At 71.8% G+C, this 55846-nt stretch carries 57 protein-coding genes and 1 pseudogene (1 of these 58 cut by a window edge); 35 read left to right on the forward strand and 23 right to left on the reverse strand.

Annotation, left to right across the window (positions count from 1 at the left end; translation table 11 throughout):
* The first annotated feature begins 370 nt into the window (after positions 1-370).
* Together EMA17_RS04370 and EMA17_RS04375 are read left to right on the forward strand one after the other, a co-directional pair.
* The gene (locus EMA17_RS04370; protein WP_246126446.1) at positions 371-1045 is read left to right on the forward strand and encodes an aminoacyl-tRNA hydrolase; all 675 of its coding nucleotides are present in this window, start codon (positions 371-373) and stop codon (positions 1043-1045) included.
* A 346-nt stretch (positions 1046-1391) separates the two neighbouring features.
* Complete coding sequence (locus tag EMA17_RS04375) at positions 1392-1772, forward strand: STAS domain-containing protein (RefSeq protein ID WP_246126447.1); 381 nt, start codon at positions 1392-1394, stop codon at positions 1770-1772.
* A gap of 39 nt (positions 1773-1811) precedes the next feature.
* On the opposite strand, the gene EMA17_RS04380 is transcribed toward EMA17_RS04375, so the two are convergent.
* Entirely contained in the window at positions 1812-2807 is a 996-nt protein-coding gene (locus tag EMA17_RS04380) for a cobalamin B12-binding domain-containing protein (RefSeq protein ID WP_126635581.1), read from the reverse strand.
* The gene (locus EMA17_RS04385) at positions 2804-4534 is read right to left on the reverse strand and encodes a SpoIIE family protein phosphatase (protein ID WP_126635582.1); all 1731 of its coding nucleotides are present in this window, start codon (positions 4532-4534) and stop codon (positions 2804-2806) included. Before EMA17_RS04385 ends, EMA17_RS04380 begins: the two co-directional genes overlap by 4 nt.
* Before the next feature lie 279 nt (positions 4535-4813).
* Between EMA17_RS04385 and EMA17_RS04390 the strand changes: the two genes are divergently transcribed.
* Complete coding sequence (locus EMA17_RS04390) at positions 4814-5203, forward strand: STAS domain-containing protein (protein ID WP_126635583.1); 390 nt, start codon at positions 4814-4816, stop codon at positions 5201-5203.
* A gap of 248 nt (positions 5204-5451) precedes the next feature.
* On the opposite strand, the gene EMA17_RS04395 is transcribed toward EMA17_RS04390, so the two are convergent.
* Positions 5452-6639 (reverse strand): phytanoyl-CoA dioxygenase family protein, encoded by a 1188-nt coding sequence (locus EMA17_RS04395; protein ID WP_126635584.1) that lies wholly within the window; start codon positions 6637-6639, stop codon positions 5452-5454.
* A 204-nt stretch (positions 6640-6843) separates the two neighbouring features.
* Positions 6844-7587, reverse strand: a complete 744-nt coding sequence (locus EMA17_RS04400; RefSeq protein WP_218042659.1) for a FadR/GntR family transcriptional regulator — start codon at positions 7585-7587, stop codon at positions 6844-6846.
* Between the two features lie 136 nt (positions 7588-7723).
* On the opposite strand from EMA17_RS04400, the gene EMA17_RS04405 reads away from it, so the two are divergent.
* The 4 genes from EMA17_RS04405 (at position 7724) to EMA17_RS04420 (ending at position 11505) form a co-directional block, all read left to right on the forward strand.
* Entirely contained in the window at positions 7724-8455 is a 732-nt protein-coding gene (locus tag EMA17_RS04405) for a (Fe-S)-binding protein (RefSeq protein ID WP_126635586.1), read from the forward strand.
* Between the two features lie 132 nt (positions 8456-8587).
* The gene (locus EMA17_RS04410) at positions 8588-10117 is read left to right on the forward strand and encodes a lactate utilization protein B (RefSeq protein ID WP_170222109.1); all 1530 of its coding nucleotides are present in this window, start codon (positions 8588-8590) and stop codon (positions 10115-10117) included.
* Positions 10114-10800, forward strand: a complete 687-nt coding sequence (locus tag EMA17_RS04415) for a LutC/YkgG family protein (protein WP_126635587.1) — start codon at positions 10114-10116, stop codon at positions 10798-10800. The genes EMA17_RS04410 and EMA17_RS04415 overlap by 4 nt, the downstream gene beginning before the upstream one ends.
* A gap of 30 nt (positions 10801-10830) precedes the next feature.
* Complete coding sequence (locus EMA17_RS04420; RefSeq protein ID WP_126635588.1) at positions 10831-11505, forward strand: hypothetical protein; 675 nt, start codon at positions 10831-10833, stop codon at positions 11503-11505.
* A 22-nt stretch (positions 11506-11527) separates the two neighbouring features.
* Here the strand turns inward: EMA17_RS04420 and EMA17_RS51610 are convergent, their stop codons facing one another.
* Complete coding sequence (locus EMA17_RS51610; protein WP_160161316.1) at positions 11528-12085, reverse strand: hypothetical protein; 558 nt, start codon at positions 12083-12085, stop codon at positions 11528-11530.
* Positions 12086-12193: 108 nt separating this feature from the next.
* On the opposite strand from EMA17_RS51610, the gene EMA17_RS04425 reads away from it, so the two are divergent.
* Positions 12194-12871, forward strand: coding sequence for a response regulator transcription factor (locus tag EMA17_RS04425; protein ID WP_126635589.1), 678 nt, complete (start codon positions 12194-12196; stop codon positions 12869-12871).
* Between the two features lie 146 nt (positions 12872-13017).
* Entirely contained in the window at positions 13018-14382 is a 1365-nt protein-coding gene (locus EMA17_RS04430) for a sensor histidine kinase (protein WP_126636079.1), read from the forward strand.
* Positions 14383-14742: 360 nt separating this feature from the next.
* On the opposite strand, the gene EMA17_RS04435 is transcribed toward EMA17_RS04430, so the two are convergent.
* Positions 14743-15972, reverse strand: a complete 1230-nt coding sequence (locus EMA17_RS04435) for a styrene monooxygenase/indole monooxygenase family protein (protein ID WP_126635590.1) — start codon at positions 15970-15972, stop codon at positions 14743-14745.
* 137 nt (positions 15973-16109) lie between these two features.
* On the reverse strand, positions 16110-16547 hold the full coding sequence (locus tag EMA17_RS04440) for a glycoside hydrolase family 78 protein (protein ID WP_126635591.1): 438 nt from the start codon (positions 16545-16547) through the stop codon (positions 16110-16112).
* A gap of 200 nt (positions 16548-16747) precedes the next feature.
* Between EMA17_RS04440 and EMA17_RS04445 the strand changes: the two genes are divergently transcribed.
* Both EMA17_RS04445 and EMA17_RS04450 read left to right on the forward strand, forming a co-directional pair.
* Complete coding sequence (locus EMA17_RS04445; protein WP_126635592.1) at positions 16748-19261, forward strand: DEAD/DEAH box helicase; 2514 nt, start codon at positions 16748-16750, stop codon at positions 19259-19261.
* 72 nt (positions 19262-19333) lie between these two features.
* Complete coding sequence (locus EMA17_RS04450; RefSeq protein WP_126635593.1) at positions 19334-19717, forward strand: hypothetical protein; 384 nt, start codon at positions 19334-19336, stop codon at positions 19715-19717.
* 139 nt (positions 19718-19856) lie between these two features.
* On the opposite strand, the gene EMA17_RS55910 is transcribed toward EMA17_RS04450, so the two are convergent.
* A complete protein-coding gene (locus EMA17_RS55910; RefSeq protein ID WP_126635594.1) occupies positions 19857-20930 on the reverse strand; it encodes a DUF2867 domain-containing protein in 1074 nt (357 codons plus the stop codon).
* A 101-nt stretch (positions 20931-21031) separates the two neighbouring features.
* Here EMA17_RS55910 and EMA17_RS04460 point away from each other — a divergent pair, with 101 nt between their 5' ends.
* Positions 21032-21607: a TetR/AcrR family transcriptional regulator gene (locus EMA17_RS04460; RefSeq protein WP_218042661.1), complete on the forward strand. Its 576-nt coding sequence runs from the start codon at positions 21032-21034 to the stop codon at positions 21605-21607.
* 110 nt (positions 21608-21717) lie between these two features.
* Positions 21718-22824 (forward strand): acyl-CoA dehydrogenase family protein, encoded by a 1107-nt coding sequence (locus EMA17_RS04465; protein ID WP_126635595.1) that lies wholly within the window; start codon positions 21718-21720, stop codon positions 22822-22824.
* A 118-nt stretch (positions 22825-22942) separates the two neighbouring features.
* On the opposite strand, the gene EMA17_RS04470 is transcribed toward EMA17_RS04465, so the two are convergent.
* Both EMA17_RS04470 and EMA17_RS04475 read right to left on the reverse strand, forming a co-directional pair.
* Positions 22943-24268 (reverse strand): ammonium transporter, encoded by a 1326-nt coding sequence (locus EMA17_RS04470; RefSeq protein ID WP_126635596.1) that lies wholly within the window; start codon positions 24266-24268, stop codon positions 22943-22945.
* A gap of 190 nt (positions 24269-24458) precedes the next feature.
* Positions 24459-25352, reverse strand: coding sequence for an IclR family transcriptional regulator (locus tag EMA17_RS04475; RefSeq protein WP_126635597.1), 894 nt, complete (start codon positions 25350-25352; stop codon positions 24459-24461).
* Between the two features lie 161 nt (positions 25353-25513).
* On the opposite strand from EMA17_RS04475, the gene EMA17_RS04480 reads away from it, so the two are divergent.
* From EMA17_RS04480 to EMA17_RS04490, 3 genes are all read left to right on the forward strand, one after another.
* Positions 25514-26626 carry an LLM class flavin-dependent oxidoreductase gene (locus EMA17_RS04480; protein WP_126635598.1) on the forward strand — a complete coding sequence of 371 codons (1113 nt, stop codon included), beginning with the start codon at positions 25514-25516 and terminating at the stop codon, positions 26624-26626.
* 352 nt (positions 26627-26978) lie between these two features.
* Positions 26979-28922, forward strand: coding sequence for a TerD family protein (locus EMA17_RS04485; RefSeq protein ID WP_126635599.1), 1944 nt, complete (start codon positions 26979-26981; stop codon positions 28920-28922).
* Between the two features lie 125 nt (positions 28923-29047).
* Positions 29048-29482: an SRPBCC family protein gene (locus tag EMA17_RS04490; protein WP_126635600.1), complete on the forward strand. Its 435-nt coding sequence runs from the start codon at positions 29048-29050 to the stop codon at positions 29480-29482.
* Positions 29483-29576: 94 nt separating this feature from the next.
* Here the strand turns inward: EMA17_RS04490 and EMA17_RS04495 are convergent, their stop codons facing one another.
* From EMA17_RS04495 to EMA17_RS04505, 3 genes are all read right to left on the reverse strand, one after another.
* Complete coding sequence (locus EMA17_RS04495) at positions 29577-30296, reverse strand: M50 family metallopeptidase (RefSeq protein ID WP_246126448.1); 720 nt, start codon at positions 30294-30296, stop codon at positions 29577-29579.
* 133 nt (positions 30297-30429) lie between these two features.
* The gene (locus tag EMA17_RS04500) at positions 30430-31491 is read right to left on the reverse strand and encodes an FHA domain-containing protein (protein ID WP_126635601.1); all 1062 of its coding nucleotides are present in this window, start codon (positions 31489-31491) and stop codon (positions 30430-30432) included.
* A gap of 154 nt (positions 31492-31645) precedes the next feature.
* Positions 31646-32320, reverse strand: a complete 675-nt coding sequence (locus EMA17_RS04505) for a nitroreductase family protein (RefSeq protein WP_126635602.1) — start codon at positions 32318-32320, stop codon at positions 31646-31648.
* Positions 32321-32477: 157 nt separating this feature from the next.
* Between EMA17_RS04505 and EMA17_RS04510 the strand changes: the two genes are divergently transcribed.
* The 4 genes from EMA17_RS04510 to EMA17_RS04525 all read left to right on the forward strand — a co-directional run bounded on the left by EMA17_RS04510 (position 32478) and on the right by EMA17_RS04525 (position 34179).
* On the forward strand, positions 32478-32939 hold the full coding sequence (locus tag EMA17_RS04510) for a MarR family winged helix-turn-helix transcriptional regulator (protein ID WP_126635603.1): 462 nt from the start codon (positions 32478-32480) through the stop codon (positions 32937-32939).
* A 232-nt stretch (positions 32940-33171) separates the two neighbouring features.
* Positions 33172-33498 carry a PadR family transcriptional regulator gene (locus EMA17_RS04515; protein WP_126635604.1) on the forward strand — a complete coding sequence of 109 codons (327 nt, stop codon included), beginning with the start codon at positions 33172-33174 and terminating at the stop codon, positions 33496-33498.
* Positions 33495-33851, forward strand: a complete 357-nt coding sequence (locus tag EMA17_RS04520) for a DUF1048 domain-containing protein (RefSeq protein ID WP_126635605.1) — start codon at positions 33495-33497, stop codon at positions 33849-33851. The genes EMA17_RS04515 and EMA17_RS04520 overlap by 4 nt, the downstream gene beginning before the upstream one ends.
* A 1-nt stretch (position 33852) precedes the next feature.
* On the forward strand, positions 33853-34179 hold the full coding sequence (locus EMA17_RS04525; RefSeq protein ID WP_126635606.1) for a DUF1048 domain-containing protein: 327 nt from the start codon (positions 33853-33855) through the stop codon (positions 34177-34179).
* 100 nt (positions 34180-34279) lie between these two features.
* On the opposite strand, the gene EMA17_RS04530 is transcribed toward EMA17_RS04525, so the two are convergent.
* The 4 genes from EMA17_RS04530 to EMA17_RS04545 form a co-directional block, all read right to left on the reverse strand.
* The gene (locus EMA17_RS04530; RefSeq protein ID WP_503826231.1) at positions 34280-34669 is read right to left on the reverse strand and encodes a flavoprotein; all 390 of its coding nucleotides are present in this window, start codon (positions 34667-34669) and stop codon (positions 34280-34282) included.
* 211 nt (positions 34670-34880) lie between these two features.
* Entirely contained in the window at positions 34881-35456 is a 576-nt protein-coding gene (locus tag EMA17_RS04535; RefSeq protein WP_126635608.1) for an HD domain-containing protein, read from the reverse strand.
* Positions 35457-35524: 68 nt separating this feature from the next.
* The gene (locus tag EMA17_RS04540) at positions 35525-35818 is read right to left on the reverse strand and encodes a 4a-hydroxytetrahydrobiopterin dehydratase (protein WP_126635609.1); all 294 of its coding nucleotides are present in this window, start codon (positions 35816-35818) and stop codon (positions 35525-35527) included.
* 59 nt (positions 35819-35877) lie between these two features.
* Positions 35878-36189, reverse strand: coding sequence for a 4a-hydroxytetrahydrobiopterin dehydratase (locus tag EMA17_RS04545; protein ID WP_126636082.1), 312 nt, complete (start codon positions 36187-36189; stop codon positions 35878-35880).
* A gap of 144 nt (positions 36190-36333) precedes the next feature.
* Here EMA17_RS04545 and EMA17_RS04550 point away from each other — a divergent pair, with 144 nt between their 5' ends.
* The 4 genes from EMA17_RS04550 (at position 36334) to EMA17_RS04555 (ending at position 38536) form a co-directional block, all read left to right on the forward strand.
* Positions 36334-37539, forward strand: coding sequence for a helix-turn-helix domain-containing protein (locus EMA17_RS04550; protein WP_281290452.1), 1206 nt, complete (start codon positions 36334-36336; stop codon positions 37537-37539).
* A gap of 119 nt (positions 37540-37658) precedes the next feature.
* Complete coding sequence (locus tag EMA17_RS55210; RefSeq protein WP_281290433.1) at positions 37659-37781, forward strand: hypothetical protein; 123 nt, start codon at positions 37659-37661, stop codon at positions 37779-37781.
* A 26-nt stretch (positions 37782-37807) separates the two neighbouring features.
* Complete coding sequence (locus EMA17_RS51615) at positions 37808-37984, forward strand: hypothetical protein (protein WP_160161317.1); 177 nt, start codon at positions 37808-37810, stop codon at positions 37982-37984.
* A 222-nt stretch (positions 37985-38206) separates the two neighbouring features.
* Positions 38207-38536 carry a hypothetical protein gene (locus EMA17_RS04555; RefSeq protein ID WP_126635611.1) on the forward strand — a complete coding sequence of 110 codons (330 nt, stop codon included), beginning with the start codon at positions 38207-38209 and terminating at the stop codon, positions 38534-38536.
* Between the two features lie 120 nt (positions 38537-38656).
* Here EMA17_RS04555 and EMA17_RS04560 read toward each other — a convergent pair whose 3' ends face one another.
* Positions 38657-39109 carry a DUF1707 SHOCT-like domain-containing protein gene (locus EMA17_RS04560; RefSeq protein ID WP_246126452.1) on the reverse strand — a complete coding sequence of 151 codons (453 nt, stop codon included), beginning with the start codon at positions 39107-39109 and terminating at the stop codon, positions 38657-38659.
* A 70-nt stretch (positions 39110-39179) separates the two neighbouring features.
* On the opposite strand from EMA17_RS04560, the gene EMA17_RS04565 reads away from it, so the two are divergent.
* Together EMA17_RS04565 and EMA17_RS04570 are read left to right on the forward strand one after the other, a co-directional pair.
* A complete protein-coding gene (locus EMA17_RS04565) occupies positions 39180-39764 on the forward strand; it encodes a TetR/AcrR family transcriptional regulator (protein WP_126635612.1) in 585 nt (194 codons plus the stop codon).
* Positions 39765-39858: 94 nt separating this feature from the next.
* Complete coding sequence (locus EMA17_RS04570; protein ID WP_126636084.1) at positions 39859-40656, forward strand: ATP-grasp domain-containing protein; 798 nt, start codon at positions 39859-39861, stop codon at positions 40654-40656.
* 75 nt (positions 40657-40731) lie between these two features.
* On the opposite strand, the gene EMA17_RS04575 is transcribed toward EMA17_RS04570, so the two are convergent.
* The gene (locus EMA17_RS04575; RefSeq protein WP_126635613.1) at positions 40732-41238 is read right to left on the reverse strand and encodes a hypothetical protein; all 507 of its coding nucleotides are present in this window, start codon (positions 41236-41238) and stop codon (positions 40732-40734) included.
* Between the two features lie 276 nt (positions 41239-41514).
* Here EMA17_RS04575 and EMA17_RS04580 point away from each other — a divergent pair, with 276 nt between their 5' ends.
* From EMA17_RS04580 to EMA17_RS04610, 7 genes and pseudogenes are all read left to right on the forward strand, one after another.
* Positions 41515-42495 carry a helix-turn-helix domain-containing protein gene (locus EMA17_RS04580; RefSeq protein WP_246126453.1) on the forward strand — a complete coding sequence of 327 codons (981 nt, stop codon included), beginning with the start codon at positions 41515-41517 and terminating at the stop codon, positions 42493-42495.
* Between the two features lie 59 nt (positions 42496-42554).
* A complete protein-coding gene (locus EMA17_RS04585) occupies positions 42555-42743 on the forward strand; it encodes a DUF397 domain-containing protein (protein ID WP_246126454.1) in 189 nt (62 codons plus the stop codon).
* A 188-nt stretch (positions 42744-42931) separates the two neighbouring features.
* A complete protein-coding gene (gene valS, locus EMA17_RS04590; RefSeq protein ID WP_174861303.1) occupies positions 42932-45451 on the forward strand; it encodes a valine--tRNA ligase in 2520 nt (839 codons plus the stop codon).
* 48 nt (positions 45452-45499) lie between these two features.
* Positions 45500-46439 (forward strand): annotated as a pseudogene (locus tag EMA17_RS56380) (DUF7064 domain-containing protein).
* Positions 46440-46633: 194 nt separating this feature from the next.
* Complete coding sequence (locus EMA17_RS04600; RefSeq protein ID WP_218042663.1) at positions 46634-47566, forward strand: heme/hemin ABC transporter substrate-binding protein; 933 nt, start codon at positions 46634-46636, stop codon at positions 47564-47566.
* Positions 47567-47704: 138 nt separating this feature from the next.
* A complete protein-coding gene (locus tag EMA17_RS04605; protein WP_371862958.1) occupies positions 47705-48823 on the forward strand; it encodes a FecCD family ABC transporter permease in 1119 nt (372 codons plus the stop codon).
* Positions 48823-49647, forward strand: coding sequence for a heme ABC transporter ATP-binding protein (locus EMA17_RS04610; RefSeq protein ID WP_174861304.1), 825 nt, complete (start codon positions 48823-48825; stop codon positions 49645-49647). The genes EMA17_RS04605 and EMA17_RS04610 overlap by 1 nt, the downstream gene beginning before the upstream one ends.
* A gap of 18 nt (positions 49648-49665) precedes the next feature.
* On the opposite strand, the gene EMA17_RS04615 is transcribed toward EMA17_RS04610, so the two are convergent.
* The gene (locus tag EMA17_RS04615) at positions 49666-50586 is read right to left on the reverse strand and encodes an alpha/beta hydrolase (protein ID WP_160161318.1); all 921 of its coding nucleotides are present in this window, start codon (positions 50584-50586) and stop codon (positions 49666-49668) included.
* Positions 50587-50693: 107 nt separating this feature from the next.
* Positions 50694-51890: an FAD-dependent monooxygenase gene (locus tag EMA17_RS04620; RefSeq protein ID WP_126635617.1), complete on the reverse strand. Its 1197-nt coding sequence runs from the start codon at positions 51888-51890 to the stop codon at positions 50694-50696.
* Positions 51891-52077: 187 nt separating this feature from the next.
* On the opposite strand from EMA17_RS04620, the gene EMA17_RS04625 reads away from it, so the two are divergent.
* Both EMA17_RS04625 and EMA17_RS04630 read left to right on the forward strand, forming a co-directional pair.
* Positions 52078-52728 (forward strand): TetR/AcrR family transcriptional regulator, encoded by a 651-nt coding sequence (locus EMA17_RS04625; protein ID WP_126635618.1) that lies wholly within the window; start codon positions 52078-52080, stop codon positions 52726-52728.
* A gap of 122 nt (positions 52729-52850) precedes the next feature.
* Entirely contained in the window at positions 52851-54383 is a 1533-nt protein-coding gene (locus EMA17_RS04630; protein WP_246126507.1) for an APC family permease, read from the forward strand.
* 76 nt (positions 54384-54459) lie between these two features.
* Here the strand turns inward: EMA17_RS04630 and EMA17_RS04635 are convergent, their stop codons facing one another.
* Together EMA17_RS04635 and EMA17_RS04640 are read right to left on the reverse strand one after the other, a co-directional pair.
* The gene (locus tag EMA17_RS04635; protein ID WP_126635619.1) at positions 54460-55059 is read right to left on the reverse strand and encodes an LURP-one-related family protein; all 600 of its coding nucleotides are present in this window, start codon (positions 55057-55059) and stop codon (positions 54460-54462) included.
* Between the two features lie 78 nt (positions 55060-55137).
* Positions 55138-55846: the final stretch of an AMP-binding protein gene (locus EMA17_RS04640; RefSeq protein WP_126635620.1), read on the reverse strand. 839 nt of this gene lie beyond the right edge of the window; only the last 709 of its 1548 coding nucleotides appear in the window; its start codon lies beyond the right edge, outside the window; its stop codon occupies positions 55138-55140.

A 55846-nucleotide genomic window follows, 5' to 3' on the forward strand; every position in this document is an offset into this window, starting at 1 on the left:
CCCCGAGTCCCGCACGCCGGCGGCGGCCCACCCCACAAGCCGGGCCGGCCTCGGACCGGCCGGCCGCAACCACACGCGCAACGTCCGCCGGGGACAGTCGAGTCACCCGGAAGGTCACTCAGGAGCCGGACCCGTTGTTTCGTTCCGTGCCCAGGCTCGGGGTGGTGTCGGGGTGGGCCGGGCGTTCTGGGGCGCCAGGTTCTGTGCCCTGCGGGTGCGGTGTGTCGGGTGGTTCGGGGTGGCGGGCCGGGTTGGCTTGGCCGAGGCTGTGGAAGCCGAGCCTTCGCGCCGGACGGGACGGGTGGGCGGGCCTGCCTACACCCCGCCCGGCTCGGGGTGCCCGGCGGGGCCATGTGGTCGTGAGCACGGCATGATCGGAGCCGTGAGTTCCATCGAATACGTCCTCCCCCTCGTCGCCCACATCGAGAAGGACGAGCCCCCGGCCCGTACCGACGCCCTCGAGGCCGCCGCGCGGGCGGTTCTCGTTCTGCTTGCCGATGCCCGTTCCGCCGACCCCGAAGGGGACTGGTACGAGGTCGTCGAGGCATGGCAGGGGCATCGCATCCGCAAGGTGGTGCGCCGGGCTCGCGGTGGTGAGTGGCGTCGTGCCGGTGCCCTGCCCGGGATCACCGTGACCCACCGCACCGCCGAGGTCCGGGTGTATCCGCCGATTCCGTTGGACGGATGGCCCAAGGATCTGGCCAGGTTGCAGGTCTCCGGCACCGACCTGGACGAGCCGGTCGCGCCGCCCGCCGCCGATCCCGGGCAGCCGGTGCTGTGGTTGAACCCGTCCCTGGAGATGACCGCCGGCAAGGCCATGGCGCAGGTCGGGCACGGCGCGCACATCGCCTGGATGGGGCTCGGTCCGGGCGCGCGGAAGGAGTGGGCGGCGCGCGACTTCGACCTCGCGGTTCGGGTCGCCGACCCCGCCGCGTGGCCCGCGCTCACCGGCGGCGCCCGGCCCGTGGTTCGCGACGCGGGCTTCACCGAGATCGCGCCGGGGTCGTGCACCGTGGTCGCCGACGTACCGTGGCCGACCCGCTGAACGCCGTGCCGCTCCACCCGTCGCGTCGAGCCGAGCCGCGTCGAGCCGAGGTGACGTTGTGTCATCGGGTCGATCGGGCGAGCGAGCGGCGCTGCTCCGTGTGGCGTTCGGGACGATCCGTGTACGCTGCAACCGAGACCCGTACGTGACCGGATCGTCACTGCCCCGGTTCCCGAGGCCCACTACGGTAGGTCACAGGCCGGGCCGACCACCCGGCTCTCGAGCCACGTGTCCAGGTCCCGCCCGGATCCGTCGGTGCCATCCGCTGGGGGACGGGTCCGCCGATCGCTCCGGCCGCCCTGTCTCGCGCGGCTCGGGACACCATGGGCGAGGGGACTGCCGGCGCGTGACTCTTCAGGTGATCAAGGACGATCTCCAGGGCTGGACCGTGCTGCACGTCCTCGGGGAGGTCGACTACGCCGTCGTCCCCGAGCTCCGCGAGCACGTCAGACGCGCGGTCGCCGACGGCGATCATCGGATCGTCCTCGAACTCACCCGGGTCGAATTCCTCGATTCCACCGGCATCGGCACCCTCGTCGCGGCCCGCCGACTGCTCCGCTCCACCGGCGGCTCGCTGCGTCTGGTGATGCCCGGCAACAACGACCACCACGTCAACCGGGTCTTCACCGCGCTGGGCCTGCGTCGCCTCTTCGACGTACACCCCGACCTCACCGAGGCCCTGTCCGACGACACCCCCACGGACGAGGACCTGAGCGCCGCCGGCTGACCGGGTGCCGGGGGGACACCGAGGCGGCTCCGGCCCGCCCTACAACACCGCGCCCGCAGCCGTCAGCGTGGCGCCCGCGCCGGGGACGTGGGTCAGGCGCGTGGCGAAGGCCCGATAGGCGGCGGCCAGTGCCTCGCTGGGGACGCGCCGGTGGCCCAGCACGTCGGCGAACCACCGGGTGAAATCGACGAACAGCGCGTCGTCGTCCAGGAACAGCGAGACGGCGAGCGTATCGACGGCACTGGCCAGGCCGTCGCGCATGGTGGTGTCCGAGCGTTCGCCCTCGATCGGGGCCAGCGCCGACATGCCCGCGGCGACCAGCGGGGTGCGCAGCAGGCCGACGCCGTCGTGGGTCGGGTCGGGCAGGTGGCGCAGGCGCGGAGCCGGGGTGGTGACGGTCGGCCAGTCGGGGTCGGTCAGCATCTCGGCGGCGCGTTCGGCGTCCGGCGCCCAGCCGTTCGCGCCGACGACGCCCGCCCAGCGGCCGTTCGGGCCGAAGCCCGGACCGCCGACCAGGACCGGCACCCCGACCCGGCGGGCCACCTCCACCATCGCCCGCGCGCCCGGCAGCGCGGTGGAGACCGTACAGCTCAGCACCACCGACCCAGCGCCCGAGTCGGGTACCACTCGGGCCAGTTCGCCCGCGCCCGTACCCGGTGGCAACACCGTCGTGTCGATGCCGCGCAGCCGCAACAGCGCGGCCAGGATCCGGGACGCGAGCCCGTGCCAGTCGCCCTGCGCGCAACACACCACGATCCGGGTCTGCGAACGCGGGCGCGGCGTCGTGTCCGCGACCAAGTGCACCACTCGCCCGCTGACGTGCGAGGCGGCGTGCTCGCGCGCCACCGTCCACTCGCCCGTGGCCCACCGCTCGCCCACCACGCGCAGCGCCGGGATGACCAGGTCGGTCAACACCTCCTCGCCCGGTACCCCCCTGCCCAGCAGATTGCGGGCCAGGTTCAGTGCCTCGACCTCGTCGGCTCGGCCCAAGTGTGCGAGGAACAGGTCGAGTTCGTCGGAGACCACGTGCGTCATGCGCCGTCCGGATGCTCGTCGGGACCGGGACCACCGAGCTCGGCCAGGATCGGCAACGCCTCGTGGTCGTCCCGATAGGGGATGTGAATGGCCAACAGCACCACGTCGTCGATCACCGGGGCGTCGCCCAGATGCTCGAGCAGCCGCTGTTCCAGGCGCTCCACCAACGCCTCCACCGGCATGCCCGCGCACGAGGCCAGGTCGTGCCGCAACGCCTCCACCCCGTACGCCTCACCGTCCGCGTCCCGCGCCTCGGTGACCCCGTCGCTGTACAGGAGCAGGGTCGACCCGGCGGGCAACGGCAGTTCCCGCTCGCCGAACACGGTGCCCGGGATACCCGCCACCAGCGGATCCGTGAACGCCATCGCGGTCACCCGACCCGCCGGGTCCATCCACAGCGGCGGCGGATGCCCGGCGCAGGTCAGCCGGACCCGCGCGGAGCCGTCCGGATGCACCGAGCAGTCCCCGGTGATCGCGGTCAGCACCAACGAGGGATCGCCGAGGGTGAGTTCCGCGTCGAGCAGCGCCATCCGACGCGCGGGAGCGCAGCCCGCGCTCGCCGCCGTGCGCAGTATCAGCAGCGAGCGCGAGCTGAACATGCCCACGGGCGTGCCGCGTCCGCACACGTCGCCGACGGAGAACGCCCACGTGCCGTCGACCGGGGTGGGATGCACGGCGTAGAAGTCGCCGCCCAGACCGTTGGTCAACGACACCGGCCGATACCGGGCGGCGATCCGCGCGCCGGGCACCTCGGGCAGCGGGCCCGGGACGAGTGCCCGGGCGAGCAGCAGGGTGCGCCGATCCTGTTCGACGTACAGCCGCGAGGTGCGCAGTGCCACGCCCACCCGTTCGGCGTAGTCCACCGCGAGTGCGATCTCCTCCTCGGCGAACGGTTCCGAGGTCGCCGAGCGCACGAACGTCAGTACGGACGGCGCGTCGTCATCGGTGGGCACCGGGACCACGAGCGCACATCGCGCGTCGACGGCGAGCAGGTCCGCGACCGCCTCGTCCGGGACCAGCCGGCCGAGCAGTTCGCGATCCATCAGCGGGTGCAGCTCCTGCCGGCGGGTGCGCAACACCCGGCCGACGCCCGCCGGGGCCGTCCACGCCGTGCCCAGGCCGGTGGTCACCCGGGCGATCGGGGTGCCGGTCGCGGGCGCGTAGGTGGTGCGCATCCGGCCGTCCTCCATGCTCGGCACGGACAACGCGACCCAGTCGGCCAGTTCGGGCGAGGGCAGCGTGGTGACCAGATCGGTCAGCCGGCGCGGGTGGGTGGTCGCGGACAACATCCGGCCCGCCTCGGCGAGGAAGACCTTGCGCCGCCGCTCGGCCAACAGCGCGTCCTCGCGCCGCCGTTCGGCGGTGGTGTCGCGGACGTACCAGGCGTAGTGGCCGTCGCTCAGCACCGCCCGGCGCCCGTGCACGCGACGATCGTCGACCTCGCCCCGCCAGGTGGTCCCGGTCGCGGGCAGGGTCGGGAAGGCGGTGCCCACGACACAGTCGGGCAACACCCGCCCGGCCGCGGGGTTGACGTGGCACACGGTGCCTTCGGGGGTGAACACGATCACGCCGGTGTCGCTCTCGTCGAGCACCTCGGCCGGCGACCAGCCGGGCGGCCCCGTTTCGTCGGGGGCGTGCGGCGGCTCGAAGCCGTCGCTCAGCCGAGAGGCGGCCGGCTTCTGCGTGTTGCTGCCCCGCTCGTCGCTCGAGGGGCGTGGTCCGGTCATGGCTACGGAATCCCTTGCGTCCGTGCGTTTCGAGCCGGCTCGCACCGGCGCTCGCGCAACCTTCACGGTACGACCGCCGGGGCCGGCCGCGGGTGGCTTCCGACGGAATCACACCTATAGGGGAAGACGGTCCACGAGCGACCGATACGGCGAGTAGGGTGCCGATGCGGTCTTGCGTTCCGGGATGACTGTGGGGGTTCGTCCCGGGACGCGCGCATCGTAGCGAGCGGTCGCGCGCCGCGCGACCGAACCGACACTCGACCGGGTGGAGTGGTCCACATGAACCTTGACGATCTCCCGCCGGACGACGTGGATCACACATCGTTCTCGGCCAGACCGTGCGTGGTGCGCACGGCCCTGGAAGCCGACCTCGGCGGCGTCGTGTCCGTGCACGGTGACATGGACATGACCGCGGCACCGGCCTTCCGCCAGGCGGTGGACCGCCTCGTCGACGAGGGCGCGCGCAGCCTGCGGATCGACCTGTCCGGGGTGCCGTTCATCGACTCGTCCGGCCTGGGCAGCCTGGTCTACGGCTACCGCCGACTGCGCGACCGGGACGGGAACATCGTGGTGTGCGGTGTCGGCCCGCAGCCGGCGCGGGTGTTGCGAATCACCCACTTGGACCGGATCCTCAGCGTGGAACCGGCGGGTGTCCTCCGGAACCGGTGACCGCCGACCGCCGATCGCCGAACACGATTCCCGACGTCCGCCGACGAGTACACGCGTGCCCGCGCGTGTGGCCGCCGGCACCCGCGCCCCCGCGCGGTCGATCCCGTCCCGATCACGGTGCCGCCCGTCCCGAACCGTCCCGAGGCGTTCCGAACCGTCCCGCCCGTCCCCTCGCGGTCCCGTGGCGCAGTCCCCGAGCCCGTCCCGCCGAGCGCGATCCCCGCGCACATCCGCCCCGAAGGGCGGACTCACCGGCCCAGGCCGGCCTCCAGTTCACTCGCCGTACGACTGCGGATCAGGTCGTTGATCGCCTCGCCCGGTCCGACCTGCTCGAACAGCGTCGGCGGCCGGAAGGTGACGTACATCGTGCGCCGCCCGCCCACCCCGGCGGGCGGCGGCGACGCGTGCAGTACGTCGGCCACGTGCACCGTCACGTCGCCCGGCTCGGTGGGCACCGCGACATAGGGCAGGTTCGCCGGTTCCTCCCGCGTCGGTTGCGGGCAGGTGCGCCCGTGCGAGCCGGGGATCGCCTCCAGGTAGCCGGTCTCGGCGCAGGAACCGGTGAGTTGGATGCCGATCGCCACCGACGGGCACATGATGTGGTGGCCGCCGAGACCGCAGTCGGTGTGCCACGGGATGTTGGCGAGGCCCTTGAGCCGACCGGCCGGCTTGAGCAGGACGGAGACCCCCTCCATGCGGTCCATGGACGCGGCCAGGTCGTCGTGCAGCAGGCCGGCCAGTCGGACCAGGCGTGGATCGCGGGCCAACTCGTCGATCGGCGCGGAACGTTCGCTCGCGTACACGATCCGGCACAGCACCGCCTCACCCGACTCGGTCTCCGCCCACCAGGACCGGTCGTCGTCCGGCCGGGCCTCGGCGGCGAGCCGGTCCACCTCCGCGTTCAGGGCGGCGATCTCGGCGGCGGAGAACACTCCGCGCACCCGCATCACCCCGGTCGCCTCGAAGTGTTCGGCGAGTTCCCGATCGGAGTGGTCGAGGGTGAGTTCGGCCGCCGGGTCCACCCGCGCGCCGTGCCGGTCGTACAGCTCCGGCCCCTGCGGCAGGTAGATTTCGATGCCCTGATAGAGCGCCCGCAACGCCGGTTCCCAGCGGAACAGGTCCAGCACCGTGCCCTGTTCGGTGTGCACGTCGCCCGCGATGGCCAGCGCCGCGGCGGTGCGCAGCAGGGTGACCAGGTCGGTCCAGGCGTCGGGGGACAACCGCACCACGCAGCCGGCGTCCGGGTCGATCCCCTCCACCACGCGAAGTCGGGAACCCTCCGCGCGATAGGTCCAGGCGCCGGTGCCGATCCGCAGGCCGAGCGGGTCGAGTCCGGCGAGGCCCGCCTCGGCCCGTTTGCCGTGCGTGCCGATGAGCAATCCGGGGACGATGTCCCGGTGGTACGTTTCCGCGTCGATCCGGTCGTGCCCGAGCATCCTCGCGACCTCCTGCGCTGTACGTTGCCGCGCAGTATGCCGGGCCGGAGCGCTCTGTCACCAGAGCGTTGCGCGCTTTGCCGAAAGTCGGCGCGGGCGGCCTGCCGGCAACTCACCCCCGCTCCCGACCCGTTGACCGATCGCCTTGCCACACGCGGTCGATGACGGATCGTCAGCTGCGTGCCCCGGATCGTTGACGGTTCGTCAGTTCTCCGGGGAGGGCGCGTCTTCGCGGACCCGGGACACCTGCGGATAGGCGCGGCGCAGATGCGCGGCCACCGCGTCGGCCGCGGCGCGCGGATCGCGAGCCACGATCGCGGCCAGGATGGCCCGGTGATCCGCGCGCAACGCGCCCGTGTCCGGCCCCAGTTCGGCCACCGCGCGGCGCTGGTGTCGGCGTACGGTGTCGCGCAGCGCGCGCATGAACGTGGTCACCAGCGCGTTTCCCGACAACTCCGCGATCGTGGTGTGGAACTCGGTGTCCAGTTCGTTGAACCGGTCCGGGGACAGGTCCGGATCGTCCATCGCGGCCACGATCGCGTGCAGCCGGTCGAGGTCGGCCTCGCCCGCGTGCCGTGCCGCGCCCTCGACCGCCCACGACTCGATCAGCAGCCGGGTCTCGACCACGTCGTCCACGGCGAAGTTGGCCAGCCCCAGGTGCAGCCCGAGTACGCCGGTCAGCGCCGGGCCCGCCGAACCGGCCAGGATCGCCCCCGCCTCCGGGCCGCTGCCCGGGTTGGCCACCAGCACGCCCATGGCCTCCAGGACCCGCATCGCCTCGCGCACCGAGGGGCGCCCGACCCCGAGTGCGGCGGCCAACGCGCGCTCGCCCGGGAGCTTGTCGCCGGCCCGCAGTCGGCCGCTCGCGATCTGCTCCTCGATCTGCGCCACGACCTCCTCGAACGCGCGTACACGTTTGACCGGACGCCAGTCGGGGCCGTCTGTCACGGGGGCTCCTCGGATCCGGGCGTCGCGAAATCGCGAATCGGGGGTGTCTTGTGGCCAAGCATGCCATGCCCTTAGCGTGAGCACACCACAGTGTGGTCCGACCACATGATTCGACAGTCGCGAGGAGGCCGCACGCATGCGCGTCGGACTGTTCATCACCTGCGTCAACGACACGCTCTACCCCCGCACGGGGCAGGCCGTCGTCCGCCTCCTGGAACGGCTCGGCTGCACCGTGGACTTCCCCACCGCGCAGACGTGCTGTGGCCAGATGCACTGGAACACCGGCTACGGAAAGCGGATCGAGCCGATGGTGGCCGGGTTCGCGGACACCTTCGCGGGCTACGACGCGGTGGTCACCCCGTCCGGGTCCTGCGGCGCGATGATCCGGGACAACCACCCGCGCGCCGCCGCACGGGCGGCGGATCCGGGGTTGTCGGCCCGGGTCGCGGCGGTGGTTCCGAAGGTGTACGACCTCACCGAGTTCATCGTGGACGTGCTCGGCGTCACGGATGTCGGCGCCTACTTCCCGCACCGGGTCGTCTACCACCCCACCTGCCACTCCCGCCGGCTCCTGGGTCTGGGCGACCGGCCGACCGCGCTGCTTCGCGAGGTGCGGGGCCTGGAACTGGTCGACCTGCCGGGGGAGGAGGAGTGTTGCGGCTTCGGCGGCACCTTCGCGGTGAAGAACCCGGACGTCTCCACCGCGATGGGCGCCGACAAGGTGCGGCACGCGGCCGGCACGGGGGCGGAGGTGCTGTGCGCGGCGGACAACTCGTGCCTGATGCACATCGGTGGGCTGATGGATCGTCAGCGGACCGGCATGCGCGTCGTGCACTTGGCGGAGATCCTCGCCTCGACGGCGGGTTAGGCGTTTCGGTCCACCCACCCCCTCCACCACCCGTTGCCCCGCGCGGATCGGCCGCGGACGCCCAGCCACCGGTGTGGCCGCCACGGCCCGCGAGCCGACGTGCCTCGACCCGTTGATCGGAAAACCTTCGTGATGACCCCACCGCCCACGTTTTTGGGTATGCCGCCCTTTCCCGAGGCCGCTCGATCGGCCGTGTCGAATCCTCAGCTTCGGCACAATCTGCGCAAGGCCACCCATACCATCCGGGACAAACGAGCCCATGTGGTCGGTGAGCTTTCCGACTGGGCCGAGTTGCGGGCCGCCGGGGCGGCGATCAAGGACCGGACGTTGCGTCGGCTCGACGAGTACCTGGTCGCCGCCGAGGCGGCCGTCACCGCCGCCGGGGGCACCGTGCACTGGGCGGCGGACGCGGCCGAGGCGAATCGCATCGTCGCCGATCTGGTCCGGGCCACCGGGGAGACCGAGGTGGTCAAGGTCAAGTCGATGGTCACCCAGGAGATCGGGCTGAACGAGGCGTTGGCCGCCGAGGGGATTCGGGCCTACGAGACCGATCTGGCCGAGTTGATCGTGCAGTTGGGCGACGACCTGCCCTCGCACATCCTGGTGCCGGCCATCCACCGCAACCGGGCCGAGATCCGGGAGATCTTCGTCCGGGAGATGGCCGAGTGGGGGGTGCCGGCCCCGCCCGGGCTCACCGACGAGCCGGCCGCGCTGGCCGAGGCCGCGCGGCGACACCTGCGGGAGCGCTTCCTGTCCGCGAAGGTCGCGGTGTCCGGGGCGAACTTCCTGGTCGCCGAGACCGGCACCCTGGTCGTGGTCGAGTCGGAGGGCAACGGGCGGATGTGTCTGACCCTGCCCGAGACGCTGATCTCCGTGGTCGGCATCGAGAAGGTGGTGCCGACCTGGGCCGACCTGGAGGTGTTCCTGCAACTCCTGCCCAGGAGTTCGACCGGCGAGCGGATGAATCCGTACACCTCGACGTGGACCGGCGTCACCCCCGGCGACGGGCCGCGGGACTTCCACCTGGTGCTGCTCGACAACGGCCGTACCGACGTGCTCGCCGATACCACCGGGCGGCAGGCGTTGCGCTGCATCCGGTGTTCGGCCTGCCTGAACGTGTGTCCGGTCTACGAGCGCACCGGGGGGCACGCGTACGGGTCGGTGTACCCCGGGCCGATCGGCGCGATCCTGGTGCCGCAACTGCGGGGCGTGGCGAGCGGGAAGGTGGACCCGCAGACCGCGTCGTTGCCCTACGCGTCGTCGTTGTGCGGTGCCTGCTACGAGGTGTGCCCGGTCGCCATCGACATCCCCGAGGTACTGGTGCACCTGCGCGAACAGGTGGTCGAGGGCGGCGGCCATCGGGCCGAGCGGGCGGCGATGCGGGCGGCCGAGTGGGTGCTCGACGACGCGAAGCGGCTGCGCACCGTACAGCGGGTCGCGGCCCGCTCGCGTCGGCTGCTGCCCCGCCGCGCGCCCGGCCCGGGCGCGGCCTGGTCGGACAGCCGGGCCCTGCCGGAGGTGCCGGCGCGGTCCTTCCGCGACTGGTGGGTGCGCGAACGGAGCGCGCCGCCGCCACAACCCCCGGCCGCTTCGCCACAACCCCCGGCCGCTTCGGCGCAACCGCCGGCGGAGCAGAACCGGATCGAGGAGGACGACCGATGAGTTCGCGTGAAGCGATCCTGGCCCGGGTCCGCCGGGCGCTCGCCGACGTGCCGCGCGACGACGACTTCCCCGTCGCGCGCGACTACGCGCGGGCGCATGTCGCCGAAGGTGTGCTGGAGCTGTTCGTCGAGCACCTGCGCGACTATCGGGCCGTGGTGCACGAGGTCGCCGAGGACGCCCTCCCCGACGCGGTCGCGGCGGCGGTCGGGCGGCGCGGGGCCCGCACCGTGGTGACCCCGGCCGGACTGCCGGCGGCCTGGACGGCCGGACTCGCCGAGGGGGTGTGCCTGGCGGACGGCTGGGAGTACGGGCAATTGTACGAAGATAGTATTAATAACAGGCCTGAGCTCGTCGAAGCCGCCGGCATCCTGACCACGCACGCCCTCGACACCGCCGACGGCGTGCTCACCGCCGCCGCCGTCGGCATCGCCGAAACCGGCACGATCGTGCTCGACGCCGGACCCGGCCAGGGCCGTCGGGCGTTGACCCTGGTACCGGACTGGCACCTGTGTGTGATGCGCGCCGCCGACGTGGTCGCCTCGGTGCCGCGGGCGCTCGAACGACTGGACCCCGGTCGACCGCTGACCTGGATCTCCGGACCGTCCGCGACCAGCGACATCGAGCTGAATCGGGTCGAGGGGGTGCACGGGCCGCGCACCCTCGAAGTCCTGATCGTGCGGTGACGGGCCGCCGATCATTTACAGTCCATAGGCGTGGCACCTGATACGAAGGCACTCGTCCGCTCGACCAAGAACCTGATGGAGATGGTCGACCTCCTCGGCAACACCAGTCCGCCCGAGGCGTACGACGCGATCGCCGAGCAGCTGGCGAACACGCGGCGGCTGCTCGGCCAGTTGACCGCGCCGGTGCCGACCACGCTGTGCAACGAGCATCCGCACGGTCCGGTCGACGAGGACGCCCGGGACAAGTGCCTGTTCTGCGAGAACCGGCGGCGGCGCGGCCGGGCCCGGGACGCGGCCGACGCACGACCGCGTTCGGCGCCGTGCCCCCGGCACCCCGAACGCGGCCTGCTCGCGCTCGGCGAGACGTGTCCGCTGTGCGGCGGCCCCGAGGGCGTGTCGATGCCGCGTCAGGGCGTGCCGAGCGTGCGCGACCCGCGACCGGCCCCGTTGGCCGGTGTCCGCGGCGTCGACATGCGGCTGACCGTGCTCACCCGGCAACTCGCCGGGATGGCGGGCGAACCGGGACAGGACGCGCGCGGGGAGGCGTTGCTCGCCGCCGCGGTCGACGCGCTCAAGGGCGCCCAGGGGCTGATCCAGGCGGCCAACGCGTTCTCCGAGGGGCGCGGCGACGAGGCGTACAACACCGCCACCCGGGTCGCGCGCGGCCTGCGCGCCACGGCCGCCGAGGTGCTGGAGGACCTGTGAGCCGGCCGGCCCGCGCCGGTTGTCAGTCCTCGTAGGTCGAGGCGATCGGGTCGTGCCCGTTCCATACGACGAAGACCGACGAGGTCTGCCCGTGTCGGAAGAAGTCGACCCGGATCCACCGGTCGCCCGGCCACACCTTGACCGCCCACCCCGAGTTCGGCGTCGCGGCGATCAGCGTCGCGGTGGTCGCCTGGTAGCGGAACGACGCCCGCCCGCCGCGCACCTCGAAGCTCTGCACCGCCGCGGCCGGCGGCTGCTCCCGCAACTGCGCGGGCGGCGGCGCCGGCGGGGCCTTCGTGGTCGGCGGGGTCGTGGTCGGGGGCGGGGAGGACGAGGTCGGCGGCGGGGTGCGGTTGACGGCCGAGATCAGGTCCGGCGCCTCGGAGGTCGGCGGCGCCGAGGGCGTGGGCGGCGGCGTGGTCACCGAGGGCGGCGGCACGTCGCCGGCCACCGGGCTCGGCGGCCTGGGCGGCTCGAACACGGTCTCGCGCAGCACGCTGCGCACCCCCCACCAGGAGAGCGCGACGGCGACCGCGGTCACCGCGAGCCATACCGAGATCGACGTGATGATTCTCCGCACGAGCCCTATCCTCCCGCCCCGAGCCCGCCCCTCACCGGCGGGGTGGAGCCGACGGCACGGGCCCTCCCGGGCGGGGTGGAGCCGACGGTACGGGTACGGTTCCGAACCATGGCACAGGTGCTCGTTGTCGAGGACGACCAATTCGTACGTTCGGCGCTGATCCGCTACCTCACCTCGTCCTCCCACGCGGTGCGCAGCGTGGGCACCGCCCTGGAGGCGCTGCGCGAGGTGGCCCAGTACTCGTTCGACGTGGTCATCCTGGACCTCGGCCTGCCGGATCTGGACGGATCCGAGGCATTGAAGATGTTGCGCGGCATATCCGACGTCCCGGTGATCATCGCGACCGCCCGGGACGACGAGGCGGAGGTGGTCCGGCTGCTCAACGCCGGCGCCGACGACTATGTGACGAAGCCGTTCTCCGGGGAGCACCTGGGTGCCCGGTTGTCGGCCGTGCTGCGCCGCGCGCGCGGCGGCAGCACACCCGAGGTGTTCACCACCGGCGGGCTGCGGATCGACACCCGGCGCCGTGAGGCGCACCTGGACGGCCGCGAACTGGAGTTGACCCGACGCGAGTTCGACCTGTTGGCGTTCCTGGCCGCGCGGGCCGGCCGGGTGGTGCCGCGGCGGGAGATCCTGGCCGAGGTGTGGGGTCAGGCGTACGGGGACGACCAGACCATCGACGTGCACCTGTCGTGGTTGCGCCGCAAGCTCGGCGAGAAGGCGCGGGAGCCGAGATATCTGCATACCGTGCGGGGCGTCGGGGTGAAGCTGGAGCCCCCGGCGTGAGACTGCGCTCGGGCGGGCGCGGGGCGACGGGGCGGCGCGGGGAGGGCCGGTCCGGTGGTCGGGCGGCGGGTGCGGCCGAGCGGGCCGATGGGTCCGCCCGGGTCCCGAGGTCGGCCGGCCCGAGGCCGGCCCGGGCGCCGAGGGGGCTGCGGGGCACGCTCGTCCGGGTCTCGTTGGCGGTGACCACGATGGTGGCGCTGGCGTTCCTGATCCCGCTGGTCCTGGTGATCCGGGAGATCGCCGCGGACCGGACCTTCACCGATGCCGAGCGGCAGGCCGCCGCGTTGCAGCCGGCGCTGGTGATCACCACCGAACGGGCCGCGCTGGAGCCGGCGATCGCGAGTGTGCCGGCCGGATCGGGCGGGCGGATCGCGATCCACCTGCCCGACGGGTCGGTGCTCGGGCGGCCGCGCGCGAGCGAGCACAACGTGGCGGGCGCGCGCGAGTCGGCCCGCTCGTTCCGGGTCCGGGCGGGCGGCGGCTGGGCGCTGTTGCAGCCGGTGGTGCTGGACCAGGGGCGGATCACGGTGATCGAGGTGTACGTCCCGGACGGCGATCTCGACCACGGCGTGGGCACCGCGTGGCTGGTGCTGACCGGGGTGGCGGTGGTGCTGGTCGGCGGTTCGGTCCTGGTCGCCGACCGGCTCGGCGCGCAGGTGGTGCGCTCGGCCCGGGCGCTGGCCGCCGCCGCGCGTTCGCTGGGTACGGGCGACCTGGAGGCGCGGATCGCCCCGCAGGGCCCCTCCGAACTCCAGGAGGCCGCCACGTCGTTCAACACGATGGCCGATCGGGTCGAGCAACTGCTGGCCAACGAGCGGGAGATGGCCGCCGACCTGTCGCATCGGCTGCGCACCCCGCTGACCGCGCTGCGGCTGAACGCGGCGGCGCTCGGGGACGATCCGGTGGCCGAGCAGACCCGGGACGCGGTGGCGCGGCTGGAGCGCGAGGTGGACGAGTTGATCCGCGGCGCGCGGCGGTCCAGCGCGAGCATCGAGCGGGTGGGCTGCGACGCGGCGGAGGTGGTGCGGGCCCGGATGGACTTCTGGTCCGCGCTGGCCGAGGACGAGGATCGCCCGTGGCAGCTGGTGGGCGCGGAGGTGCCGGTACGGGTCCCGGTGTCCCGGGGCGACCTGGCCGCCGGTCTGGACGCGATGTTGGGCAACGTGTTCCGGCACACCGAGGAGGGGGTGCCGTTCTCGGTCACCCTGCACGCGGGCCGGGAATCGGTGATCCTGCTCGTCGCCGACGGCGGCCCCGGCATCGCCGATCCGGAGACCGCGCTGCGGCGTGGGCACGGCCAGGGCGGCGACGGCTCGACCGGCCTGGGTCTGGACATCGTGCGCCGGCTCGCGGAGGCCACCGGGGGAGAGGTCGACCTGGGTCGATCGGTGCTCGGCGGCGCGGAGGTGAGCGTACGCCTGGGCGCGGGCCGTACGGACGCGGTCACCCGGCGCAGTCGTCGGGCCGGCAAGAGTCGGCGCGGACGGCGCCGGCCGGTGTCGGCCGAGTGACCCGGCGCTTTCGGCCGGTTGTCGACGGTCGATTTTCTCACGGTGAGTCACCGGTCGTGCGCCCCCCGGAACCTTGGCGACGATTCACTCTTAAGAGGGCCTTAAACCCTCGTCCCGGGCCCAATCCGGTCGGGCCGACAGGTGTTCTTCGGCCACGGTTTTCACTAGCCTTCACAACGACGGTCCATTCGGAACCAACGGGACTCCCCCCTTTCCGAGTGGGCCAGGCGCAGCCCAATCCCCCCCAGGGTCTGTAGCCGTTCGGGGATCTGATCCCCGGCCGTTCGTGTCCCCACCCCCACCCGGGGCGCGACGGCACCCGGCCCGAGAGCGTGAGCTCTCGGGCCGGCCTTTTTTGCCCTACAGCGCGCCGACGCCGTGCAGGAACGCCTTCGTCTTCTCCGGCTCGTACATGAACTCCTCGAACTCCGCCGGGTTGTCGAACGCGCTCATGATCGCGTCGCAGACGGCCGGGCAGTCGTTGCCCGCGCCCATCAGCATCCGCATGTGCTCCGGCGGGGCGCCGAGCAGGGCGGTGGAGAACTTCACCCCGTGCCGCGCGCGGTCCCAGAACGTGGCGAAGAGCGACTCCATCCAGTCCGCGTCGAACGGCCGGTCCCCGTGCGCCACGATCGCGTTCAGGTACAGGTCGGCCGCCCGCGCGGCGTTGTTGGCGCCCTGGCCGCTGAGCGGGTCGTTGGTGACCAGCACGTCGCCGATCCCCAGGGCGACTCCGCCGGAGGGGAGTCGGGCGACCGGCTTGCGCACGATGGGGGAGAAGCCGCCGCTGAGCACGCACATCGGGTCGGTGAGTTCGGCCCGGCTGATCCGGTCGTGGTCCCACGGCGCGAACTGCCGCACCACGTCGCGCATCAGCGCCCAGTAGATCTGCGGGTCGCGCACCCCGCCGAACACGTCCAGCGGTCCGCCGGGGATCGCCTCGAGCAGGATCATGTCGCACGGCCCGGACAGGGTCAGGCCCGGGAACATGATGATCTCGCCCGCCTCGGGGATGGCGTTGACGTGCAGCGCGTCGTGCCCCACCGCCGGCCTGGGCGTCGCGCCGTGGAAGTAGGCGACCGCCAACTGCCGCTGCGGGGTCGTGAATTCGGACTTCTCGTGGTCCCGGTCGAACATCGACACCAACTCGCCCTTGCCGGCGGCCACCACCACGAGGTCGTAGGCACGGGTGAACCAGTCGATGTCGGACACCGCGACCGGGTGCACCACCAGGTTGCCGCCCCGGGCCACGAACAGCTCCATCCAGGCGGGCATCTTCATCCGCTGGTCCACCGACTGCGCGCCGCCCAGATCGCCCAGCCAGTCCACCACGGGCGTGCCGTCCGGGCCGGGGATGGTGAAGCCCGCCCGGTCGATCGGCGGCACCCGGTCGGCCCACAGGTCCAGCCCGTGCGGCCGTTCGAGGGCGACCGTCGAGGGCATCATGATCTGCGTCGAGGTCACCCGGCCCGCGCGTATCTCGTCGGGCGTGCGCTCGGTCATCACGGTCACGTCGTAGCCGTGGGCGAGCAATCCCAGGCCGAGCTGGAGCCCGGATTGGCCGGCACCGACGATGAGGATCCTGCGCATGGCTGAAGTCCCTTCCCCTGATCAAGTCGCATGCATCGTATGGCTCGCGCTGCGTGTTCACGGGGGCACCGACGGGAACTCGGGGGCCGCCGAACGGAGATCGGGCCTCGGCCGTCGGCGGGCTCGGGGTGTCCACCTCAGGGGCGGGGCGCCGTCCACCGCTCGCGTGTGCTCCAGCCGGAATCCCGGTCCCGGTCGTCCCGGATCCGCACGCTCCAGTAGTACGTGGTGCCCGATTCGTAGCGGAACCCCGACGGCCGCACCCCGGCGTGCTGCGCGGAGTGCACGACCCCGCTGTCCCACACGTCCGGGTCGACGCCGCCGGCGAGCACCGTGTCCAGCGAGACCGGATCGGCGGAGATGACCAGCCGGTAGGTGCGCTGCGCGCGGTCGTGGCCGCGGTCGCGGTAGCGGACCGCCCAGCCGATCCCGTCGGACCCCGTCCGCGCCTCGTCCGACTGCGCGACCACGGTCGGCGCCTGCCGGGACGCCGGCGATCCGGAGCGGGCCGCGTACCCGAGCAGGCTGCCCGCCAGTACCACGCCGGTCGACAGCACCAGACCCGTGAGCAGCACCGGGCCCACCCGTCCCACGCGTCGTGCCGACCCCACGAGCACCCCGTCCCAGGCGGCGGATGATCACGCGACCCTAGACATGTGACACGCGTCACCGGAAGCCCCCGCGATCGGTGCGCGGGACGCCGCCGCCGACGCGCGGGCGGGGTCGTATCCGGGTTGGGTCCGGGACGGGGTCGGCGAGCAGGCAGGATAGACGGGTGACTCTCATCGATCTGCTCCCCGCCGAGGCCGACCCCGACGCGCTGTACGAAGCCTTCGCCGCGTACGCGGAAGAGCGCGGCCTCACCCTGTACCCCGCGCAGGAAGAGGCGCTGATCGAGCTGGTCTCGGGCAACAACGTCATCCTGAACACGCCGACCGGCTCGGGCAAGAGCCTGGTCGCCGCCGGCGCGCACTTCGCCGCGCTGGCCCGCAAGGAGCGCAGCTTCTACACCGCGCCGATCAAGGCGCTGGTCTCGGAGAAGTTCTTCGACCTGGTGGCCCAGTTCGGCACCGAGAACGTCGGCATGATGACCGGCGACGCCTCGGTCAACGCCAGCGCGCCGATCATCTGCTGTACCGCCGAGGTGCTGGCCAACATCGCGCTGCGCGACGGCGCGGACGCCGACGTGGGCCTGGTGGTGATGGACGAGTTCCACTTCTACGGCGACCCGGACCGGGGCTGGGCCTGGCAGATCCCGCTGATCGAGCTGCCGAGGGCACAGTTCCTGCTGATGTCGGCGACGCTCGGCGACATGGACCACTTCCAGGCCGACCTGAAGCGGCGTACCGGCCGGTCCACCACGATCGTCAAGTCGGCCACCCGCCCGGTGCCGCTCTACTTCTCCTACCGGGTCACCCCGCTGCACGAGACCATCGAGGAGTTGCTGACCACGCGTGAGGCGCCGGTGTACATCGTGCACTTCACCCAGGCGTCGGCGGTCGAGCGGGCCCAGTCGTTGATGAGCATCAACATGTGCACGCGCGCGGAGAAGGACGAGATCGCGTCGGTGATCGGGCGCTTCCGGTTCACCACCAAGTTCGGCCGCCAGCTCTCGCGCTGGGTGCGGCACGGGATCGGCGTGCACCACGCGGGCATGTTGCCCAAGTACCGCCGGCTGGTGGAGCGCCTCGCCCAGGCCGGGCTGCTCAAGGTGATCTGCGGTACCGACACCCTCGGCGTCGGGGTCAACGTGCCGATCCGCACGGTGTTGTTCACCGCGTTGTCGAAGTACGACGGCCAGCGGGTGCGCCGGCTGCGGGCGCGCGAGTTCCACCAGATCGCCGGGCGGGCCGGGCGGGCCGGCTTCGACACGGTGGGCAACGTGGTGGCGCAGGCCCCCGAGTACGAGATCGAGAACCTCAAGGCGCTGGCCAAGGCCGGCGACGACCCGAAGAAGCGCCGCAAGGTGGTGCGCAAGAAGGCTCCGGAAGGTTTCGTCGGCTGGAACGAGGAGACCTACACCAGACTCCAGGAGGCCGAGCCGGAGCCGCTGGCGTCCCGTTTCCGGGTCACCCACGCGATGCTGCTCGCGGTGATCAACCGGCCCGGCAACGCGTTCGAGGCGATGCGGCACCTGCTGGTCGACAACGACGAGCCGCGCGCGCGGCAGTTGCGGCACATTCGGCAGGCGATCGCGATCTACCGCTCGCTGCTCGACGGCGGTGTGGTGGAAAAGCTCGACGCCCCGGACGAGGAGGGCCGCATGGTGCGGCTCACCGTGGACCTCCAGGCCGACTTCGCGCTCAACCAGCCGCTGTCCACCTTCGCGCTGGCCGCGTTCGACCTGCTCGACCCGGAGGCGCCGACCTACGCGCTCGACGTGCTCTCGGTGGTCGAGGCGACCCTGGACGATCCGCGGCAGATCCTGGCCGCGCAGTTGAACAAGGCCAAGGGCGAGGCGGTCGGGCAGATGAAGGCCGACGGCATCGAGTACGAGGAGCGGATGGAGCGGCTGGCCGACATCCGGTACCCGCGTCCGCTGGAGGAACTGCTCGAACACGCCTACGCGATCTACATGCGCAGCCACCCGTGGGTGGGCGACCACCCGCTGTCGCCCAAGTCGATCGTGCGCGACATGTTCGAGCGGGCGATGACGTTCGGCGACTACGTCGGCTGGTACGAACTCGCGCGCACCGAGGGCATCGTGCTGCGCTACCTGGCGAGCGCGTACAAGGCGCTGAACCAGACCGTGCCGGACGACGCCAAGAACGAGGACCTGCACGACATGATCGCGTGGCTGGGCGAACTCGTCCGCCAGGTCGACTCCAGCCTGCTCGACGAGTGGGAGAAGTTGGCCAACCCGGACGCCACGCAGGAGGAGTTGGACGACATCGAGGGGCGCACCGCGCCCGTCACCGCCAACGAGCGCGCGTTTCGGGTCCTGGTGCGCAACGCGCTCTTCCGGCGGGTGGAACTCGCGGCGCTGCGGCGCTACTTCCAACTCGGCGAGTTGTCCGAGCAGGAGGGCGACACGGCGTGGGATTCGGAGCGCTGGCAGGACGCGCTGGCGGACTACTGGGACGAGCACGACTCGATCGGCACCGGCCCCGACGCGCGCGGGCCCAAGCTGCTGCAGATCACCAAGGAGGACTCGGCATGGCGGGTCCGCCAGGTGTTCGACGACCCGGCGCAGGACCACGACTGGGGCATCACCGCCGAGGTGGACCTGACCGAGTCGGACGAGACCGGGCGCGCGGTGGTGCGGGTGGTGGCGGTGGACCGGATGTGAGGGGCGGCCGGGGGCGCGCGGTGTCGTGGGTGGTTACCGTCGATCGTATGTGAGTTCGGGCAGACTGGGCCGATGACGAAGAAGCGGCTCGCCGTCGACGCACACGGCTCGATCCTGTCCCGGAACTCGCACAACTCGGTGTTGTCGATCGGGTCGGAGGGTTCGGTGCTCTCGATCGGCTCGGTGGGCTCGGTGTTGTCGATCGGCTCGGTCGGCTCGGCGCTGTCCTTCGGGTCGGTCGGCTCGACCCTGTCGTGCGTGTCGATCGGTTCGTTTCTGGGCGTGGCCTCGGCGTTCTCGGCCCAGTCGGTGTGGTCGGCCTTCTCGTTCCAGTCCAGCGGCGGCCTGTTCGACGCCCACAACAGGCGCCGCGACGTCCGCCGGGCGGCGCTCCCGACGGCGGTCGCGGTGGCCGCGTTGGCCACGACCGTCGCGCTGGTCCGCCGTTCCCGCTGACGCCGCCGACGCCTCCCGGCGGGGCTGCGCCCCCGGACCCGGGCCCAGAGCACGCCGCGCGGTCACCCGCCGTGCCCGCGACGTGGATCGCCCCGGCCGCGCGACGCGGGGAGTCGCACGACGAGGCGTCGCGGTCGGGTCAGCGGATCCTCGACGCGGCGTCGCGGAGTACGCCGGGGACCAGGCGGCGGTGTACGGCGGACAGCGGGGGCCAGATCAGTCGGCCGGGGGTGCGTTCGTAGCGCAGGAACGTCGCGAGCGAGACCCGGCCCTCGCTCGTTCGCACGACGAGGTCGGCGGTCAGGGACGGGGACGCGGTCGCCAACCGGATCCAGTCCGGGCCGCGTTCGGCGACGCGCCAGCCGGCCACCGTGTCCGGCGAGCGGCCGTGGGTGAGGCGCAGGCCGAGCAGGCCGCGCCAGATCAGGCGTTCCCCGGTGCCGGGGACGTCGCCGAACATCGCCCGGGCCCACTGCTCGGGCGTGGCGTCGGTGGCCGCCTCCGTGGCGAGGGTGAACACGTCGCCGTAGTCGAAGTCCGGCATCGAGGTGAGGGCGTGGAACGACGGGGGCATGTCGTGCCGCCCCACGACGCCGTCGACGGTGCCCGCCGGGCGGCCGCCTTCCGGCTTCGCCCGGCCGTACTCCCGCCAGGCGCGTTCCCATTGGCGGGTGAGCGCCGGGTAGACGACGAGGTGGCGGAACGGCGCGATGGCGGCCATGTACAGCCGGCCGAAGGTGCCGTTGGGCTTCACCAGGACGGCCATGCGCAACTCGTGGTCGCCGCTCGCGGTCGGCACCCATGCGAGGTGCATGATCGTGTGGACGGTCTTGTTCGCCAACTCGCGGGCGCACTCGGTGTCCAGCTCGTACACGGGGGTGAGCGGCATCTCCTCGGACTCCGGGCCCGGGCTGTCGCGCAGGTCGTCGGGGAGGCGATCGCGCAGGGACGAAACCCGTGCCGCGAGACCGTCCTTCGGCTCGTCCCAGCCGAACAGGGCGCCGATCTTCCAGCGCGCGGCGAACAGGAACCGGACCGGCGCGCTCTGCTTCCCGGGTCCGCCGGCCGCCCGCATCGCGGCGAGCATGGTCGGGAAGTCGTCCGGCCCGGCGCCGGGCGTGCGGAACGACCACACGTCCTCCACCCGGAAGTCGCGGGTGAGTTCGTGGATGCGCCACGGCTGATCGGTGTACGCGGTGCGGGGAAGCTTCATCGGCAGGACCGCCTCGGATGCGCGATATACGGGTGCGTATAAAATGAGCCTAGCCGTTCTATACGGCTCCGTACATCAGGCATGGAAGTGAAGTGGGGCACATGGTGGGAACGCCGCGCACACCGCGTGACAGGTGGGTCGAGGAGGGGCTGCGCGCCCTGGCCGCCGGCGGTCCGGACGCGGTCCGCGTCGAGGCGCTGGCCAAGCGGCTCGGCGTCACCAAGGGCGGTTTCTACGGCTACTTCGCCGACCGCGGCGCCCTGCTGGAGACGATGCTGGAGACCTGGGAGCGGGAGAGTACCGACGAGGTGATCGAGCGGGTCGAACGCGAAGGCGGCGATCCGAGGACCAAGATCCAGCGCGCGGGCGCGCTCACCTTCTCCGGCGACCGCCTGCTGCCCCTGGACCTGGCCATCCGCGACTGGGCCCGGCGCGACGAGGCGGTCGCGGCGCGACTGCGCCGCGTGGACGCCCGACGCATGGCGCTGCTGCGCGAGATGATCGGCACGTTCTGCGCCGACCCGGACGAGGTCGAGGCCCGCAGCCTGATGGCCTTCGCGATGGCGATCGGCGGCCACTTCCTCGACCTCGACCACGGCCCCCGAACCAAGGCCGAAGTCCGCGCCCACGCCGCCGACATCCTCCTCGACCGCCCCAGGCCGAAGCCCGACGCCTGACGAGGACCCGCCCACGCGGGACGGTCGCCCGCATTCGCCCCTCGTGGGCGTCGTCGCCTGGGTAGGTTGCTGTTCGGGGTCGGCCGGCCCCCGGGGAAGTGGGGGATGACATGCGATTCCTGGAGCGGGAACGGGCCACGACGGCGAAGCTGCTGCCGGGGCTGGACGAGAGCCTGCGGGCGGTGCCGCTCATGGAGTTGGAGAGCCCCGACGCCCCCGGCATCGGGCTCTTTCGCGACAGCGGCGGCCCCGGCCTCGTGGTGCCGTCCGACAACCGGGGTCTGGGGGCCACCGCCCTGGACGCCCTGCGGGTGCAGCGCGCGCTGGGCAGCAGGTCACCGTCGCTGGCCGCGGCCACGACCACGCACCACTTCGCGATGGCCCTCCTGGCCGGTCTGGTCACCGACCAGGGCCTGGAGTGGATGCTGGTCGAGGGGATGGCCGCCGACAACCGCCTCGCGGCGACCGACCTCGCCGAGGAGCGCCCCGACGCCGCGATCCTCTCCGCCTCGATGACGGCCACCGACGGGCCCGACGGGGTGCGGATCGGCGGGGCCACGCGCGCGGGCGCGCTCGCCCGGTCGATGGACCTGCTCGTCGTCGGCGCCACGATCGCCCGCTCGGACGGCTCGGGCGACGAACTCGCGGTGGCGCTGGTGCCCGCGGAGAGCGAGGGTATGAGCGTCGGGGACACGGACGCGACGAGGGAGCAGGTCACCCTCGACGACGCCCTCGTACCGCCCGAGTTGGTGGTGCGGGCCTCGGAGCTGGACGGGCCACTCGACGCACGGCTGAGCTCGGCCTTCGCCTGGTTCCAGGTCCTGATCACGGGCAGCCGGCTCGGGGCCGCCGACGCACTGGTCGAGCGGGTGCTGCTCGACGGCCGGGTGCCCGAGTCCGAGCGGGTCCGGCTGCTGGTGGAGGCCGAGGGCGCGATGTCGGCCGCGGAGGGCATCGCCCGCCGGATCGACGACGGCGACGCGGACGCGTCGATCCTGGCCCACTCGCTGTACGTCCGGTACTGCGTGCAGGACGCCCTCTCCCGGGTGGTCCCGCGTGCGGTCGAACTCCTCGGCAACCTCGACTCCGCCACCTCCGCCGAGGTCGCCCACCTGACCGCCTGCGCCGACGCACTGGCCCTGCACCCGCCGACCCGCTCCCGGACGACCGGCCTCCTGGCGGCGTACCTGGCCGACGGCGGCCTCCCCCTCACCTGACCCGGACAACCCGGCGTCGGTCGGACGGGCCGGGTCATGGGCCCGGCCCGATACATCTCGGCGGCGGCTGCGGGACACGGCGCCGACGGCCGGGCGGGTTCGCGGGGAGGGAGCGGGCTCAGTCCAGGTCCAGGTCCTCCGCCGGCTTCGGGCTCGGGCGCCAGGTCGGGCCCGGGGTGCGCTTGGTGCCGGCGAAGGCGGTCAGGTCGTAGGCGGATTCGGCGTGCACCGCCAGGTCCAGGCCGCGTTGTTCGTGGTCGGCGTGGGCGCGGAAGCCGATGGTGCGGTCGATCGCCTTGGCGATCGTGTACGTCACGCCGAAGGAGAACGCGGAGACCACCACGATCGCGACCAACTGCTTGCCGAGCAGCTCCGCGCCGCCGCCGTGCAGCAGGCCCGCCGGTCCGCCCGTGACGTCCTTCGCCGCGAACAGGCCGATCAGCAGCGTCCCGACCACACCGCCGACGTAGTGCACGCCGACCACGTCCAGCGAGTCGTCGTAGCCGAAGCGGTGCTTCCAGCCGACCGCGAAGCTGCACAGGACGCCCGCCACGAGGCCGATCGCCATCGCGCCCGGCAGGTCCACCACACCGCACGCCGGGGTGATCGCGACCAGGCCCGCGACCGCGCCGGAGGCCGCGCCGAGGGTGGTCGCGTGTCCGTCCCGGCGCTTTTCCACCGCGAGCCAGCCGATCAGGGCGGTACATCCGGCCGCCTGCGTATTCACCAACGCCTGTGCCGCGAGCCCGTTGGCGCCGAGCGCGGAGCCGCCGTTGAAGCCGAACCAGCCGAACCACAGCAGCCCCGCGCCCAGCACCACCAGTGGCAGGTTGTGCGGCCGCATCGGATCCCGCTTGAAACCGATTCGCGGGCCGAGCACCAGGGCCACCGCCATGCCCGCCGCGCCGCAGTTGATCTCCACCACCAGGCCGCCCGCGAAGTCGAGCGCGCCGAGCCGGTGCGCGATCCAGCCGTCGGGACCCCAGACCCAGTGGGCGAGCGGGACGTACACGCAGATCACCCACACGGCGCAGAAGAGCACCCAGGCCTTGAACCGGGTGCGGTCCGCGATCGCCCCGGAGATCAGTGCCACGGTCAGGATCGCGAAGGTCAGCTGGAAGGCCATGAACAGCAGTTCCGGCACCGTGCCGTGCAGATCGGTGGGCTTGGTGCCGGCCATGAACACGCTGCCGAGATCGCCGAGCAGACCGCCGCCCACGTCGCCGCCGAAGGCCAGGCTGTAGCCGAAGGCGATCCACACCACGGTCACCACCGCGATCGCCACGAAGCTCATCATCAGCATGTTCAGCACGCTCTTGGCCCGCACCATGCCGCCGTAGAAGATCGCCAGGGCGGGGGTCATCAGCAGCACGAGCGCGGTGGCCACGAGCAGCCACGCGGTGTCTCCGGCGTTCAGGGCGTCGGGGGCGACGGCGACGGTCATGCGGCTCCCTCATGGGCCTGATGGGGTTTCAGGTCAGGGTGCGCAGCGCGGGTTTCCTGGCGTATACCTCGGTGTTACGCGCGGGTTAAGTAACCGGCCGTGTGTTACGCGGGCATTGCCCGATGGTGAGCGGGTGGGCACGGGGTGAGCGCCCCGACACGCCGGTGAAACACGGATGGCCGACCCGGCTTCACTCCGGCGCCCGCCCGCCCGAGCGGCGGGTGACCAGTCGGGCCACCGCCCCCAACCGCTCGCCGTAGTCGCCCACCCGACGGCCCGTCACGGCCTTCAGGCCGTTGAGCGTGAGGGCGACCGCGACCCGCCCGGCGGCGTCGAAGACCGGGGCGACCAGGGTCGAGATGTCGTACGTGGTGTCCGGGTCCACCGCGATCAGCTCGTACTCCTCCTCGCCGAGCGCCGCGACCAGTTCGGCCAGTCGGTCGCGCAGCAGCGGCGCCTCGCGGGGGTGTTCGGCCATACGCTCCAGCGTGTCGCCGATCCGGGTCCGGGTCGGGCTGTCCAGGGTGATCGAGTAGCCGCGCTCGCGGACCGCGCCGAGGGTGGCGGGCAGGTGGATCCGGGCCGTGCCGCGCACCCGCTCGTCGAGCCGGTCCAGCCAGGCGTCCACCTCGGCGGGCGGGGACCAGGCGTGGAACACCTGCCCGAGCGGCGGCACCATGCGCAGCCGCTGGCCCACCCGGACGTCGGCGGACGCCAGTTGCGGCCGGCCCTCGACGGCCAGGATCACCACCTCGTCGCCGATCGCCACACTCGCCACCAGCTCGGTGTCGAACTCGCCGGCCAGTGACCGCAGTTCGGCCCGAGCCAGGTCCACCGCCCGGTTGCCGCGCAGCGCCGCGTCGCCCAGCGCGATCGGCGCCGGGCCCAGCTCGTACGTCTTGCGGCGCGGATGCCGCACCAGGTAGCCGCCGTCCTCCAGCGCCTGGAGCACGGCGAGCGCGGAGGCGAGGTTGATGCCGAGCGCGGTGTGCAGTTCGGACAGCGTGTACGCCTGGCCCGGATGGGCGGCGAAGAAGTTCAGGATCTCCACCGCGCGACCGGCGGCGAGGGCGGGACGAACCATGAGGGCGACTCTCCGACCCGGCGGGCATTCTCCGGCCCGGCGGGCATCTTGTGGCCGATACCTCGCGAGGCCACACTCGGCACCACGAAATACGGGATTCGGAAACACTTTTCGATATATCGAAATCTACCGGACCCCGAACCCGACCCGGGAGTCGCCTCATGAAGCTCGACGTGCTCTACGAAGTGGACGTGCCGCGCCCCTGGCCCGGCGAGCACCCGCACGGCCAGCGGCGCGCCGAGCAGCGCGCCTACCGCGAGGCGGTGGAGCAGATCCGGCTGGCCGACCGCATGGGGTTCCACACCGTCTGGGCGGTCGAGCACCACTTCCGCGAGGGCCGCTCGCACATGCCGGCCTCCGAGGTCTTCCTCGGCCACCTCGCCGGCCTCACCGAGCGCATCCGGATGGGCTTCGGCGTCACCCTCACCCCGTTCGGCTTCACCCCGCCGCAGCGGATCGCGGAGAAGGTGGCCACCGTGGACATCCTGTCCGGCGGCCGGGTGGAGTGGGGGACGGGCCGCTCCACGCCGATGGAGCAGACCGCGTTCGGCGTGGACATCGCCCGCTCCCGCGACGACTGGCGGGAGGCGATCGAGATCGTCACGGGCATGTGGCGCGAGGAGTACTTCGAGTACGCGTCGGAACGGTTCACCTTCCCGCGCCGGATGGTCACCCCCAAGCCGTTCCAGGACCCGCACCCGCCGTGCTGGATGGCCGCCACCTCGCAGGGCTCGGCGGAGATCGCCGGTCGGTACGGCCTGGGCATGTTGTCCTTCTCGATCATGCAGCCGCTGGAGACGATGGCCGCCCAGGTGGCCGCCTACCGCGCCGCGGCGGCCGACCCCACGCCGCTGACCGACGTGACCACGAACAAGGTCGCCGCCTACACGCTCGTCCACACCACCGCCGGCAAGCGGGTGGATCGCCGGGTCTGGGACTCGGTCGCGTGGTGGTACAAGAACCTGGCCATGTTCACCCTGGAGTGGGAACTGCCGCACCTGTCCCCGGAGGAGCGCGACCGCACCTTCCCGCTCCTGAAGCCGCTGTTCGAGGGCGAGGTCCCGGTGGACACCTTCGACGCCGCCGACATGATCGTGATCGGCGACGTGGACACCTGCGTCCGCAAGCTCAAGCGCTACGCGGACCTGGGCGTGGACGAGTTGATCTGCTACGTCCAGTGGGGCTTCCTGGAGCACCGGGAGATCATGCGCACCCTCGAAATCCTCGGCAAAGAGGTCATTCCGGAACTGGAGAGGTATCGACCAAACAAATAGTGGGCGGATGTGGTCGGTTGCTGATGATTCTTGGCGCCGTGAGCACCCTTCACATTCGTGTCGCGAGCGCGACGCATCATCCCCGCCGGCCTCGTCCCGGCCCTGGCCGTCGGCTGCGGCGGGTCGAGAGGCGGGGCCGGGTCCAAGGCCGAGCGGCCGGCCACCGGCGCTCCCGCGCCCGCCGGAACCACCCCGCGTGCGTCGACGGCGCGGTGGAGACGTATCCGGTCGAGGGCGAACTGCCCGTCGCCGGTACCCGCTGCGGCTGACCGCGACTCGGCCGAGGGCGGGACGCGCATCACGATTGCGGCTCTCGTCCCCCCGCGCCGTGCTCGCGTTGTACGGTCCGTGAGTGACAGTCACATCACTCGCGACGTGGCCCGTCGACTACCCGAGCGACTACGCGGTGGTCGATGTGGAGACCACGGGGCTTCGGAGTTCGGATCGCATCGTTTCGGTGGCCGTGGAGGTCCTGGACCGACACGGCACCGTCACCGATCGCTGGTCGACGCTGGTGGATCCCGGGCGTGATCCGGGACCGGTGCACATTCACGGGCTGACCGCCGAACGGCTGGCGGGGGCACCGACGTTCGACCGGGTGGCGGAGGATCTGGCCGAGTATCTGGCCGGGCGGGTATTCGTCGCGCACAACGCGCCGTTCGACTGGCAGATGTTGACGTCGGAGTATCGGCGGCTGGGCACGGCGTGGCCGATGGAGCGTCGATTGTGCACGATGGCGCTCGCGCGGCATCTGGAACTGCCGGTCGGCGACTACCGGTTGGCCACCCTCGCCGAGCACTACCGGGTCCGCCAATTGCGGGCGCACGACGCGGTGGACGACGTGCGGGTGCTCTCCGAGATCTTCCGGTACGGCCTGCACGAGGCGGCCGGCGCGGGCCTGCCGCTGCCGCTGACCGCGCCCGGCGACGAACCGGGGCAGCGCCGCGCCGCGGTCGCGCGCGGTCGCAACGCGGAACGCGGCACGCCGGCCAAGGCGCCGTGTCCGTGGGTGAATCCGGGTCGGCTCGACCTCGGCGTCGGGCTGGTCCAGGGCATGCGTGTGGTGTTCACCGGCGAAACCGACCGGCCGCGCGAGAGGTTGGAGCTGCGCGCGATCGAGGCCGGGCTGTACGTCACCGGCGCGGTCAGCGGCAAGACGTCGGTCCTGGTCACCAACGACCCGCGGAGCGGCAGCGGCAAGAACCGCCGGGCGGCGCAGGCGGGGACGCCGGTGATCGACGAGGCGACGTTCGTCGAGCTGGTGGCCCGGGTGCGGCCCGGGACGGCGCGGGTCGGGGTGGTGCCGGCGCCGCGTGGGGAGGGTGGGCCGGCGGTGGACGCGGGCGGCCCGGTGGTGGTCCCGGAGCGTACCGAGGCCGGTGCGGCGTTCGACCCGGCCCGAGCCGCGGCCGTTCCCACCCGGGCCGGCGCCGCGCCGGACCCGGCCCGGGCCGCCACCGTGCCCGCCACCGCCCCCGACGCGCCGCGGGCCGGTGCGCGTGCGGCCGTGCGCCAGGTCCTGGTCCTCCAGGGCCACGACGAGCACCTGGACGGCGGTCGGGTCCGGCAGCTCGTCCTGGAGTCCGGAGCCCGGCTTCGGATCAACCTCACCTCGACCGTGGACACCGTGGTGGTGCTGCCCGGCGCGGCGGCCGACCCCCGGATCGCCCGGGCCGAGGCGTTCGGGGCGGTCTGTCTGACCGAGGCCGAGTGGTCCGCGTCGGTGTCCGGGACCCCGACGGCGCCCGCGACGCCCGGCCGGCCGGACACCGGCCATCTGCCGCGCGGGGGCACGGTCGAGTTGCCCGGCGGCGCCCACCCCGGCCGGTGGACGCTGAACGCCTCGTGGGCCTGGGATCGTCCCGACGAGGAGATCGACATCGTGGCCTTCCTCCTCGACGAGCACGAACGGGTACGCGGCGACGCCGACTTCGTCTTCTGGAACCAGCCGGCCGCGCCGCTCGACCTGGTCGTGCTCGACGCGTCGGGGCCGGCCGAGCAGACGGTCACCCTCGAACTGGACGCGCTGCCGCGTGACGTACGTCGCGTCGTGATCGCCGCCGCCGTCGACGGAACCAGTACGTTCGACGCGGTCGGGCCGATCGAACTGGACGTCGCGCCGTTCCAGGGAACCGCGTTCCGCCGCTCCGTGCTCGACGCCGCGACGGTGGAACGGGTGTTGCTGCTCGGCGCGTTCTACCGTCTGGGCACGGGTTGGAAGTTCCGCACCGAGGGCCAGGGCTACGAGTTCGACCTCGCGGGACTGGCCGCCTCCTTCGGCGTGGACATCGCCTAGGAACCGGTCCGACTCGTCGACATTACGACCGCCCGACCGGCCGGTAACCGGAGCACGATTCGGTCGCCGGGCGGCGGAGTGGTTTGCTTGACCCGGCCGACAGCAATCGAGGGCAAGGAGTGGTCATGGCGCAGGTCAGGGCAACCGCACACACGACTGTGGCGGCGGAACCGAAGGCGGTTTTCGCGGCCGTCGCGGATTACGCGGACGTGCGACCCAAGCTGCTCACCGAGCACTTCTCGGAGTACGACGTGCGCGAGGGCGGCAAGGGCGCCGGTACGGTCGCGCACTGGCGGCTGCAGGCCACCAGCAAGCGCTCGCGCGACTGCCTGGTGACGGTCACCGAACCGGCTCCCCTCACGCTGGTGGAGACCGACGCCAATTCGTCGATGGTCACCACGTGGACCGTCTCGCCCGCCGGTGCCGGCAGCCGGGTCGAGGTCGTCACGGTGTGGAACGGGGCCGGCGGCATCGGGGGCTTCTTCGAGAAGACCTTCGCGCCGGCCGGGTTGAAGCGGATCTACGACGGCGTCCTGGCGAAGCTGCCCGACGCGCTCTGACGAGCCGGAACGGGTCACGCGAAACGGAAGAGGCCGCCGGCCCCACCGCGAGGTGGGTGCCGGCGGCCTCGGCGCGTTCGGGCCGGTGGCTGGATCAGGTGAGCAGGGAACCCGCGCCGATGCCGAGGGCGGCGGCGGAGACCAGACCGAAGAAGCCGACCCAGAACGCGCCCGGTATGCGGGTCAGATCGGCGAGTTGATCCGCGTCCGACCACGGCGCACGGCCCCGGCTGCGCATCTGCTGCAACTCCAGGACCGGGCGTACGCCGGACACCAGCAGGAACCACACCAGCAGATAGGCGAACGCCGCCTGGATCCGGGCACTGGCCAGCCACGAGATGGCGAAGATCACCCCGGCGGTGACCAGCAGCACCAGCGCGCCGAACCAGTTGCGTATCGCGACGAACATCAACGCGAGCAGCACCAGCGCCACCCACAACACCATGGTGATGTGCGCGCCCGCGAGCAGCGCCGCCCCGCCCGCGCCCAGGAGCGACGGCGTGATGTAACCGGCCATCGCGGTGAACACCATGCCCAGGCCGGTGGGTTTGCCCACCGACACGGTCACCCCGGAGGTGTCCGAGTGCAGCCGGATCCCGGACAGCCGGCGCCCCATCAGCAGCGCCACCATCGCGTGTCCGCCCTCGTGGGCGATCGTCACCACCGTGCGCAGCGGTCGCCAGGTCGGGCGGTACAGCACCACCGCGACCGCGACCGCCCCCGTCACCAACGCGAGCCAACTCGGCGGATCCGGCTGGGTTCCGACCACCCGGTCCCACATGTCCTGCAACGACACCGTGTCGACGCTGCTCACGCCGCCCCTCTCGTCCTACGTCCCGACCGCTGCCCCCGCCGCGAACGCTACCGCCCGCCGCGCACCCCCGATCGCCCTCGCGCCGTCCCGTGACGCGACTGTCGCCGACCCGGGGCACGCCCGGACCGGGCGGTCAGCCGCCGGCGGCTTCGGTGGCGGCTTCGGTGCCGACGTCGATCCGGCGGTCGGCGACCTCGACCCGGACCCCGCCGCCGAGCACCAGCCGATCACGCGGGGCGAGGATCACCTCCGTGTCAGCGGCCAGCGGCCGGCCCGGCTCGTACGTCGCGCCGTTCCAGCGCTCCACCTCGGTGCCGTTGGCGGAGCCGAGATCGACCGCGACCACGTGCTCGCCGGCCCGCCCCGAGGTCAGGCGAAGCAGTACGTGCTGTCGGCTCACGTAGCGCACCGCCTCGCCGAACCGGTGCCCCCGACCGCCCAGGTCGTAGCCGTTGTCGATGCGCCCCCGGCCGAGCACGAGGGTGTCGCCCACCTCCAGCGGAAGCCGCTCGATCGACGCGCCGCCGGCATGGTCGGCCAACGCCACCTCCCGCAGCGCCCGGCGCGCCCCCGCCGCCCGGAGCGCACTCGCGCAGCCGGGACAGATCGCCCGCCCACCGCCGTCCACGCGCGGCCACACCGGCAGCCGCCCACTCCAGGTACGCGCGTACGCACACGACGTCTCGACGCAGCGCCACCGCGTGCGCACGATCTCCGGATGCCGTGCCGAATCGGGGTGGCGGTCGTCGACGTCCTCGGCGCGCGCGACAGGCGACTCGGGTCGGATCCCGGCGGGCACGAAGCGCACCCCGTCCGCATCCCGCCGCCAGTGGTGGAACCGCTCGGGATGCGCCTCGATCCACGGGTGGCGGCGGCGAAAGTCGAGGAAAGGATCCCCGCTCAGCACATGCAGCCCGTCGGCTTCGGCCCGCTCCAGGATCACCGTGTCCGCGACCGGCACCAGACTCGCCTCACCGCGCCCGACAAGCCGCCGCAACGCCTGCGCGTCGGCCGGGCTCAGGGTGTACAACAACGCCCGGTCGACCACGAGTTCGACCCGCGCATCGGCCCCGTGGCGAGCCCGCCAAGCCGCCTTGGCGGCATCGACCCGAGCCAGAATCGCACCCTCCGCGCCGGCCGGTTCCCACTCCTCGGAGTGACACACATCGGCCACATCCACGATCGCGTCCCACATACCGTCCCCCTGTTCGAACCCTGCCCCATTCCTATCCGAAACCCGCCCCGCCCCGCCGCGCCACACGCCGCCGTACACGGGGGATCGCCGAGGTAGGCCCGGCAGCCGCCGGCAGTCGATCCTGGGCTCGGTGATCGTCGGCCGCGTGGTCGCGCTACCGCGTGGGTCCGGCGGAGCGCTGTTCCCATCGGTCCCAGTGCAGGACGTGCTCGCGGGGGATTCGGGGGGCAGGCTTGAAGTCGGTGCCGATGGTGTAGGCCAGCGGGATGAACGCGGCCAGCATGATCTCGTCGTACGGAACGCCGAGCGCCTTGGCCAAGTCCCGCTCCAGCGGTCCCTGCGCTGTCGTCCAGGTGGTGCCCAGGCCGCGTGCGCGGGCGGCCAACATGAAGCTCCACGCCGCCGGCAGGATCGAGCCCCACGCCCCCGCCTGCACGGTCACCGGAGCGTGGTCGGTGCGTCCTTCCACCCCGGGGATGACGAAGGCGGGCACCCGGTGGATGTTCGCGGCCAGGTGGCGCAGGCCGTCGAAGACACGCTCGGTGGAGCCGGCGTGGTAGGTCATCCGCCACGCGTCGCGTTCGGTCAGGGGATGCCCGGCGGCCAGGGGTAGGGCGCGCAGGAAGATGTCCGCCACGGCCCGCCGCTGGGCGTCTTCGGTGACGACGATGAAGTGCCAGCGCTGCCGGTTGCGGCCGGTCGGCGCCTGCGTGGCCACGTCCACGCACTCCTCGATCAGGGATCGCGGGACCGGCCGGTCCAGGTCCAGGCGCTTGCGCACCGCGCGGGTGGTCGACAGGAGTTCGTCGGGGGTCAGATCCAGGGTCACGGCCGCTTCCTTCGCAGATTTCCGTCTCGGCACAGATCATCTGTCTTCAGATGATTGGCGAGCATACAAATCAGATGAGTGGTACGCAAACAATCTGGAGGCAGATGAATTTTGGTAGGGTCGAGGGACGACCGCCGCACGCGCAGAGGAGGTGGGCATGCCGCCCAAGACCGCAAACCGCGAGGCCGGCTACTTTGCGACACTTGCGGCGGAGCGCTCCGACATCGCGCTGTGCCGGGCCTCGACGGTCGTTGCCCGCGCTGCGGAGGCCCGCGCGAACGAGTCCGGGATCGGCGTCGGGCAGCATCTGGTGCTCAAGATGCTCGCCGAGGTCGGTCCGAGTTCGCAGCGCATCCTGAGTGACCAACTGCGCATCGACCGCAGCGTCATGGTCGGCATCTGCGACGGCCTGGAGCAGGCGGGACACGTACGGCGCGAACGCGACGCGGGCGATCGCCGCGCCTACGCCGTCACGATCACCGACTCGGGCCGCCGGCTCCTCGCCCGCGCCGAGGACGCGGTACCGGAATTCCTCGACGACACCTTCGCGGACCTCACCCCGGCCGAACGCGAGCAACTCTCCGCGCTGCTCGCGAAGGTCCTGCGGCTCCGCCCCTGACGTAGCCCCGGTCGTCTTCGGAGAGGACCCGGACGCCTCCATCCGCCGTGGCCCACACCCAGGGCTGAACGCCCCGGCGCCACCCCGCCGAGATCGAGTGCCGGCGGCTTCCGGGCTTACCTCGGCGATCTCCTGCTCGCGTGGCCGGCGGTTGGCATCGCCACTACTCGGTGATACTTTGTAGTGGTACTCGGTATCACTCAGTACCGGGAGTGGCCGAGGAGAATTCGCGATGGACGACCTGACGGAGATGTTGAAGGGCACGCTCGAAGGTTGCGTGCTCGAAATCATCGACGGCGAGGAAACCTACGGCTACGCCATCACCCGTCGGCTGAACGAACTCGGCTTCGCCGACGTCGTCGAGGGGACGGTGTACACCATCCTGCTGCGACTGGAGCGCAACGGCCTGGTCCAAGTGACGAAACGAGCGTCCGGGGTCGGTCCGCCGCGCAAGTTCTACGCGCTCAACGACGCCGGACGCGAGCAACTCGCGAGGTTCTGGGCGAAATGGCAATACGTCTCGTCACGCATCGACAAGCTCAAGGAGGGCGGCGGATGAACTTCCGGGAGACGGTCACCGGCAGCGATCTCACCAGGGAATGGAAGGCGTTCGAGGCTCGGGCCCAGACCCTGCCGGACGACCACCGGGCGGCGTGGGAACAGATCAAGGCCAACCTCTTCCCCTACGGGGACTTCACCGGCCGCAACCTGACGCCGATCCTCGACGGCGCGCTGGGCCTGCTGGAGGAATCGGCGGCGGACGGGCAGAGCGCCCACGAGGTGCTCGGCGACGACATCCCGGGTTTTTGCGCGGCACTGGCCGGCGGGGAAGGCACTCGTACCTTCCGCGACCGCCGGCGCGAGCAGTTGAACAGGAACGTCGCACGGAAATTGAGCCGGCTGGGAGGCTGACGTGAGCATCCGGGACATCGTCGAGGGCAAGAAGCAGTGGCGGGCGCACATGGCCAGGGTCAAGGCGCTCCCGCCCGACTACCGCATCGTCTACAAGGAGATGCAGACGTACCTGTTCAAGGTCGGCCCGCTCGACCTGCCCGACGGCCCCCTACTCCCGGGAATCGTCGACTTCTTCGAGGGGGGCGCCGCCACGGGCAAGGGCGTCCTCGAACTCATCGGCAACGACGTCGCGGCGTTCTGCGACGACCTGATCAAGGAGTCCCCGACCCGCGCGGACGCCCTCCGGGAGTCCATCGGCGGTCGATCCAACCCGGCCGAGCAGTAGAACCGGCCCCCTCACACCGCTCGGCACGGCCCACAGGCGCCGTGCGCAGCCGCCGTGACCGCCGTGGTCGGGTCCGCAGGTGGTGGGGGAATGAGTCCGGTCAGCCTTCGGTGGCGTGTCCCGCGAGCGCGTCGAGGACGAGGTGCCAGGGGTGGGCGGGGATGCGGGTGCCGCCGGTGCCGGGCAGGTGTGGGACGAAGTGGGGTTCGCCGTACAGCACTTGCACGCCGCACGAGCGCAGCGTGGCCACGGCCCGGTCGACGGCTGGGTGGGCGGCCTGCGCGGCGTTCCAGAACGGCAGCGCGGCGATGGGCAGGCGGAGGCCGAGGGCTTCGGTGAGCACGCCGAGCGCGTAGGTGTCGGCGTGCCCGTCGGCCCATTTGGTGAGGGTGTTGACGGTCATCGGCGCCACGGCCACGGCCTCGTCGGCCCGCCGATATCGATGCCGAACGACCCGCCCGGAAGCCCCCTCGACGGCGGCCACGTCCACGAACCCACCCCCCTCGGCCGCCGGCGTCGCGATCGTGCACACATCCCACCCCCGCCCGACCGCATCCCGCACCAACGTCACAACACCCGGCGCGGGCCCCGCCGCACACACGACCAGATACAACACACCACTCACAACGAGACCCCCGATCGCACGGCCGGCCGACGCGGCGCCGAACCCATGCGCCCGTCGGTCGCGGAGCGGGGCGCCACTACGACTCGCCCATGGCCTCGCGGAGCCAGTCGAGCGAGCCGGTCTCCAGGAGTTCGGCCGCGATGCGCCTGGCGGTTTCGGTGCGGATCCGCTTCTGCGAGTTCACGATCCAGCGCTCCACGTTGGCGTACCCCCGGTCCCGATACTCGATCGCCTGCACCAGGCACTCCAGCTTGTCCGCGTCACCCGCGCAGATCGCCTCGGGCGTCTCACGGGCCTCGTACTCACCGACGATCGACCGCATCAACGCCCCCAACCCGGCGGGCATGCCCTTGGACTGGTCCGCGACGATGGCCACCGCGTCCCCCTTGCCGACGTACTTCTGACTGATGTGCGCGAGGTCTCCCGTGCGGCTCTCCCCGGTGTCGTGCCACACACTCAACAACGCCGCCCGCGCCGGATCCGCACCCTCGGACTCGGCGATGATCGACGCCAGAAGCGCGGCCCGCCACGAATGCTCGGCCACACTCTCGGGATCCTTCACCCCGGCGATCCACCACCCGGTGCGCCTGTGGTTCTTCAGCGTCCCCGCCTCGAAGAGGAAGTTCGCCACCGCTCGATCCTCGTCGGCCACTCCATGCCCCTTGCCTGTGGTCCGGGTCCTCGAAGCCTGTCGTGCGCTCTCGGACGCTCGGTGCATCGCTACACGTTGACGATCGTGTCGATGGCGTCGGCGAGTTCGAAGTCGAGTTCGGTCACCACGCCACCTGCGGAGTAGGTGGTCATGCTGAACCGGACCTCCCGCCAATGCAGTTCGACGTCTGGGTGATGCTCCAGCTCCTTGGCGACCTCCGCCACCTCGGCGATCAGTCGCACACCGTCGTGGTAGTCCACGACGTAGGACTTCGCGATGCGCGCCGAGTCCCCGGACCAGCCCTCCCGGACCGCCAGTCGAGTCGCCACATCGGCGGCATCGAGGGGTGTGCGCTTGCCCATGAAGTCAGTCCTCCTCAGTCGCTGCCCGGCCCGCGCGGGGTCTGTCGAGGCGGCGGCGGTCAGTCGAGCGGGGTCGCCCCGTGTCCCTCGGCGATGGAGTCGATCCAGCGGGCGAGTTCGAAGTCGCACTCAGTGAGCCTGTTTCCGGCGTCGTGGGTGGTTACGGAGAAGCGGATCCGCTGCCAGGTGATGTGGATATCCGGGTGGTGACCGATCTCCCGGGCCTTGGCGCCGACGTACATCGCCAGGTGCAGCGTCTCGTGATACGCCTGCTTGTAGGTTCGCTCGATCGCGTCGTCGACCCGTTGCCAGCCGGGGAGTTCGGCGAGGAACTCGGCAATCCGGTCGTCGGTCAGCGGCGCGCGTGCCATGTCCACGTTCACCCCCGTGTCGTCGCAGGTCGATCGTAGCCACAAGTCCGACAAGGTCACAGTTGTTGCCGGCCCGGCGTACCTTGGCAACAGGCGCACACACCACCTCCGGGGGCATCCATGGACGTGCCGGCTGACCTGACGATGGGCGAGCGAATCGAGTGGTTGCGGAGGCGGCGTGGCATGAGCCGCCCGGTCCTGGCCGGTTTGTGTGGTCGCGGGCCCGACTGGCTCAAGAAGATCGAGTCCGGTGAGCGGGAACTGCGCGACCACAGACTGATACTGCGGCTGGCGTGCGTTCTCGGGCTGACGGATCTCGGAGTCCTCACCGGTACCGGTGCCGGAGAGGTGCTTCAGCCCGTGTCACCGGCCCTGCACCACGAGTCGATCCCAGGCATCTGGGAGGCGGTGAAGAAGCGGAACCACTCCGCCGTTCGGCCTGCGGAGGCACCGGACGTGGCGGCACTCCGGGCGCGCGTCGATGCCGCCTGGCGGCTGTGGCACGGCTCGCGGTTCAACCGAAGCGAGGTCGGCGCGCTGCTGCCGGATCTGATCGGCGACGGCGAGGTTGCGGTCCGGGTGCTCGACGGGCCGGAGCGACGCGAGGCGTACGCCGTCCTGGCCACGATCTACCACCTCGTACAGCAGCACATCGCCTACATCGCGCCCGCCGAGCTGGTGTGGGTGGTGGCCGATCGCGGCATGTCGTCCGCACAGCACGCCGACACCCCGGAGGCACTCGCGGGGGCCGCCTGGTGCTATGGCAACGCGTTGCGCGAGACGGCCGACGGAGACGAGGCGCTGGCGGTGGTGATCGACGCGGCGGATGCGATGCGGCCGCACCTCGACGACCTCGACGAGGACGCGCGGGGCCTGTACGGCGCGCTGCACCTGCATGCCGCGATCACGCATGCGAAGTCCGGCCACGACGGGGATGCCTGGGCACACTGGCAGCGCGGCGACGCCACGGCGAAGTCCCTGCCGGCGGGTTACCTGCATCCGTGGACGGTCTTCGGGCGGACCAACGTAGACATCCACGCGGTCTCGGTGGCGGCCGACCTGCGGCGCGCGGGGACGGCATTGGAGTACGCGGATCGAATCGATCCGGAAGCCATGCCGTCGATGGAACGTCAGTCGCGGCTGTGGACGGAGAGCGCCCGCAGTCACGTCCAGCGAGGCGAGCACACGGCGGCCCTGCACCTGATGCAACGCGCGGTCACGGTAGGCCCGGAGGCGGTGCGGTTCACCCCGGCGGCGCGGGGTGTGATCGCGGAGCTGTGGCGGACCACGCGCGGTCCGCTCCGGAGCGAGGTCGTGCAACTCGCGGAGAACGTCGGCATCGTCGACTGAACACGCACGGACAACAGGGACGGATTTACCCTTTCGAGTGGGGGGACGATCTGTCCCTGTCGTCTTGTGCGTCTTCGTCCATGGTTGCGTGACTGTCCGCTGTTTCCGCGAGGAATGCCATGAGCCGACGCATGTGCACGCGCACCATGCTTGTTACGCCGATCGGGCGGCTCGACCCGGTCCTGTCCACGTCCGATCGCACGCTCCTTCCGGACGCGGTGTTCCCACCGGTGGCACCGTGACGTCGCGCAGCGACATCGTCGTCCGAGTGAGCGTCACCGAATCGGGTGACTCGACCCGGCCCCACCGCATTACGTTGCCCGACCGCCCCGAACTGGACGTGACCGGCGCCGAATTGACCGTGCTGGTGCACGAGGCCCGGATGCGCCTGATGCGGACGCTGCCGCCCACGGGGATCGGCCGGATCTCGAACTCGGGCGGCTGAGCCATGCCCGATGGCGCCCGTGAGCAAGGCTGTGCCCCCGGCACCCCACGACCGGCCGCCCTCGTGCGCCTCGTCGCCGCCGTTGCCGAGCGTGAGCGGCTTCGCGGGTGGTGGCCGAACCCCGTGACGACGCCGCGCCATCGGCAGGACACGCACCGCCGGGAGTGCCGTGCCGCCGGGGCTGTGCTTCGTGGTGCGGTTGCCGACGCGTACCGGGGTGGGGTGTCCGTCGAAGTTGTCGCCCGCACCTCCGGGTTCTCGCCCGGCTATGTGCGGATGATCCTGCACCGCGTGCGCGCCGCCCCCGCTCCGGTTCCGTTTCGTGTTCGAGGAGAACTCGTGTCCACCTCACCTCCCCCCTGGTCCGTCGGCGAGCACCTGTGGCGCAGGCTCGACGGCGGCCGGCGTCACCATCTCGGCACCATCACCCGTGTGTGGCACGACGGCGACCGATGGATGGTCGAGTACGACTACGGTGCCCTCGCCGACAAGACCACCACCGCGCCCGCCGCCGAGATGTATCGGGCCGGGCCCATGACCCGGCCCGTTTGACCCTCGATCCGGTTCGGCACGGGCCGGGTGGGCGGTGGGGGCGGACGCGTTGTGCTTGGGTGGGGCGCCGGGCGGTCACCGAACCGACACGAGGGACGACGGCAACCTGATTCGCGAAGCTCAGTCGCCTTTGCGTGCTCCGTCCTCGTCGTCCTCGTCGCCGCGCGGCCAGATGGCGATGGCGATGAGGACGGCGGCCCAGATGCCGAGTGGTGCGAGTGGCCAGTAGGCGGTCGGCTCGCCCTTGAGCACGCAGCGCGTTCCCCAGACGGCGGTAAGGATCACCGCGCCGCCCAGCCAGTAGAGCCATTCCCTCAGCCATGCGCGCAGGTCCCGGCGATCTCGTTCCGCCCGCGCGGCCGGGGCCGCTCGGTCCCGTGCCGACGGCGCGGGCAGATCGGCGGTGAGCGATGCCAGTTCGCCGAGCACCGTGGCGGCGGCGGCGCGGGTTGCGCGCTCGTCGTATTCGCCGCGGTCCAGGCGGCCCTCGGCGTAGCCGGCGGCGAGTCGCGCGAGCGTGGTGTCGCGGTCCTGGTCCGACGCGCGCATCGCGAGATCGAGTCGAGCATCCACGACAATCTCCTTCCGGGCGGTCTCCGAATCTTTAGAATACAGTCGTATCCGAAACTTGTCAGGAGGTCCGATGCCCAAGGTCGTGGACCGTGCCGCACAACGTCGCGCGATCGGCGCCGCGCTGTTGGACCTGGTGTCCCGCAACGGCCTCGACGACGTCAGCGTGCGCACCGTCGCCGTCGCCGCCGGGCGCTCCGCCGGCGCGGTCCAGAAGTACTTCCGCACCAAGGACGAAATGGTGCGCTTCGCCGCCGAGTTGGCCGGCGAGCAGGTGGAGCTGCGGTGGGCCGAGGTGGATGTCACCGGCCCACCGCACGAGGTGTTGCGCCGCCTGGTGCTGACCACCCTCCCGCTGGACGATGCCCGGCGCGCCGAGGCCACCGTCCGCTTCGCCTTCGTCACCCGAGCGGTCCACCATCCCGGTCTCGCCGCCACCCAACGCGAGATCGACATCGACATCCGTACGGCCCTGACCGACTGGCTCCTCGCCGCCGCGCTCCCCACGCACGACCGCGCCGATTGCGAGCGACTCGCCGACGCGGTGATCGCCCTGTCCGACGGCCTGGCCATGCGCCTGCTCTACACCCCCGACGCGCAGGACGAACTGATCCCCGCTCTCGACCGGGCACTGCGGGCTCTCCTCACGCACCACTGAACCCGGCCGCCGCACGCAGGAGGGCGGACCCGCCCGCATCGCGTGAACCGCCGGTCGCCACCGGCTGGAGTAACGTGCGCACGTGTCCTCGATCATGCCCGCAACCCTCGCGCTCTCCGGTCGATCCACCACCACGGCCGACCTGTTGGCCGAAGCCGCCGTGGCGCGTGGGATGGCGGTTGCCGTGCTTGCCGGGCCTCGGCCCGAACTGCGCGGCGGCGCCGTCTACTACGGCGGGCCTCTGTTTGCCGACACCGTTGCCGAGTCGTTGGACGTGGCGCTTCTGGAGCCTGCGGACGGCTGGTTGACCGCGTTGCCGCAGCGGTGGACGCGGCGGGGGATCACCGCGACGACGATGGGCGAGGCCCGCCGCCTGCGGGTGCCCGCGTTCGTGAAGCCGCCCAGCGACAAGTCGTTCGAGGCGGCGGTGTACGCGGACGGCACCCGGTTGCCCGCCGGTGTTCCCGACGCGACGCCGGTTCTGGTTGCCGAGATCCGCACCTTCGTCGTCGAGTACCGGCTGTTCGTGCTGGACGGCGTTCCGCACACCGGTTCGCGCTACGCGACCTTCGGCCGGCTCGACCCGATGCCGCTGTCCGACGACCCCAAGGCCGGGGAGGTGGCCTCGTTCGCCCGCGACCTGCTCGCGGAGCACGGCGCGGGGCTGCCGAGCGCGGTGGTCCTGGACGTCGGCCTGGCCGGCACGGCGGACAGCGCCGAGGAGCACTGGGCGGTGGTCGAGCCCAACATGGCCTGGTTCAGCAACATCTACGCCGCCGATCCGGCCCGATGCCTGGACGTGATCGTCGCCGCCGCAGGCCCCCGGGCCGCGCTGCGCCCGGCGGACACCCGCTTCGCCCGAGCACGACCCGCCGCCGCGCCCACCGACTGAACGACCCCGACCTTCGCGGGCGACGACGCTTCACCCTCGCGAGTGGAGCCGGCTCCGAAGTCGGTGCTCGCTCGCCTATGAACCGCCGGAGGCGCCGCGGCCCCTCGGCGGGTCGGCCTCGGCCGTCAGGTAGGCGTCGGCCAGGGTGGTGACGCACGTCAGGTTCGTGCCGAGACCCGGGCGGATGATCCAGGTCATCGACGAGCCCGGGTGGGGGCGAGGGCCCGGGAGGGTGAGGCAGCCGCCGTGGCCGACGTAGTGGTAGCGGGTGCCCTCGGCCGGGCCGACCGCGCCCTGCCATGCCTCCGCGCTGCCGGGTCCGACCAGGTAGGCCCACTTGCCCGCGTGCTCCTCGCCGATCACCGCCCCCACGGGCGCGCCCGCCGCGACCAGCAGCGCCAGCACCGCCCGGCCCAGATCGGCCCGCACCACCACGGCGTCGAACAGCCGGCCGGTGTCCGCCGCGCGGCGTGCGCCGGGGCTGGTCAGCCAGGTGTACCGCGTGTCGCGCGGATCGCGGGTGGCGGCACTGATCCACGCGATCCCGGCCTGATTCACGCCGGCGTCTTGCTCCCGCAGCACGATTCCTCGCCTCCCAAGGTTCGGGACACCGGCGCGGCCCCGGGCGCGACCGGACCCCGCGAGCCCTTCGGCACGTGCTCGAAGGGTCGCTGTAAGTAGCGTCCTCGCTACGGGCATCAAGTGCAAGTCAAACAACTCACCCGACTTGCATCGTGTCGGATATGAGTACCATGACGCCCATTCCTCGGGGCGAAATCCCGGAATTCCGTAGAAAAGCCCCGAGTACTGCGAAAAGCCACGACGGCGGTCGGTCGGGATCGGGATCGGGAGGAACCAATGGGCGCCGAGCAGTACCCGACGGTGCGCAGGCGCGTCCTGGGTGCCAACCTGCGTCGGCTGCGCGAGGATTGCGCGCTGCTCCTGGAGGACGTGGCCGACGCACTCTCCTGCCACCCCGCCAAGGTGAGCCGGATCGAGTCCGGCCGCAGCGGCATCCGGGCGCTCGACCTCAAGGCGCTGCTCGACCTGTACGAGGTGGCCGACCCGGCCACGCGCGAGGGCTGGTTGGCGCTGGCGCGCGAGGGTCGGCGGCAGCGCTGGTGGCGCGACCTCGCCGACCGACTACCGCAGGACTTCCTCGACCTGATCGGCCTGGAGGCCGAGGTCGCCTCCTGTCTGGGCTTCCAACCCAGCATCATCCCGGGGCTGTTCCAGACCGAGGCGTACGCCACCGCCGTCATCCGCGGCGGCACCGTGGGACCGGTCGACGAACAGTGTCGGACCCGGGTCCGGGTGCGGCTGGATCGGCAGCGCGTGCTGACCCGCGAAGAGCCCGCTCCGATGCGGGTGTTGATGGTCATCGGCGAGGCCGCGCTGCGCCAGGAGATAGGCGGCCGGCGGGTGTTGCGCGAGCAACTCCTGCGCTTGATCGAAATTGCCCAACTTTCGAACGTGACCGTGCAGGTACTACCCTTTTCGGCAGGCGCCTATCCGGGCGGCCCCACGCCGTTCTCGATCTACGGGTTCCCTCCCCCCTCGGGGATGGAAGTGGTTTCGCTGGAGAACTTCACCAGCCACGCCTACCTGGAAAGAGCCCAGGACACCGCTCACTACGGCAAGGTTTTCGCGGACTTGCGGGGAATCGCGCTGAGTCCCATCGAGTCCGAGGCCTTCATCGCGTCCAGTGCCAAGGAACTCGCAGGCCGATCGTCCTGCGCACCGACCACCTCGCAGCCCCCTCGCGGCCCCACCGACTCGCGGACCGAAGAGCCGAGCGGTCCGGTAACCGAGCAGTCCGGTAGCCGCGGAGTCGAGTAACCGAGCAGCCGAGTAACCGAGCAGCCGAGCAGTCGACCAACCGAGTAGGAAGAATGCCGATGCCTGAGAACTCACCCCTTTGGGTCAAGAGCAGCTACAGCATGCAGAACGGCGACTGCACCGAGATCCGCCCGCACCCGGACGGCCGTACCGACGTACGCGACAGCAAGGACCCGGCGATCGGGCTGCTGACCCTCGACCGGGCGCCCTGGGCCGCGTTCGTCGCCGCGCTGCGCGCCGACGCCTGACCGATCCGCCCGCTCGACCGGCCCGGCGAACACCCGACCCCCCGATGGGTGTTCGCCGGGCTCGCCCGTCCCGCCGTCCCGTGCCGTCCCGCCGCGACCCGCCCCCACGGAACGAACAATCGGTTCGAGCCCCGCCCCCTCGCCCGGTACGCTCCGGGGGCATGGTTCCCGCCTCTGGTTCCCCCCGCATGCCCGACAAGCCCACCCTCGACGGGCTGGAAGCGAAATGGTCGCGCGTCTGGGACGAGACGGGCGTATACCGCTTCGATCGCACCCGGACCCGCGACGAGGTCTACTCGATCGACACCCCACCCCCGACCGTCAGCGGATCGCTGCACGTGGGCCACGTCTTCTCGTACACGCACACCGACGCCATCGCGCGCTACCGCCGCATGTGCGGGCGCGAGGTCTTCTACCCGATGGGCTGGGACGACAACGGCCTGCCCACCGAGCGGCGGGTGCAGAACCACTTCGGCGTGCGCTGCGACCCGGCGCTGCCGTACGACCCCGATCTCGTCCCGCCCGCGCAGCCGGCGAAGCGCCAGATCCCGGTCTCCCGACGCAACTTCATCGAACTGTGCGAGGAACTCACCCGTCAGGACGAGCGCGCGTTCGAGGAGTTGTGGCGACTGCTCGGGCTGTCCGTCGACTGGTCGATGACCTACCAGACCATCGACGCCGTCTCGCGCACCGCGTCGCAGCGGGCCTTCCTGCGCAACCTGGCGCGCGGCGAGGCGTATCCGGCCGAGGCGCCCACCCTGTGGGACGTCACCTTCCGCACCGCGGTGGCGCAGGCCGAACTGGAGGATCGGGAGCGTCCCGGCGCCTACCACCGGCTGGTCTTTCGCGCCCCGACCGGCGACGCGCTGGAGATCGCCACCACCCGGCCGGAGTTGCTGCCCGCATGCGTGGCCCTGGTCGCGCACCCCGACGACACGCGCTACACCCACCTGTTCGGCTCGTGCGCGCGCACCCCGCTGTTCGGGGTCGCCGTGCCGGTGTACGCCCATCCGCTGGCCGATCCGGAGAAGGGCTCCGGGCTGGCCATGGTGTGCACGTTCGGCGACACCACCGACGTCACCTGGTGGCGCGAACTGCGCCTGGAGACCCGGCCCGTGCTCGACTGGGACGGCAGATTCCGGAGCGAGCCGCCGGCCGGGATCGAGCGGCCCGAGGGGATCGAGGCCTACGCGCGCCTCGCCGGCGCCACCGTGTTCACCGCGCGCGAGCGGATCGTGGCGATGTTGCGCGAGAGCGGCGACCTGGTCGGCGAACCCGAGCCGATCACGCACGCGGTCAAGTTCTACGAGAAGGGCGACAAGCCGCTCGAGATCGTCACCACCCGGCAGTGGTATCTGCGCAACGGCGGCCGCGACGCCGACCTGCGCGGCCGACTGCTGGCCCGGGGCGCCGAGTTGGCCTGGCATCCCGCGCACATGAAGGTCCGCTACGACAACTGGGTCGACGGCCTCAACGGCGACTGGCTGATCAGCCGGCAGCGCTTCTTCGGCGTGCCGGTGCCGCTGTGGTACCCGCTGGACGAGGCCGGCCTGCCGCTCCACGACAAGCCGCTGTCGCCCGCCGAGGCCGACCTGCCGATCGACCCGTACACCGACGTGCCGCCCGGATACACCGAGCGACAGCGCGGCGAGCCGGGCGGGTTCGTCGGCGACCCGGACGTGATGGACACCTGGGCGACGTCCTCGCTGACCCCGCAGATCGCCGGCGGCTGGTGTCGGGACGAGGACCTGTTCGCCCGGGTGTTCCCGATGGACCTGCGGCCGCAGGCGCACGAGATCATCCGTACCTGGCTGTTCTCCTCCGTGGTGCGCGCCGACGCGGAGAACGACAGCCTGCCCTTCGCGCACGCGGCGATCTCCGGCTGGATCCTGGACCCGGACCGCAAGAAGATGTCCAAGTCCAAGGGCAACGTGGTCACCCCGGTCGACCTGCTCGCGCAGCACGGCTCCGACGCGGTGCGCTACTGGGCGGCGAACGGCCGGCCCGGGGTGGACACCGCGTTCGACGTCGGCCAGATGAAGGTCGGTCGGCGGCTGGCGATCAAGCTGCTCAACGTGGGCCGCTTCGTGTTGTCGATCGGCGCGGCCGAGGCGCCGGAGGCGGTGACCGAACCGCTCGACCTGGCGCTGCTCGGCGAGTTGGCGGAGGTGGCCCGGGCGGCGGGGGAGGCGTTCGAGGACTACGACTACGCGCGGGCCCTGGAACGGACCGAGCGGTTCTTTTGGTACTTCTGCGACGACTACGTCGAGTTGGTCAAGGCCCGCGCGTACGGCGAGGCCGGCGACGAGGCGGGCGCCGCCTCGGCCCGGGCCGCGCTGGCCGGCGCGCTGTCGGTGCTGACGCGGCTGCTCGCGCCGGTGTTGCCGTTCGCCACCGAGGAGGTGTGGTCCTGGTGGCAGGAGGGCTCGGTGCACCGGGCGGACTGGCCCGCCCCGGCCGCGCCGGCCGCGGCCGATCGGGCCCTGCTCGGCGTCGCGTCCGGCCTGATCGCCGAGGTGCGCCGGGCCAAGTCCGCCGCCCGGGTGTCGATGCGCGCCGAGGTGGCCGTGCTGACCGTCACCGGCGACGCCGACGCGCTGGCCCGGATCACGCCGGTCGAGAGCGACCTGCGTGCGGCCGGCCACATCGCCCGGATCGACCGGGTGCCGGGGAGCGGGCCGCTGTCGGTGGAGGTCGGGCTCAAGTGACGTCCGACATTCATTGACTCGGCCAAGTACCCGTAGTACCCGTTGGCCATGACCACACACCACCCCGACGACAGGTTCCACCCGCCGACCGACGACGATCCGTACTGGTCGGAGACCTCCTGGTTCACCTTCACCGTGCCGCACAAGCGGTTGTCCGGGCAGTTGTACCCGTTCTTCCGGGCGAACCAGGGGGTCGCGGCGGGCGGCGCGTACTTCTGGGACGACAGCGGACAGCACCCGCACGACGCGGTCTACGCCAAGAACTTCTGGCACCTGCCGATCCCCGACCAGGACCTGACCGACCTGCGCCTGCCGAACGGCTTCCGGGTGCGCTGCGTGGAGCCGCGGCGGGTGTACGAGGTCGGCTACGACGACCCCGACGGCGGCGACGAGATCCACGTCGACCTCACCTTCACCGGTCTGCTGCCGCCGCACCACCTGGCTCGACCAGCCCGGTCGCTACACCGGCACGGTGGTGCTGCGCGGCGAGGAGATCCCGGTCGACTCCTACGGTTTCCGGGACCGTTCGTGGGGGCCGCGCTCCCAGTTCGGCCCCGGCCTGATGCAATCGCCCGCCCGGCGCGGCGGATACAGCTACGCCACCGCCTCCGAACACGACGCCTTCCACAGCATCACCATGGATTTCGGCCGCGGGTGCGTCTCGATCCACGGTTATCTGCTGCGCGACGGCACCTGGGCGAAACTGGCCCGGGGCCACCGCGAGGTGGTCGAGCGCGACGACGCCACCGGCTGGGCGGCCCGGGTGGTGCTGACCGGCGTCGACACGCTCGGTCGCGAACTGCACGCCGAGGGGCGGCTGTACAACCGCCTCGGCTTCTTCCTGAACCCGAATCTGTTCACCGTCAACGGCCTCACCGAGTGGACCTTCGACGGCGTCACCGCGTGGGGCGAGGACCACGAGAACTTCTCCGCGGCCGAGATCCGCCGACACAGCCGGGACTGGCGCGCCCGCCGCTCGGCCGGGTGAGCGGCGGGCGAATCGTGGGCCGGTCGGGGGGTTCGTGTGACGTTGTCCACCCGACTCGGGCTTGAGTTAGGCAAGCCTTACCTTTAAATTGCCGGGTGAAGGAAGGCAAGGCTTGCCTGAATTCGCCGGCTCCGGGTCGGCCCACCCCGTGCACGAAAGGCCGCCGGATGCGTCTGCGCCGAACAAGCTTGAAGGTGGCCGCGGCCGTCCTCGCCATCACCGCGTTCGCCACGGCGTGCGGCGACGACGACAAGAAGTCCGACGCCGGGGCCGACAAGAGCGACAAGGCCGCCGCCGCGCTGCCCGCCACCGTGGACACCACGATGGGCAAGGTCACCGTCAAGGACGCGAGCCGCATCGTGCCGCTCGGCGGCGACATCGCGCAGACCGTCTACGCCCTCGGCCTGGCCCCGAACGTGGTCGGCGTGGACACCTCCGGCGCGGTCCTGCCGGAGAGCAAGGGCAAGCCCACCTTCGGCAACTCGCGCAGCCTCAACTCCGAGGGCATCCTCGCCCAGCGGCCCACCGTCGCGATCGGCAGCGCCTCGGTCGGCCCGCGCAGCGCGGTCGACCAGCTCAAGGCGGCCGGCGTACCGATCGTGCTGGTCCCGGACAGCAGCAGGCCCGAGGACGCGATCACCCGGATCACCACCATCGCCACCGCGCTCGGCGTGCCCGACAAGGGCAAGGCGCTGGCCGACCGCACCGCCGGCGAGATCGCCGGCGCCAAGGCCAAGGGCGCCCAGGCCACCACCAAGCCGCGCGTGGCGTTCCTCTACATCCGCGGGCAGGCCAACCTGTACCAGATCGGCGGCAAGGGCCTGGGCCCCGACAGCATGATCAGCGCCGCCGGCGGCATCGACACCGGCACCGAACTGGGCGTACAGATGTCCGCCGCGCTCACCCCGGAGGCGATGGTCGCGGCCAAGCCCGACGTCATCCTCGTCTTCCAGAAGGGCCTCGAATCGGTCGGCGGCATCGACGGCGTGCTCAAACTGCCCGGCGTGGCACAGACCCCGGCCGGCCAGAACCGCAAGGTCGTCGCGATGGACGACCTGGAACTGGGCGGCGGCGGCCCGACCGCGGGCGTCGCGCTGAACAAGCTCGTCGACCTCCTGCATGGCTAGGCCCGGACCGATCCGCCGGACCGGTCCCGGGACCGGCCGGCCCGAGGTCCGCGCCGCCCGCGCGTCGGACGGGCCCGTCCCGCCCGTCCGACGCCCGAGGACGAACGACGGGAAGACCCAGGGGAGCCCGTGGCCACGGTGACGGAACGTCAAGAACCCGCGGGCGAGCCGGATTCACCCCCGCCCGCGGTCGAACTCGGCCCGCCCACCGCGCCGGTGCCGGCGGCGCCGCGCCGACACGGGCGTTGGCTGATGCCCACCCTCGTGCTGCTGCTCCTGGCCACGAGCATCGTCTCGGCCGGCATGGGCGCCTTCGAGATCCCCTCGGACCAGGTGCTCTACTCCGCGCTGCACCACCTGGGCCTGGACGTCGGCCACGTATCCGAGGCCAACGAGGCCGTGTTGTGGAACATCCGCTTCCCGCGCATCGTGCTCGGCATCATGGTCGGCGCCTGCCTGGGCTGCGCCGGAGCCGCGATGCAGGGCGTGTTCGGCAACCCGCTGGCCGAACCCGGCGTGATCGGGGTCTCCTCCGGCGCGGCGCTCGGCGCGGTCGGCGCGATCGTGCTCGGCGTGTCCGCCTTCGGATCCTGGACGGTGACCGCGTTCGCCTTCATCGGCGGCCTGCTCACCACCCTCTTCGTCTACCTGCTCTCCCGCTCCGACGGCCGCACCGAAGTGGTCACCCTGGTCCTCACCGGCATCGCGATCAACGCCCTCGCGGGCGCCGCGATCGGCCTGTTCACCTTCGTCGCCGACGACGCCGAACTGCGCAGCATCACCTTCTGGAACCTGGGCAGCGTCGGCGGCGCGAGCTGGAGGATCATCGGCGCGCTGGCCCCCTTCGCGGTGATCGGCCTGCTGATCCTGCCCCGGTACGCCCGCGCGCTCGACATCATGGCCCTCGGCGAACGCGGCGCCCGGCACCTGGGCGTGGACACCGAACGGGTACGCGTGGTGGTGGTCGTGCTGAGCGCGACCCTGGTCGGCGCGGCCGTCGCCGCGGCCGGCGTGATCACCTTCGTCGGCCTGGTCGTACCGCACATCATCCGACTGATCGCCGGCCCCCGACACCGACTGCTGCTGCCCGCGAGCGCGGTCCTGGGCGCGCTGGTCACCGTCGCCGCCGACCTGGCGGCGCGCACCGTCGCGATGCCCAAGGAGGTCCCGCTCGGCGTGCTCACCGCGCTGATCGGCGCCCCGTTCTTCCTGTGGCTGTTGCGCCGGACCCGTTCCCGGCAGGGAGGTTGGGCCTGATGAGGCTGCTCGCCCGGAGCCGGTCGGCGATCGACCGGAGCACCCCCGAGATCGGCGCGGTCGGCGTCGAGGCCGAGGACGTCACCTTCGCCATCGGCGGCCGCAACCTGGTCGACGGCGTCTCGCTGACCGTGCGCCACGGCGAGATCGTCGCGGTCCTGGGACCCAACGGCGCCGGCAAGTCCACCCTGCTCGGCCTGCTCACCGGCGACCTGACCCCGCACCACGGCACGGTGCGCATCGCCGGCCGCCCGGTGCCCGACTACGCGCAGCGGGAACTGGCGCTGCGCCGAGGGGTGTTGCCGCAGAGTGTGACGCTGTCCTTCCCGTTCACCGTGGACGAGGTGGTCCGGATGGGCCGCGCGCCGCACGCGGGACTGCCGAGCGAGGAGTCCGAGGACACGATCGTGGCCCGCTGCCTGGCGGAGACCGACGTGGCGCACCTCGCCGACCGGACCTACCCGTCGTTGTCCGGCGGTGAGCGGGCCCGGGTCTCGCTCGCCCGGGTGCTGGCGCAGGGCGCGCCCGTGCTGTTCCTGGACGAACCCACCGCCGCGCTCGACCTCAAGCACACCGAGGACGTCCTGCGCCTGGCCCGCGCCCGGGCCCGGCTCGGCGACGCGGTGGTGATCGTGCTGCACGACCTCAACCTCGCCGCCGCCTACGCGGACCGGATCGCGTTGCTGGCGGGCGGACGACTGGTCGCGTGCGGCGTACCGGACGAGGTGTGCACCGCCCCGGTGCTCTCCGACCTGTACGGCCACCCGGTCGAGGTGCTGCGCCGACCCGGTACGGACGAACTGCTGATCCTGCCGTCCCGATGAGCGCCGGCCGGGTCCGGCTCAGGGGTGCAACGCCCGGCGCAGCGCGGTGAACGAGCCCGTCGCACACTCCTCGCAGCGCGGGACCAGGTCCACGAAGCTCATGAACCCGTGCACCATGTCGTCGAACGACTCGCACTCGACGGCGTTGCCCGCCGCGCGCAACCGCTCGGCGTAGTCGGCGCCTTCGTCGCGCAGCGGATCGTGGCCCGCGATCACCACATGCGCCGGAGCCAGGCCGGACAGGTCCTCGATGGTGCCGATCCGGGCGTACGGACCGAGGTCGTCGAGGTCCCGGCCGCCGAAGTAGTGGCCGAGGAACCACGCGATCGAGGCCGCGGTGAGCAGCGGCGCGTCGGCGTTCTCGACCTGCGACGCGGTGCCCTCGACGCCGGTCGTCGGATACCAGAGCATCTGCAACGCCGGTTGCGGGAGCCCGTGTTCGCGGGCCAGGAGGCAGACGGTCGCGGACAGCGTGGCGCCCGCGCTGTCCCCGGCGAGGGCGATCCGGGTGGGATCGGCGCCCAGTTCGCCGGCATGGTCGAGGAGCCACCGGTACGCGGCGAAGGCGTCCTCGGTCGCGGCGGGGAAGGGGAATTCGGGGGCCAGCCGGTAGTCCGTCGACACCACCACGCAGTTCGCGTGCCGGGCGATCCGCCGGGCCAGCGCGTCGTGGCTGTCCAGGCCGCCGATCACGAAGCCGCCGCCGTGGAAGAACAGGGTCACCGGCAACCCGGGCTCCTCCGACGGTCGGTACACCCGCGCCGGTCGCGCGTCGACGGCGCCGGGGACGGTGCGATCCTCGACCCGCGCCAACTCGGTCAGTACCGGCAGCAGTGCGACCCCGGCATCGATGGTGGCCCGTGCGGTCGCCGCGTCCCCCACGAACAGGTCGTCCGGCAGGACCCCCAACAACTCCACCAGCTGCGGATCGATCGTCACCGTGCCCCCTCCGTCGAGCTCCCCATACCGGCCGGTACGGAATGTACGACGCATGCCCGGAAGGCGGAACCCACATCGGTGCCGCACTCGCGTCGACCCGGCCCGGATCAGACCTCGGTTCGGGTCGACGCGGCGGCTCCCGTCGGCGGACGCCAGGCGAGCACCGAGTCCAGCGGGCGCAACGCCGCGTCCGGCGCGACCCGGCCGGCCACCCGCAGGAGCGTGTCGCGCGCCGCGACGGCGCCGCGCCCGTGCCACTGCGCCATCGCCCCGATCCGACGCGACTTCCGGACCACCGCCGAGGTCCGGGCCACCCGGCGCCTGCTGTATCCCGGCAGCGCGTCGACCACCCCGGCCGCGGTCACGCCGGAGAGCACGTCGGCCAGTTCGATCGCGTCCTCCAGCGCCTGGTTGCCGCCCTGGCCCAGGTTCGGCGTCATCGCGTGCGCGGCGTCGCCGATCAGCACGACCCGCCCTCGGTGGTGGGCCGGCAGCGGCGTGGCCATCTCGTGCACGTCCAGACGCAGGATGCGCCCGGCCGGCGCGGCGGCGATCAGGTCGCCGACGGGCGCGTGGAAGTCCCGGTACAGCCGCAGCAGTTCGGCCCGTTCGTCGCCGTGCGTGGTGCCGGCCGGCCGGTTCGCCGTCGCGTACCAGTACCCCCGCCCGTCGGCCAGCGGCATCGCCCCGAAGACCAGTCCGCGTCCCCAGGTCTCGCCCGGTGTGATGGCCACGGCCGGGACGATCGCCCGCCACGTGGTGAATCCGGCGTAACGCGGACCGGGGTGCTCGGGGAACACCACCCGCCGGATCGGCGACCGGATCCCGTCGGCGGCGACCACCAGGTCGGCGGTCAGCGTCTCGTCCGCGGTGGTCACCGTCGCACGTCGATCCGCGTCCCCCGGCGTCACCGTGAGCACGGTCGTCCCGGTCCGCAGCGCGTCGGCCGGCAGCCCCGCGAGCAGCACCCGCATCAACTCCGCCCGCGCCGCGAGCACCATCGGCTCGCCGAACCGCGCGGTGAACGCCTCCCCGCTGGTCGGCGCGAGCACCCGCCCGTCCGGCCGGCGCAACGTCGCGGCGCCCCGGATCGCGGCCAGTGCGCGCAGCGGCGTACCCGCGTCGATGGTGTCCAGGGCACGCAGCCCGTTCGGCGCGATCGCGATCGCGGCGCCGATCGGCTCCAGCGTGGCGGAGCGCTCCAGGACCACCACGGACCACCCCTTCCGGTGCAGCGCGGTGGCGGCGGCGAGCCCGCCGGGGCCGGCGCCGACGACGATCGCTTCGGGCTTGGTGACGGCCATGGTTTCCCCCGAGGTCGGTGGGTGTCGACGGTGTCGTCGACTGCCTGATGTCCACTACAGGTGTAGAGGGCATGACCGTGACTCTACACCTGTAGTGGGCCGATTCTCTACGGCTGTAGTGGATCGAATCTCTACAGCTGTAGTGGGCTTGTCTCTACAGCTGTAGCGAAATCGCTAGGCTGCCTCCGTGACCACCGCCAAGCGCAGCCCCGACCGTCCGGACCGCCTCGTGCTGATCGGCGACACCGCGATCCGCCTGCTCGTCGAGCGCGGTATGCGCGGCCTGACCCATCGCGCCGTCGACGAGGCGGCCGGGCTGCCGGCCGGGTCCACCTCCTACTACGCGCGCACGCGCGTCGCGCTCCTCGAGGTGGCACTGGCCCGGATGACCGTCCTGGAGGCGGGGGAGTTCGCCCCCGCGCTCGCCGCCGGCGACCTGCCGCCCGCGCTGCCCGGCGACGTGGAGGGTGTCGCCGACATGGCCGCCACGATCGTGAGCGAGGCGATCCGCGAGGGGCGCGCGCAGAAGATCGCCCGCTACGAACTGGCCCTGGAGGCGACCCGGCGGCCCGAGCTGCGCGGGATGTACGACGGCGCCGGGGTGGCGTTCCGGGAGGCGGCCGTCGCGATGGTGGCCGCGCTCGGCTCGCCCGAGCCCGCGCGGCACGGCCGATTCCTGGTCGCGTGGTGCGAGGGGGTGATGTTCGACGCCATCGCCGGCGCGGGTTGGGCCACACCCCCCTCCCGTGCCGATATCCGCACCGGAATCGCCGAACTGCTGACCGGGATGCTCGGCGATACCGCCCGACGGCCCCGCCCGAAAAGCCCCAATGAGTGACATGAACGACTCGTCCGATCGTTCCCGACCCCTTTGGTCAAAAGTCGTTTCATCCTGACTTAGTCTGTTCACTTGTGAGTCATGAGCACGTGCGCCAAAGGGGCGATAGGCACCAGCACCACCTGGTAGGGGAGTCGCACTACCTGCCGGAGTCCGATCTTCAGGACAAGGGGCTGAGCAGGAATTCCATCGGCCTGCTGGGAAGCGTGGTCGTCGCGATCTCCACGGTGGCGCCGGTGTACACGCTCACCGGCGCGCTCGGGCCCACGGTCAACCAGGTCGGCACCCACATGCCGGCGATCTTCCTGGTCGGCTTCGTCCCGATGTTGCTCGTCGCCTTCGCGTATCGCGAACTCAGCAAGGCCGTTCCCGACGCCGGTACGTCCTTCACCTGGACGGTCAAGGCGTTCGGTCCGCGCGTGGGCTGGATGTGCGGCTGGGGCCTGGTGATGGCCACCATCATCGTGTTGTCCAACCTGGCCGGCATCGGTACGTCGTTCTTCTACCTCGCGCTCGGCGAGGCGTTCGACAGCGACCGGATTCGCGACCTGGACGACAACAAGCTCGTCCACGTGCCCACCTGTCTGGCCTTCATCGCCGTCGCCACCGCGATCAGCTACCGCGGCATGACGGTGACCAAGCGGGTCCAGTACGTACTCGTCGCGCTCCAACTCGCGGTGCTCGCCCTGTTCGTCGCGATGGCCATCGGCAAGGCCGGCGCGGGCGACGTGCCCACCTCGATCCCGTTCTCGTTCGACTGGTTCAACCCGTTCGGCATCGACGGCTTCGGCGCGCTGACCGCCGGCCTGTCGTTGTCGATCTTCATGTACTGGGGCTGGGACACCGCGTTGAGCATCAACGAGGAGACCGCCGGCGGACCCAAGGTTCCGGGCCGGGCCGCGATCATCTCGGTGTTGTGCATCGTGGTGGCCTACCTGATGACCGGCGTCGCCACGCTGATGTACGCGGGCACCGGGACCACGGGCCTGGGCCTGAACAACGACGAGGACGACAACATCTTCGCGAAGCTGGCCGATCCGGTGATGGGTTCGGGGCTCGGCGTGCTGATGTTCGTCGCGGTGCTGGCCAGTTCGGTGGCCAGCCTTCAGACCACCTTCATCCCGGTGGCCCGCACACTACTGTCGATGAGCACCTACCAGGCGGTGCCCAAGGTGTTCTCGCGGGTGCATCCCCGGTACCGGACGCCGGGCTTCGCCACCATCACCGCGGGCGTCGCGACCGGCGTGTTCTACTCGGTCATGACGATCCTGTCGGAGAACGTGCTGACCGACACGATCTACGCGCTCGGCCTGATGATCTGCTTCTACTACTCGCTGACCGCGTTCTCCTGCGTGTGGTACTTCCGCAAGGACCTGTCGCGCAGCGTCCGTGAGGCGATGGTCAAGGGCGTCATGCCGGCCCTCGGCGGACTGATGCTGGGCGCGATCTTCGTCAAGACGCTGGTCGACGTGGCCGACCCGAACTACGGCGACGGCAACCGGGTCCTGGGCGTGGGCAGCGTGTTCGTCATCGGCGTGGGCCTGCTGGTGCTCGGCGTGGTGCTGATGGAGATCCGCCGCATCGAGAGCCCGGCGTTCTTCCGGGGCGAGGTGCTCAAGCGGGACACGCCCGTCCTGGTGCCGGACGAGGACTGAGCGTACGCGGCGGATCGGGCGCGACCGGCCCGCCGCCGGCCGGGTCGCTGGGGGACCCGGCCGGCAGCGGAACGATTCAGCGGTTCTGGATGGCGTCCATGGCCACCGCGACGCAGATCGCCAGTCGGCGGTCCATCGTCGAGTCGGGGAGCGACACCAGATACTGGTCGCGCAGCTTCATCTGCCGCTCGACGGTCAGCACCGGCTGCCCACCCTCGTCGACGAAGTCGAAGTGGTAGGTCGGAGCCGGCAACCAGGCCCCGACCACGGGTATGAAGCCCCACACGCGGCGCAGGATCGCCCCGGCGAGGCTACGCTCCTGCCCCGTCGCCCGGGGAGCGTCCGGACGCTCCAGGTGCCACGTGGAACGCAGCAGCGACTTCTTGAAGTCCTTCGCGAACATGCCGAGGTTGCCGCCCTCGACACCGGTCACGTCGTGCTGGGCCCGGATGTCGAGCATCTGGCGCGCCTTGAACCGGGCGAGTTCGGTGGTCTTGGTGTCGTCCGTGTAGAGGATCACCTCTTCCTTGAGCTTGCCGCGCTTTTGCTGCGCGAAGGCGATCACCGGTCCGTGCTTGCCGTCCGGGCCGACCAGGTGCACCACGTATTGGTTCACGATCGGGCGGAAGTTCTGCCGGATGATCAGTTGCTTCTCGTTCTGGAACGGCATGGTCATGGCGTGCGCGATCCCCCCGGGGATTCATTGGATTCGCAGGCACGGGGGCCTTGGGCCGCACAACCTACCGGTGTTCCGTCACGAACGCTCGTACTCCGCGATCAGCAGGCGTTTGTACAGTTTCCCGGTCGGGTGGCGCGGGAGCGTGGGGCGGAAGTCGACGGAGCGCGGGCACTTGTAGTGGGCCAGTCGGGCGCGGCAGTACGCGATCAGCTCCTCGGCCAACTCCGGCCCGGGCGCGGCCCCTTCGGCCGGCTGGACGACCGCCTTGACCTGCTCGCCCAGATCCGGGTCGGGCACGCCGAGCACCGCGACGTCGGCGATCGCGGGATGCAGGGCGAGCAGGTTCTCCACCTCCTGCGGGTAGATGTTCACCCCGCCGCTGATGATCAGGTGCGATTGACGATCCGTCAGGTACAGGAAGCCGTCCGCGTCCAGGTGTCCGATGTCGCCGAGGGTGGTCCAGCCCCGGCCGGCGGGATCGCGGCCGGCCTCGGTCCCGGCCGGATCCTCGTGGTAGGTGAACTGCGGCCCGTCGGCGAAGTAGACCACGCCGTCCTCGCCCACCGGCAGTTCGCGGCCCCGCTCGTCGCACACGTGCGGCGTGCCCAGGATCGCCCGCCCCACCGTGCCGCGATGGGTCAGCCATTCCTCGGGTGTGCAGGCGACGTAGCCGTTGGCCTCGGTGCCCGCGTAGTACTCGTACAACACCGGGCCCCACCACTCCAGCATGCGTTCCTTGACCTCGGGCGGACACGGCGCCGACGCGTGCACCGCGTAGCGCAGT

It is taken from the genome of Embleya hyalina (assembly GCF_003967355.1).
GTDB classification, from domain to species: Bacteria; Actinomycetota; Actinomycetes; order Streptomycetales; family Streptomycetaceae; genus Embleya; species Embleya hyalina.

Excerpts from the sequence above, each read along its gene's own strand:
- EMA17_RS04370 (WP_246126446.1), top strand. The coding sequence starts at position 371 with ATGATCGGAGCCGTGAGTTCCATCGAATACGTCCTCCCCCTCGTCGCC.
- EMA17_RS04380 (WP_126635581.1), bottom strand. The coding sequence starts at position 2,807 with ATGACGCACGTGGTCTCCGACGAACTCGACCTGTTCCTCGCACACTTG.
- EMA17_RS04385 (WP_126635582.1), bottom strand. The coding sequence starts at position 4,534 with ATGACCGGACCACGCCCCTCGAGCGACGAGCGGGGCAGCAACACGCAG.
- EMA17_RS04390 (WP_126635583.1), top strand. The coding sequence starts at position 4,814 with ATGAACCTTGACGATCTCCCGCCGGACGACGTGGATCACACATCGTTC.
- EMA17_RS04395 (WP_126635584.1), bottom strand. The coding sequence starts at position 6,639 with ATGCTCGGGCACGACCGGATCGACGCGGAAACGTACCACCGGGACATC.
- EMA17_RS04405 (WP_126635586.1), top strand. The coding sequence starts at position 7,724 with ATGCGCGTCGGACTGTTCATCACCTGCGTCAACGACACGCTCTACCCC.
- EMA17_RS04410 (WP_170222109.1), top strand. The coding sequence starts at position 8,588 with ATGACCCCACCGCCCACGTTTTTGGGTATGCCGCCCTTTCCCGAGGCC.
- EMA17_RS04415 (WP_126635587.1), top strand. The coding sequence starts at position 10,114 with ATGAGTTCGCGTGAAGCGATCCTGGCCCGGGTCCGCCGGGCGCTCGCC.
- EMA17_RS04425 (WP_126635589.1), top strand. The coding sequence starts at position 12,194 with ATGGCACAGGTGCTCGTTGTCGAGGACGACCAATTCGTACGTTCGGCG.
- EMA17_RS04435 (WP_126635590.1), bottom strand. The coding sequence starts at position 15,972 with ATGCGCAGGATCCTCATCGTCGGTGCCGGCCAATCCGGGCTCCAGCTC.
- EMA17_RS04450 (WP_126635593.1), top strand. The coding sequence starts at position 19,334 with ATGACGAAGAAGCGGCTCGCCGTCGACGCACACGGCTCGATCCTGTCC.
- EMA17_RS55910 (WP_126635594.1), bottom strand. The coding sequence starts at position 20,930 with ATGAAGCTTCCCCGCACCGCGTACACCGATCAGCCGTGGCGCATCCAC.
- EMA17_RS04460 (WP_218042661.1), top strand. The coding sequence starts at position 21,032 with ATGGTGGGAACGCCGCGCACACCGCGTGACAGGTGGGTCGAGGAGGGG.
- EMA17_RS04465 (WP_126635595.1), top strand. The coding sequence starts at position 21,718 with ATGCGATTCCTGGAGCGGGAACGGGCCACGACGGCGAAGCTGCTGCCG.
- EMA17_RS04470 (WP_126635596.1), bottom strand. The coding sequence starts at position 24,268 with ATGACCGTCGCCGTCGCCCCCGACGCCCTGAACGCCGGAGACACCGCG.
- EMA17_RS04475 (WP_126635597.1), bottom strand. The coding sequence starts at position 25,352 with ATGGTTCGTCCCGCCCTCGCCGCCGGTCGCGCGGTGGAGATCCTGAAC.
- EMA17_RS04480 (WP_126635598.1), top strand. The coding sequence starts at position 25,514 with ATGAAGCTCGACGTGCTCTACGAAGTGGACGTGCCGCGCCCCTGGCCC.
- EMA17_RS04490 (WP_126635600.1), top strand. The coding sequence starts at position 29,048 with ATGGCGCAGGTCAGGGCAACCGCACACACGACTGTGGCGGCGGAACCG.
- EMA17_RS04500 (WP_126635601.1), bottom strand. The coding sequence starts at position 31,491 with ATGTGGGACGCGATCGTGGATGTGGCCGATGTGTGTCACTCCGAGGAG.
- EMA17_RS04510 (WP_126635603.1), top strand. The coding sequence starts at position 32,478 with ATGCCGCCCAAGACCGCAAACCGCGAGGCCGGCTACTTTGCGACACTT.
- EMA17_RS04515 (WP_126635604.1), top strand. The coding sequence starts at position 33,172 with ATGGACGACCTGACGGAGATGTTGAAGGGCACGCTCGAAGGTTGCGTG.
- EMA17_RS04520 (WP_126635605.1), top strand. The coding sequence starts at position 33,495 with ATGAACTTCCGGGAGACGGTCACCGGCAGCGATCTCACCAGGGAATGG.
- EMA17_RS04540 (WP_126635609.1), bottom strand. The coding sequence starts at position 35,818 with ATGGGCAAGCGCACACCCCTCGATGCCGCCGATGTGGCGACTCGACTG.
- EMA17_RS04545 (WP_126636082.1), bottom strand. The coding sequence starts at position 36,189 with ATGGCACGCGCGCCGCTGACCGACGACCGGATTGCCGAGTTCCTCGCC.
- EMA17_RS04550 (WP_281290452.1), top strand. The coding sequence starts at position 36,334 with ATGGGCGAGCGAATCGAGTGGTTGCGGAGGCGGCGTGGCATGAGCCGC.
- EMA17_RS55210 (WP_281290433.1), top strand. The coding sequence starts at position 37,659 with ATGAGCCGACGCATGTGCACGCGCACCATGCTTGTTACGCCGATCGGG.
- EMA17_RS04565 (WP_126635612.1), top strand. The coding sequence starts at position 39,180 with ATGCCCAAGGTCGTGGACCGTGCCGCACAACGTCGCGCGATCGGCGCC.
- EMA17_RS04570 (WP_126636084.1), top strand. The coding sequence starts at position 39,859 with ATGCCCGCAACCCTCGCGCTCTCCGGTCGATCCACCACCACGGCCGAC.
- EMA17_RS04580 (WP_246126453.1), top strand. The coding sequence starts at position 41,515 with ATGGGCGCCGAGCAGTACCCGACGGTGCGCAGGCGCGTCCTGGGTGCC.
- EMA17_RS04585 (WP_246126454.1), top strand. The coding sequence starts at position 42,555 with ATGCCTGAGAACTCACCCCTTTGGGTCAAGAGCAGCTACAGCATGCAG.
- valS (WP_174861303.1), top strand. The coding sequence starts at position 42,932 with ATGCCCGACAAGCCCACCCTCGACGGGCTGGAAGCGAAATGGTCGCGC.
- EMA17_RS04610 (WP_174861304.1), top strand. The coding sequence starts at position 48,823 with ATGAGGCTGCTCGCCCGGAGCCGGTCGGCGATCGACCGGAGCACCCCC.
- EMA17_RS04620 (WP_126635617.1), bottom strand. The coding sequence starts at position 51,890 with ATGGCCGTCACCAAGCCCGAAGCGATCGTCGTCGGCGCCGGCCCCGGC.
- EMA17_RS04635 (WP_126635619.1), bottom strand. The coding sequence starts at position 55,059 with ATGACCATGCCGTTCCAGAACGAGAAGCAACTGATCATCCGGCAGAAC.